The sequence below is a fragment of the Pseudoalteromonas sp. OFAV1 genome (assembly GCF_021532595.1).
Taxonomy (GTDB): domain Bacteria; phylum Pseudomonadota; class Gammaproteobacteria; order Enterobacterales; family Alteromonadaceae; genus Pseudoalteromonas; species Pseudoalteromonas lipolytica_C.
This window is the reverse complement of record NZ_JAKGBG010000004.1, coordinates 115,343-172,811: the sequence shown is the minus strand read 5'-3', so window position 1 is coordinate 172,811 and position 57,469 is coordinate 115,343. Positions and strand designations below refer to the sequence as shown.

Annotated in this window: 57 protein-coding genes and 1 tRNA gene (2 of these 58 cut by a window edge); 38 read left to right on the top strand and 20 right to left on the bottom strand. The window is 39.8% G+C overall.

Translation table 11 applies throughout. The features are described from left to right. On the bottom strand, nucleotides 1–946 hold the 5' portion of the coding sequence (gene ansA / locus L1267_RS04010; RefSeq protein WP_135924396.1) for an asparaginase. The gene continues 65 nt to the left of window position 1, outside the view; the window shows 946 of its 1,011 coding nt (coding positions 1–946); the start codon lies at nucleotides 944–946; its stop codon lies off the left edge, out of view. A gap of 59 nt (nucleotides 947–1,005) precedes the next feature. Further along, complete coding sequence (gene sppA, locus L1267_RS04005) at nucleotides 1,006–2,871, bottom strand: signal peptide peptidase SppA (protein ID WP_235382168.1); 1,866 nt, start codon at nucleotides 2,869–2,871, stop codon at nucleotides 1,006–1,008. A 198-nt stretch (nucleotides 2,872–3,069) separates the two neighbouring features. On the opposite strand from sppA, the gene L1267_RS04000 reads away from it, so the two are divergent. The 7 genes from L1267_RS04000 to L1267_RS03970 all read left to right on the top strand — a co-directional run bounded on the left by L1267_RS04000 (nucleotide 3,070) and on the right by L1267_RS03970 (nucleotide 8,297). Continuing rightward, a complete protein-coding gene (locus L1267_RS04000) occupies nucleotides 3,070–5,031 on the top strand; it encodes an oxidoreductase (RefSeq protein ID WP_135924398.1) in 1,962 nt (653 codons plus the stop codon). A gap of 61 nt (nucleotides 5,032–5,092) precedes the next feature. After that, on the top strand, nucleotides 5,093–5,803 hold the full coding sequence (locus L1267_RS03995; protein WP_235382167.1) for an HvfX family Cu-binding RiPP maturation protein: 711 nt from the start codon (nucleotides 5,093–5,095) through the stop codon (nucleotides 5,801–5,803). A 63-nt stretch (nucleotides 5,804–5,866) separates the two neighbouring features. Then, nucleotides 5,867–6,415 (top strand): NAD(P)H nitroreductase, encoded by a 549-nt coding sequence (locus L1267_RS03990; RefSeq protein WP_235382166.1) that lies wholly within the window; start codon nucleotides 5,867–5,869, stop codon nucleotides 6,413–6,415. Nucleotides 6,416–6,613: 198 nt separating this feature from the next. Continuing rightward, a complete protein-coding gene (locus tag L1267_RS03985) occupies nucleotides 6,614–6,991 on the top strand; it encodes a hypothetical protein (protein ID WP_135924401.1) in 378 nt (125 codons plus the stop codon). Nucleotides 6,992–7,065: 74 nt separating this feature from the next. After that, a tRNA-Ser gene (locus L1267_RS03980) sits at nucleotides 7,066–7,156 on the top strand. Nucleotides 7,157–7,208: 52 nt separating this feature from the next. Beyond that, the gene (locus L1267_RS03975) at nucleotides 7,209–7,607 is read left to right on the top strand and encodes a hypothetical protein (RefSeq protein ID WP_235382165.1); all 399 of its coding nucleotides are present in this window, start codon (nucleotides 7,209–7,211) and stop codon (nucleotides 7,605–7,607) included. A gap of 72 nt (nucleotides 7,608–7,679) precedes the next feature. Beyond that, nucleotides 7,680–8,297 carry an FKBP-type peptidyl-prolyl cis-trans isomerase gene (locus tag L1267_RS03970; protein WP_135924403.1) on the top strand — a complete coding sequence of 206 codons (618 nt, stop codon included), beginning with the start codon at nucleotides 7,680–7,682 and terminating at the stop codon, nucleotides 8,295–8,297. 67 nt (nucleotides 8,298–8,364) lie between these two features. Here L1267_RS03970 and fur read toward each other — a convergent pair whose 3' ends face one another. The 5 genes from fur to L1267_RS03945 form a co-directional block, all read right to left on the bottom strand. Further along, nucleotides 8,365–8,808, bottom strand: coding sequence for a ferric iron uptake transcriptional regulator (gene fur, locus L1267_RS03965; protein ID WP_135924404.1), 444 nt, complete (start codon nucleotides 8,806–8,808; stop codon nucleotides 8,365–8,367). 189 nt (nucleotides 8,809–8,997) lie between these two features. Next, complete coding sequence (gene fldA, locus L1267_RS03960; RefSeq protein ID WP_135924405.1) at nucleotides 8,998–9,525, bottom strand: flavodoxin FldA; 528 nt, start codon at nucleotides 9,523–9,525, stop codon at nucleotides 8,998–9,000. A 14-nt stretch (nucleotides 9,526–9,539) separates the two neighbouring features. Continuing rightward, the gene (ybfE, locus tag L1267_RS03955; protein WP_004586673.1) at nucleotides 9,540–9,818 is read right to left on the bottom strand and encodes a LexA regulated protein; all 279 of its coding nucleotides are present in this window, start codon (nucleotides 9,816–9,818) and stop codon (nucleotides 9,540–9,542) included. Nucleotides 9,819–9,820: 2 nt separating this feature from the next. Continuing rightward, nucleotides 9,821–10,042, bottom strand: a complete 222-nt coding sequence (locus L1267_RS03950; protein WP_062569139.1) for a DUF2788 domain-containing protein — start codon at nucleotides 10,040–10,042, stop codon at nucleotides 9,821–9,823. 98 nt (nucleotides 10,043–10,140) lie between these two features. After that, the gene (locus tag L1267_RS03945) at nucleotides 10,141–10,905 is read right to left on the bottom strand and encodes an alpha/beta fold hydrolase (protein ID WP_199526542.1); all 765 of its coding nucleotides are present in this window, start codon (nucleotides 10,903–10,905) and stop codon (nucleotides 10,141–10,143) included. 131 nt (nucleotides 10,906–11,036) lie between these two features. Here L1267_RS03945 and seqA point away from each other — a divergent pair, with 131 nt between their 5' ends. The 6 genes from seqA to L1267_RS03915 all read left to right on the top strand — a co-directional run bounded on the left by seqA (nucleotide 11,037) and on the right by L1267_RS03915 (nucleotide 18,464). Beyond that, nucleotides 11,037–11,633, top strand: coding sequence for a replication initiation negative regulator SeqA (gene seqA, locus L1267_RS03940; RefSeq protein ID WP_135924407.1), 597 nt, complete (start codon nucleotides 11,037–11,039; stop codon nucleotides 11,631–11,633). A 16-nt stretch (nucleotides 11,634–11,649) separates the two neighbouring features. Then, complete coding sequence (pgm, locus tag L1267_RS03935) at nucleotides 11,650–13,287, top strand: phosphoglucomutase (alpha-D-glucose-1,6-bisphosphate-dependent) (protein ID WP_235382164.1); 1,638 nt, start codon at nucleotides 11,650–11,652, stop codon at nucleotides 13,285–13,287. A 79-nt stretch (nucleotides 13,288–13,366) separates the two neighbouring features. Further along, complete coding sequence (gene astE, locus L1267_RS03930) at nucleotides 13,367–14,422, top strand: succinylglutamate desuccinylase (RefSeq protein WP_235382163.1); 1,056 nt, start codon at nucleotides 13,367–13,369, stop codon at nucleotides 14,420–14,422. 270 nt (nucleotides 14,423–14,692) lie between these two features. Continuing rightward, entirely contained in the window at nucleotides 14,693–15,907 is a 1,215-nt protein-coding gene (locus L1267_RS03925) for a thiamine pyrophosphate-dependent dehydrogenase E1 component subunit alpha (RefSeq protein ID WP_235382162.1), read from the top strand. After that, nucleotides 15,907–16,884: an alpha-ketoacid dehydrogenase subunit beta gene (locus L1267_RS03920; protein WP_135924411.1), complete on the top strand. Its 978-nt coding sequence runs from the start codon at nucleotides 15,907–15,909 to the stop codon at nucleotides 16,882–16,884. The genes L1267_RS03925 and L1267_RS03920 overlap by 1 nt, the downstream gene beginning before the upstream one ends. Nucleotides 16,885–16,892: 8 nt before the next feature. Then, nucleotides 16,893–18,464 (top strand): dihydrolipoyllysine-residue acetyltransferase, encoded by a 1,572-nt coding sequence (locus L1267_RS03915; RefSeq protein WP_235382161.1) that lies wholly within the window; start codon nucleotides 16,893–16,895, stop codon nucleotides 18,462–18,464. A gap of 57 nt (nucleotides 18,465–18,521) precedes the next feature. Here the strand turns inward: L1267_RS03915 and L1267_RS03910 are convergent, their stop codons facing one another. Together L1267_RS03910 and L1267_RS03905 are read right to left on the bottom strand one after the other, a co-directional pair. After that, entirely contained in the window at nucleotides 18,522–19,697 is a 1,176-nt protein-coding gene (locus tag L1267_RS03910) for a putative manganese transporter (RefSeq protein ID WP_235382160.1), read from the bottom strand. 71 nt (nucleotides 19,698–19,768) lie between these two features. Beyond that, nucleotides 19,769–21,394, bottom strand: coding sequence for a M28 family metallopeptidase (locus L1267_RS03905; RefSeq protein ID WP_135924414.1), 1,626 nt, complete (start codon nucleotides 21,392–21,394; stop codon nucleotides 19,769–19,771). A gap of 111 nt (nucleotides 21,395–21,505) precedes the next feature. On the opposite strand from L1267_RS03905, the gene L1267_RS03900 reads away from it, so the two are divergent. The 4 genes from L1267_RS03900 to L1267_RS03885 all read left to right on the top strand — a co-directional run bounded on the left by L1267_RS03900 (nucleotide 21,506) and on the right by L1267_RS03885 (nucleotide 27,508). Next, nucleotides 21,506–22,318, top strand: a complete 813-nt coding sequence (locus L1267_RS03900; RefSeq protein WP_235382159.1) for a DUF3025 domain-containing protein — start codon at nucleotides 21,506–21,508, stop codon at nucleotides 22,316–22,318. Continuing rightward, complete coding sequence (locus tag L1267_RS03895) at nucleotides 22,315–23,103, top strand: ABC transporter ATP-binding protein (RefSeq protein WP_199526535.1); 789 nt, start codon at nucleotides 22,315–22,317, stop codon at nucleotides 23,101–23,103. Before L1267_RS03900 ends, L1267_RS03895 begins: the two co-directional genes overlap by 4 nt. After that, nucleotides 23,096–24,304, top strand: a complete 1,209-nt coding sequence (locus L1267_RS03890; RefSeq protein WP_199526534.1) for an ABC transporter permease subunit — start codon at nucleotides 23,096–23,098, stop codon at nucleotides 24,302–24,304. The genes L1267_RS03895 and L1267_RS03890 overlap by 8 nt, the downstream gene beginning before the upstream one ends. Nucleotides 24,305–24,466: 162 nt before the next feature. Then, entirely contained in the window at nucleotides 24,467–27,508 is a 3,042-nt protein-coding gene (locus tag L1267_RS03885) for an ATP-binding protein (RefSeq protein WP_235382158.1), read from the top strand. Here the strand turns inward: L1267_RS03885 and L1267_RS03880 are convergent. The 6 genes from L1267_RS03880 to L1267_RS03855 form a co-directional block, all read right to left on the bottom strand. After that, nucleotides 27,505–28,338: a UDP-2,3-diacylglucosamine diphosphatase gene (locus L1267_RS03880; RefSeq protein WP_135924420.1), complete on the bottom strand. Its 834-nt coding sequence runs from the start codon at nucleotides 28,336–28,338 to the stop codon at nucleotides 27,505–27,507. The genes L1267_RS03885 and L1267_RS03880 overlap by 4 nt on opposite strands. 139 nt (nucleotides 28,339–28,477) lie before the next feature. Beyond that, nucleotides 28,478–30,202, bottom strand: coding sequence for a proline--tRNA ligase (locus tag L1267_RS03875; RefSeq protein WP_199526531.1), 1,725 nt, complete (start codon nucleotides 30,200–30,202; stop codon nucleotides 28,478–28,480). A gap of 115 nt (nucleotides 30,203–30,317) precedes the next feature. Further along, nucleotides 30,318–31,022, bottom strand: a complete 705-nt coding sequence (gene tsaA / locus L1267_RS03870) for a tRNA (N6-threonylcarbamoyladenosine(37)-N6)-methyltransferase TrmO (protein ID WP_199526530.1) — start codon at nucleotides 31,020–31,022, stop codon at nucleotides 30,318–30,320. 98 nt (nucleotides 31,023–31,120) lie between these two features. Continuing rightward, on the bottom strand, nucleotides 31,121–31,693 hold the full coding sequence (locus L1267_RS03865) for an outer membrane beta-barrel protein (protein WP_235382157.1): 573 nt from the start codon (nucleotides 31,691–31,693) through the stop codon (nucleotides 31,121–31,123). 230 nt (nucleotides 31,694–31,923) lie between these two features. Next, nucleotides 31,924–32,388 (bottom strand): acyl-CoA thioesterase, encoded by a 465-nt coding sequence (locus tag L1267_RS03860; protein ID WP_054561436.1) that lies wholly within the window; start codon nucleotides 32,386–32,388, stop codon nucleotides 31,924–31,926. A 148-nt stretch (nucleotides 32,389–32,536) separates the two neighbouring features. Beyond that, nucleotides 32,537–34,183, bottom strand: coding sequence for an electron transfer flavoprotein-ubiquinone oxidoreductase (locus L1267_RS03855; RefSeq protein WP_235382156.1), 1,647 nt, complete (start codon nucleotides 34,181–34,183; stop codon nucleotides 32,537–32,539). A 193-nt stretch (nucleotides 34,184–34,376) separates the two neighbouring features. Between L1267_RS03855 and L1267_RS03850 the strand changes: the two genes are divergently transcribed. From L1267_RS03850 to L1267_RS03840, 3 genes are all read left to right on the top strand, one after another. Then, nucleotides 34,377–35,126 (top strand): electron transfer flavoprotein subunit beta/FixA family protein, encoded by a 750-nt coding sequence (locus tag L1267_RS03850; RefSeq protein WP_119851781.1) that lies wholly within the window; start codon nucleotides 34,377–34,379, stop codon nucleotides 35,124–35,126. After that, nucleotides 35,127–36,053 carry an electron transfer flavoprotein subunit alpha/FixB family protein gene (locus L1267_RS03845; protein ID WP_235382155.1) on the top strand — a complete coding sequence of 309 codons (927 nt, stop codon included), beginning with the start codon at nucleotides 35,127–35,129 and terminating at the stop codon, nucleotides 36,051–36,053. It abuts the gene before it with no gap. Nucleotides 36,054–36,303: 250 nt separating this feature from the next. Beyond that, entirely contained in the window at nucleotides 36,304–36,621 is a 318-nt protein-coding gene (locus L1267_RS03840) for a DUF2845 domain-containing protein (RefSeq protein ID WP_138556921.1), read from the top strand. A 43-nt stretch (nucleotides 36,622–36,664) separates the two neighbouring features. Here L1267_RS03840 and asnS read toward each other — a convergent pair whose 3' ends face one another. Continuing rightward, nucleotides 36,665–38,062: an asparagine--tRNA ligase gene (gene asnS / locus L1267_RS03835; RefSeq protein ID WP_135924437.1), complete on the bottom strand. Its 1,398-nt coding sequence runs from the start codon at nucleotides 38,060–38,062 to the stop codon at nucleotides 36,665–36,667. Nucleotides 38,063–38,334: 272 nt separating this feature from the next. On the opposite strand from asnS, the gene L1267_RS03830 reads away from it, so the two are divergent. Further along, nucleotides 38,335–38,769 (top strand): AAA family ATPase, encoded by a 435-nt coding sequence (locus L1267_RS03830; RefSeq protein ID WP_135924440.1) that lies wholly within the window; start codon nucleotides 38,335–38,337, stop codon nucleotides 38,767–38,769. Between the two features lie 178 nt (nucleotides 38,770–38,947). Here the strand turns inward: L1267_RS03830 and bioA are convergent, their stop codons facing one another. Next, nucleotides 38,948–40,240 carry an adenosylmethionine--8-amino-7-oxononanoate transaminase gene (gene bioA, locus L1267_RS03825; protein WP_235382154.1) on the bottom strand — a complete coding sequence of 431 codons (1,293 nt, stop codon included), beginning with the start codon at nucleotides 40,238–40,240 and terminating at the stop codon, nucleotides 38,948–38,950. Nucleotides 40,241–40,338: 98 nt separating this feature from the next. Here bioA and bioB point away from each other — a divergent pair, with 98 nt between their 5' ends. The 5 genes from bioB (at nucleotide 40,339) to htpX (ending at nucleotide 45,040) form a co-directional block, all read left to right on the top strand. Continuing rightward, a complete protein-coding gene (bioB, locus tag L1267_RS03820) occupies nucleotides 40,339–41,379 on the top strand; it encodes a biotin synthase BioB (RefSeq protein ID WP_135924446.1) in 1,041 nt (346 codons plus the stop codon). A 7-nt stretch (nucleotides 41,380–41,386) separates the two neighbouring features. Further along, nucleotides 41,387–42,520 carry an aminotransferase class I/II-fold pyridoxal phosphate-dependent enzyme gene (locus L1267_RS03815; RefSeq protein ID WP_235382153.1) on the top strand — a complete coding sequence of 378 codons (1,134 nt, stop codon included), beginning with the start codon at nucleotides 41,387–41,389 and terminating at the stop codon, nucleotides 42,518–42,520. Continuing rightward, nucleotides 42,517–43,308, top strand: coding sequence for a methyltransferase domain-containing protein (locus L1267_RS03810; RefSeq protein WP_235382152.1), 792 nt, complete (start codon nucleotides 42,517–42,519; stop codon nucleotides 43,306–43,308). Before L1267_RS03815 ends, L1267_RS03810 begins: the two co-directional genes overlap by 4 nt. A 13-nt stretch (nucleotides 43,309–43,321) precedes the next feature. After that, entirely contained in the window at nucleotides 43,322–44,005 is a 684-nt protein-coding gene (gene bioD / locus L1267_RS03805) for a dethiobiotin synthase (RefSeq protein WP_235382151.1), read from the top strand. A 174-nt stretch (nucleotides 44,006–44,179) separates the two neighbouring features. Beyond that, nucleotides 44,180–45,040, top strand: a complete 861-nt coding sequence (gene htpX / locus L1267_RS03800; RefSeq protein WP_135924457.1) for a protease HtpX — start codon at nucleotides 44,180–44,182, stop codon at nucleotides 45,038–45,040. A 38-nt stretch (nucleotides 45,041–45,078) separates the two neighbouring features. Here the strand turns inward: htpX and L1267_RS03795 are convergent, their stop codons facing one another. Continuing rightward, the gene (locus L1267_RS03795) at nucleotides 45,079–45,282 is read right to left on the bottom strand and encodes a hypothetical protein (RefSeq protein ID WP_054561447.1); all 204 of its coding nucleotides are present in this window, start codon (nucleotides 45,280–45,282) and stop codon (nucleotides 45,079–45,081) included. A 46-nt stretch (nucleotides 45,283–45,328) separates the two neighbouring features. Here L1267_RS03795 and L1267_RS03790 point away from each other — a divergent pair, with 46 nt between their 5' ends. The 5 genes from L1267_RS03790 (at nucleotide 45,329) to L1267_RS03770 (ending at nucleotide 47,847) form a co-directional block, all read left to right on the top strand. Beyond that, nucleotides 45,329–45,841 (top strand): GNAT family N-acetyltransferase, encoded by a 513-nt coding sequence (locus tag L1267_RS03790; protein WP_199526523.1) that lies wholly within the window; start codon nucleotides 45,329–45,331, stop codon nucleotides 45,839–45,841. 82 nt (nucleotides 45,842–45,923) lie between these two features. Next, complete coding sequence (locus tag L1267_RS03785) at nucleotides 45,924–46,355, top strand: DUF3859 domain-containing protein (RefSeq protein ID WP_135924463.1); 432 nt, start codon at nucleotides 45,924–45,926, stop codon at nucleotides 46,353–46,355. 21 nt (nucleotides 46,356–46,376) lie between these two features. Next, the gene (locus L1267_RS03780) at nucleotides 46,377–46,787 is read left to right on the top strand and encodes a GFA family protein (RefSeq protein WP_135924466.1); all 411 of its coding nucleotides are present in this window, start codon (nucleotides 46,377–46,379) and stop codon (nucleotides 46,785–46,787) included. 4 nt (nucleotides 46,788–46,791) lie between these two features. Further along, nucleotides 46,792–47,103: an antibiotic biosynthesis monooxygenase family protein gene (locus L1267_RS03775; RefSeq protein ID WP_235382150.1), complete on the top strand. Its 312-nt coding sequence runs from the start codon at nucleotides 46,792–46,794 to the stop codon at nucleotides 47,101–47,103. Nucleotides 47,104–47,340: 237 nt separating this feature from the next. Then, complete coding sequence (locus L1267_RS03770) at nucleotides 47,341–47,847, top strand: AAA family ATPase (RefSeq protein WP_235382149.1); 507 nt, start codon at nucleotides 47,341–47,343, stop codon at nucleotides 47,845–47,847. Between the two features lie 166 nt (nucleotides 47,848–48,013). On the opposite strand, the gene L1267_RS03765 is transcribed toward L1267_RS03770, so the two are convergent. Together L1267_RS03765 and L1267_RS03760 are read right to left on the bottom strand one after the other, a co-directional pair. Continuing rightward, nucleotides 48,014–49,225, bottom strand: coding sequence for a porin (locus L1267_RS03765; RefSeq protein WP_235382148.1), 1,212 nt, complete (start codon nucleotides 49,223–49,225; stop codon nucleotides 48,014–48,016). A 170-nt stretch (nucleotides 49,226–49,395) separates the two neighbouring features. Further along, nucleotides 49,396–49,914, bottom strand: coding sequence for a TetR/AcrR family transcriptional regulator (locus tag L1267_RS03760; RefSeq protein WP_235382147.1), 519 nt, complete (start codon nucleotides 49,912–49,914; stop codon nucleotides 49,396–49,398). A gap of 221 nt (nucleotides 49,915–50,135) precedes the next feature. On the opposite strand from L1267_RS03760, the gene L1267_RS03755 reads away from it, so the two are divergent. The 7 genes from L1267_RS03755 to L1267_RS03725 form a co-directional block, all read left to right on the top strand. Next, nucleotides 50,136–51,722: an ABC-F family ATPase gene (locus L1267_RS03755; protein WP_135924478.1), complete on the top strand. Its 1,587-nt coding sequence runs from the start codon at nucleotides 50,136–50,138 to the stop codon at nucleotides 51,720–51,722. A 411-nt stretch (nucleotides 51,723–52,133) separates the two neighbouring features. Beyond that, complete coding sequence (gene purE, locus L1267_RS03750) at nucleotides 52,134–52,616, top strand: 5-(carboxyamino)imidazole ribonucleotide mutase (RefSeq protein WP_138556934.1); 483 nt, start codon at nucleotides 52,134–52,136, stop codon at nucleotides 52,614–52,616. A 1-nt stretch (nucleotide 52,617) separates the two neighbouring features. Next, a complete protein-coding gene (locus L1267_RS03745) occupies nucleotides 52,618–53,766 on the top strand; it encodes a 5-(carboxyamino)imidazole ribonucleotide synthase (RefSeq protein ID WP_235382146.1) in 1,149 nt (382 codons plus the stop codon). Between the two features lie 153 nt (nucleotides 53,767–53,919). Further along, nucleotides 53,920–54,150 (top strand): DUF2798 domain-containing protein, encoded by a 231-nt coding sequence (locus L1267_RS03740; RefSeq protein ID WP_135924483.1) that lies wholly within the window; start codon nucleotides 53,920–53,922, stop codon nucleotides 54,148–54,150. Further along, nucleotides 54,147–55,079 (top strand): YeiH family protein, encoded by a 933-nt coding sequence (locus L1267_RS03735; protein WP_235382145.1) that lies wholly within the window; start codon nucleotides 54,147–54,149, stop codon nucleotides 55,077–55,079. Before L1267_RS03740 ends, L1267_RS03735 begins: the two co-directional genes overlap by 4 nt. Further along, nucleotides 55,076–56,239, top strand: coding sequence for an endonuclease/exonuclease/phosphatase family protein (locus L1267_RS03730; protein WP_235382144.1), 1,164 nt, complete (start codon nucleotides 55,076–55,078; stop codon nucleotides 56,237–56,239). Before L1267_RS03735 ends, L1267_RS03730 begins: the two co-directional genes overlap by 4 nt. A 105-nt stretch (nucleotides 56,240–56,344) precedes the next feature. After that, nucleotides 56,345–57,469: the 5' portion of a prolyl oligopeptidase family serine peptidase gene (locus tag L1267_RS03725; RefSeq protein WP_235382143.1), read on the top strand. It continues 1,368 nt past the right edge of the window; 1,125 of the gene's 2,493 nt are visible here — the first part of the coding sequence; its start codon is at nucleotides 56,345–56,347; its stop codon lies beyond the right edge, outside the window.

Here is a 57,469-nt window from a genome sequence, read left to right as displayed (position 1 = left end):
TTTGACTAAATAAGTAGTGCAACTTGGTCAAACAGGCTTCTAATGTCATATCATAGCCGCTAATAACACCGCAATTAAGCAAAGCATTCCCTGTGGCATAGCCGCCCATATTCACTTGGCCTTTTAAACATTGCGTTAAATTAACAATCACCATACCGCGCTTACTTGCATCATTCAGAATATCTATAAATGCAGAGTCTTGTGGCGCATTACCCACACCAAAACTCAAGAGTACCAAGGCCTTTATATTGTCGTTTACTAAACTTTTTACCACTTCAGGGCTGATACCCGGATATAAGTAAAGTACACCAATAGGCTGTGGTGTAATATTGGAAACTTGCAGTGCATTATCAACGTAAGGACTTAGCTGGCCTTTGATAAGTTGAATATTAATTCCTGACAATGCTAAAGGTTCAAGATTCGGAGAGGCAAATGCATCAAAGCCATCAGCATGGGCTTTTGTTGCACGGTTACCACGGAATAATTGGTTATTAAAGAATAGGCTTACTTCTGCAATTGGGTAATTAGCTGCTAAATACATTGCATTGAGTAAGTTGACTTGGCCATCAGAACGAAGCTGCGAAAGCGGAATTTGCGAGCCTGTGACAATTACAGGTTTTGTCAGGTTCTCAAACATAAATGACAGGGCAGAAGCGGTATAAGCCATAGTATCTGTACCGTGCAGAACCACAAAGCCATCATAGTCTTGGTATTTACTCTTAATATCGTCAGCAATTAGTTGCCAGTGGGCAGGTGACATATCTGAAGAATCAATCAGTGGACAATATTCGTGAATATCAAACAAAGGCATTTCGTCACGATTAAATTCTGCATTATTGACCACAGTTTCGGTTAAAAAACCTTCAGCCGGTACATAGCCTCGGCTCGATTTTTTCATCCCGATGGTACCACCTGTGTAGGCGATATATATACGTTTACGTTTCATAAAAAAGGCCCAGTTAAATAACTGGGCCTAGTATACCTAAAATTGAATTGCTAAGTAACTTATTGAATTACATTACACACCAAACAACGAGCGTATACGCCTTGTGGATCGTTGTAATCTTTAAGATTGTCAATTTCACTACTTAGTTGCTTGATCAGGCTCTGTAAATTAGCTTGTGTAGCCAATACTGATTGTGATGAATCAGACTTAGCAAAGAAGCTTTTAACTGCTGCTGTACCAAAGATATCTTGAAGCATTTGCTCTTGCGGTGTAAGCGATTGTTTGATGGTTTTAACATCATAATGCTTAAGTTTAGCTAGTTCAGCGGCAGCTTCAATTGCATCTTGCTTGTCACCCAGTTTATCAACTAAACCAAGCTCTTTTGCTTGTGTTGCAATCCATACACGACCTTGAGCAATTTTATCTACTTGTTCAGGTGTCATATTGCGCGCTTCAGCCACAACATCTAAAAAGCGTTTATATGCATTTTCAACACTTAGTTGGATAATATCTGCCATTTTCTCATCAAGCGGTCGCGCAATTGAGAAGCCTGCAAGATCTGTTGTCGCAACACCATCTGAATAAATACCCAGTTCAGCCATAGTATTTTCAAATGTCATGAACGTACCAAACACACCAATTGAACCTGTAATTGTGCTAGGTGCAGCCCAAATTTCATTGGCGGCAGAGGCAATCCAGTAACCACCCGATGCTGCCACCGAGCTCATAGAAGCAATAACCGGTTTACCAGCAGCCTTCAGAGCTAAAACTTCAGCTCGAATAACTTCAGATGCGAACATACTGCCGCCGCCTGAATCTATACGTAATACCACTGCTTTTACTTTGTCATCTAAACGAGCTTTACGAAGTAGGGCAGCTGTAGAATCACCACCGATTTCACCGGCTTTACGTTCGCCATCGACAATAGTGCCTTTAGCAACAACAACCGCTACTTTTTCAGTGATTGGGTTGTCAAATTCAACAGGTGGTTTTACCAATGATAGATATTCACGGAAACTGACTTGCTTAAAGGTTTTACCGGTTTCTTCTGCACCGACTAATTCAATCAGTTGCTGGCGAATTTGCTGTGATGTTTTTAAAGAATCAACCCACTGATTGTTCAAAGCGTACTGACCAGAGTTACCGTCAACGGCCTGCATTTTAGCTAAGTACACATCCATATCTTCATCAAAATTGCTTTCATCGAATGGGCGGCTTGCAGCAACATCTGTTTTATATTCTTTCCAAAGTGCTGTTAACCAAACGCTGTTCGCTTCTTTAGCTGCATCAGACATGTCGTTGCGAATAAATGGCTCGACTGCTGATTTATAAGTACCAACACGGAAAATATGCTGTGTTACTTTTAGCTTTTCTAATGCTTCTTTAAAGTAAAGAGGGAACATGCCATAGCCTTCGATACTCACACCACCGTATGGATGCATTGAGATTTCGTCAGCATGAGCTGCAATATAATATTGTGCTTGAGTGTAATAATAGCCTGTAGCAATGACTTGTTTACCAGCCGCTTTAAACTCATCGATAGCTTTAGTAATTTGCTTAAGCTTATTGATGTGTGCACTAGGCATTTTTTGTAGGTCAAGTAGCATTACAGTGATGCGATCATCATTGGTTGCTTCGTTGATAACTTCGATTACATCATCAAGTAAAATTTCTGATGGTGCTTCTTTACCCATAGTTGCGTCATTAATCGCAGCTTCTACAGGATCAACGTAAGTTTTTTCTTCAACTATTGGGCCATTTAAGTTGAGGCGCAACACAGTTCCGTCTGCTACTTTTACTTTGTCTTCTTCACCTGTTATTGCAACGAAAAAGAGTATTACTAGTAATAAAAATAAAATGTTTAGGACTAAACGGCGGGAGAAGTTAATCCCAGTCCAAATGCCTTTAAATATCTTTGCTAGCAAAATAAATCCTTAATTCAATACAGCTTTGTAATGACTCATCTTAGCTTAGATTAACTTTAAATTTAACTGTTAAATAGTAACAGAGTGTTTAAAAAGACAATTTGCTACAGAATATTTACTAGCGAAAAGTTGATTATTCTAAGTTATTACCGCAGAATCTATTTCAAGTAGAGGTTCGACCAGTTAACGGGGCACACAATGTTAGAACAAAAATTACAATTACAGCATACCGAACTTCGTAACCGTTTGGTTATGGGATCAATGCATACCGGCTTAGAAGAGGGATGGCACAACCGTAAACGCTTGCGCGCATTTTATGAAGCACGTGCAAAGGGTGGCACTGGATTAATTATAACTGGTGGTTACAGTCCAAATTTACGAGGTAAGCTATCGCCTTTCGCCTCAACGTTTAACTCGTTTTATGATGTGATTAAACATCGCGCATATACGGATGCAGTGCATCAACATGGCGGAAAAATTTGCTTACAATTATTACATGCTGGCCGTTATGCATATCATCCATTTAATCAAGCACCAAGTGCTATTCAAGCACCTATTAATCCTTATAAACCTAAAGAAATGTCGTTAGGCTCAATTAAAAAGACTATTAAAGACTTTGCAAACTCAGCAAAACTAGCTGAAAAAGCAGGTTACGATGGTGTTGAAATAATGGGGTCTGAAGGCTATTTGATTAATGAGTTCATGGCTAACCATACTAATAAACGTACGGATAGTTATGGAGGTAGCCTTGAAAATCGTATGCGTTTAGCTATTGATATTGTAAAAGCTGTACGCGCTAAAGTAAGTGAAAAATTTATTATTGTATTTCGCTTATCTGTAATGGATCTGATCCCAAACGGCTCGACACCTGAAGAAGTTAAACAGCAAGCGCTTGCACTTGAAAAAGCGGGTGTTGACATCTTTAACACGGGGATTGGTTGGCACGAAGCACGTGTTCCAACAATAGCGAGCATGGTACCACCGGGTGCCTTTAAAGAGGCATCAAAACGTTTAAAAGATACAGTATCGGTACCGGTAATCGCAGTAAACCGCATTAATACACCTGAAATAGCCAATGGTATTTTAGAGGCGGGTGAGTCTGATCTAATTTCGATGGCGCGTCCTTTATTAGCTGATCCTGAGTTTTTTAATAAATACGTAAATAACAAGTCAGAGCAAATCAATATCTGTATTGGCTGTAATCAGGGTTGTTTAGACCATGTATTTAAAAACAAACGTGCGACTTGCTTAGTTAACCCACAGGCTGCTTTTGAATTAGACTATAGCCTTGAAAAAGCGTCATCTTCTCGTTTAGTGCTTGTTGTTGGTGCAGGCCCCGCTGGTCTGGCTGCTAGTTGCTATTTAGCAGAAAAAGGTCATAAAGTGACTCTAATTGAGCGTAAAGAGCAGATGGGCGGTCAATTTAATTTAGCAATGCAAGTACCTGGTAAGGAAGACTTTAACCATACTCTTAATTACTTTACTAATGAGTTAAAACGCTTAAATGTTGATTTAAAGCTAGGCACTGAATTTACAGAAAACATGCTAAACCAATACGATGATGTTGTGTTTGCAACAGGTGTAAGACCTCGTGAAGCAAAAATTGAATGTAACGATGGCAAGCGTGTGTTTGCCTATGATGAAGTGATCCGCGGTGAGGTAGAGCTAGGTAACAAAATAGCGATTCTAGGTGCCGGCGGTATTGGTTTTGATATGGTTGCCTTTTTAAGTGAACACAAAGGGCAGACTATTGAGCAATTCAAAACTCAATGGGGTATTGAATGTGAAGCTGCACCTGAAAAAGATAACCGCCAAATATACATGCTTAAGCGAAGTGCAGGGCGTTTTGGTAGTGAACTGGGTAAAACAACGGGTTGGATCCATCGTCAAGTTGCTAAACAGCATGGTGTAAAACAAATTGCTGAGTGTCAGTACCTTAGCTTTGACAACCAAGGTTTGAAAATTACTGTTAAAGGTGAAGAGCAAATCTTAGATGTTGATACTGTGATTGCTTGTATTGGTCAGGTTTCAAATACAGAAACATTCGAAAAACAAACAGAAAACGCCAAAGTTCACGTTATTGGTGGAGCCAAACTAGCTGCCGCTATTGATGCGAAACGTGCGATTTTTGAAGCGCTACAAGTCGCTCGTAAAATTTAATTGAAAGTAAACTAGAAAACCCGCGGTCTGTGTGATTAATCTAATTAGTCACGAGACCGCAATGTTGATCACACACTTATTACCTCTTTACCAACGCATCTTAACTAAACTTCAGTTTTTAGATGGACTACCCAGCCTATTTATTCGCTTAATATTAGCCCCAGTGATGATTATTGCCGGCTTTAATAAACTTGCCTTAAGCGGTGATGTTACCCATTTTTATCAATACTTTTTACCCTCTGATGATATCGTCGCTTGGTTTGGCAATAGTGAATGGGGGTTAGGCCTACCAATGCCCTCTGTACTGGCCTTTTTAGCAGCATGGACAGAGTTTTTAGGCGGCATTTTGCTGTTATTAGGTCTGTTCACACGTTTAGTAGCAATCCCCTTAATGATAACTATGCTTGTTGCTGCAACGACTGTGCACGCAAGTAATGGCTGGTTTGCTGTTACCCCAACAGATGCGAGTACCAGCCCTGCAAGAGTCCTCAGTTGGCTTGCAATTCCTGCAAGTGAAGCCAGTTTGATTAATTCAAAAGAAGCGGGTGAGAGACTATCTAAAATGCGCGAGTTATTAGAGACTCATGGTTATACGGAATACCTGTATGCTAAAGGGAAACCTGTGATTTTAAATAATGGTATTGAGTTTTCAGCGATCTATTTCGTGATGCTACTGAGCTTATTTTTTTCGGGGGGAGGTCGCTATTTTAGCCTCGATTATTGGCTTGTTAGAAATCGCACTAAGCTCTTTATTGCAAGTGAATATAAATGATAAGCTAGAACTTTAATGCCTTTATAAAATGAGGCGCTGTATTAATGTTTTAATAGGAATTAAATGGACGCTTTAACTCTTTTACAAACTCGACAATCAGATCCACGTCTTATTGCTCCGGGTCCATCAGAAGAACAGCTTGAGATTATTCAAAGAGCTGCAATAAAAGTACCGGATCATGGTTGCCTTGCTCCTTGGCGTTTTATTGTTGTTGAAGGCGATGCTCGGCATGCATTAGGTGATATTTATCATCAAGCTGCAGTTGCTGAACATCAAGATGAGCGCACGGTTAATCGTGCAAAAGAACTACCACTTCGTGCGCCTATGATTATCATTGCAATTGCTGATGTAAAAGAAAACCCTAAAGTGCCACGTATTGAACAAGTTCAAAGTGCTGGTTGTGCAGTGCTTGCCATGCAGCAGGCCGCTTTTGCCCAAGGATTAGGTGGGATCTGGCGCACAGGCTATTTTGCTCAAAGTGAATCAGTCAAAAAAGCTTTAAATTGTAAAATTGATGACGAGATAGTTGGCTTCTTATATTTAGGTACTCCTGAAGTTGATATTAAAAAGCCTATTAGGCATAAACCAGATACTTTTTTTGAGAGACTTTAAAAATTAGGAACTTTTTTATATTTATGCAGTCAGATGCTATTAAGCTTGCATGTGTTAGTTTAATTAATTTAGGCTGCAGTGTAAGAATTATTAGGATGCAAAAAACAAAATAATTATTCTTCAGTGTGTTTTTTAATCGGTTGTTTTTTGTTAACGTAGGGATAGTCTTAAAAAATAACGATAAAGAAGACGAGGACAATGGGAAACTTATTTTTACGAGAAAAAGAAAATTGGTTCGCTTGGTCAATATGGGGCATTATAGGTGCTGCCGTCACTTTCTTTGTGGCTATCTCAACTAGAGCGCCACAATTTCTAGGCTTATCTGCTATTGGGTTTTTGTTGTTACTTACGTGGTGGATGCACAGTACTAAGCGGTTTGATTTTGGTCGCGCTTTTAAAGTTTGTTGTTATGTATTGACCTTAACCTGCTTACCCGCATTTTTATTAGTGATAGTACCGAATAACAATTTAAACAAAATAGACGTTATTGTTCAGGGGGCAGGGTTTGCTCTTATCAGTTTAATTGTCTGTTTTGTCTGCTCAATGATTGCACGTCGACCTAAACAGTATTACTAAATATGAGTTTTTATTGTTTTTTTACAATTAAGGCTTTACATCGACCACGGTAACTAATATTATGCGCGCCGTACGGAGAGATGGCAGAGTGGTCGAATGCACCGGTCTTGAAAACCGGCAGGGGTTTGTAGCCCCTCTAGGGTTCAAATCCCTATCTCTCCACCATTATTTAAAAAAACCGCCTACAGGGCGGTTTTTTGCTATCTGGAGATAAATAATGTCAGCAAGCACACCTTCTACGCCTATAAGAATGATAAAGCATGTTTTACTTTGGTGTATCTTCTCTTATTTTTATCATAGTGGCATTAATGTACTTGTTGCTATGGCTCATGATGCACAACCAGATTACGGATTGTTATCCTCAATTGCGTATGGCATTGGTTTCAATGTACTCGTAGGTCATTTAATTGGTAAGTACGACAAACATTGGCCTGTTATTGCGGCAATATTTATCGCTGTAGTTGGGCTTGTTGTAGTGCCTTTAATATTAATGGGGCAGGCGAGTTTAAAAGATACATATTTTATTTTTGCTATGGTGATAAGTTTACCGGTTGCAACATTAGTCATTGAGAAAATAAAGCAACGAATTAGTTTAAACACTGAGCAAACGCAATAAACTAAGCGATATTCGTTGTTTTTTTATGTTAGTATGGGCACGTCTTTTAACTAAATAAACGTGAATTTAAACATGTCAGATAATTTTACAACAGACGCTGAAAAAGCAAGTTACGGTATTGGTTTACAAATGGGTGAGCAATTAAAAGCAAACCCTTTTGAAGGTTTAAACTTAAACTCTGTATTTGAAGGTATGAAAGACGCATACACTGGTAACGATTTCCAAGTTGAAATCCCAGCAATTCAAGCTGCCTTTGAAAAGATCAATGCTGAAATCCAAGCTCGCCGCGAAGAAGAAGCTAAAGTACTTGCTGCTGAAGGTATTGCCTTCTTAGAAGAAAATGCAAAACGTCCTGAAGTAACAGTAACTGAGTCAGGTCTTCAATACGAAGTGCTTACTGAAGGCAATGGTGAGAAACCAACTGTAGATTCAACAATTCGTGCGCATTACCATGGTACACTTATCAATGGTACGGTATTTGATAGCTCTTATGAGCGTGGTCAACCAGCTGAATTCCCAGTGGGTGGTGTTATCAAAGGTTGGACTGAAGCAGTACAAATGATGGGTACTGGTTCAAAATGGCGTTTATACGTACCGCATGAGCTTGCTTATGGTGAGCGTGGTGCTGGTGCTGCAATCGCACCTTTCTCAACACTAATCTTTGATGTTGAGCTATTAGAAATCATCTAATTGATTTTAATAGGTATAAAAAAACCTGCTTTAAGCAGGTTTTTTTATGTCTGAAATAAACAGCTAATTAGCTATTTGACTCAGCGTATTCTTTACACTTAACTTTGTCCTCACACTCACCATAAAGGTAAAGAGAGTGGTTAGTTAATTTAATGCCATTTTCTGTAGCAATCTCTTCTTGACGACGTTCGATTAAATCATCTTCAAATTCAACAACCTTGCCGCATTTAAGACAAACGAGGTGGTCATGGTGAGTGCTACCTGATAATTCAAATACTGACTTGCCGCCTTCGAAGTGGTGGCGAGATACAATACCTGCATCATCAAATTGGTTAAGTACACGGTAGACAGTTGCAAGACCAATCTCTTCGCCTTTGTCTAATAGAATTTTATAGACATCTTCAGCGCTGATGTGTTGATTGTCTGGAGATTGTAGAATCTCTAAAATTTTAATACGCGGCAAAGTTACTTTTAACCCTGCTTTTTTTAGTTCCAAGTTGTGATCAGTCATTCAATCTGTCTCAATTTATTTAGTTATACTAGGCATCATTAAGATGCACACGACACATTAGCAACTGTTAGAATAACGTGCCTAGTTACTAAGTGCAAAGAACAATTCGTTTGATTGCTGTTTTTTTAGACGAAAACGAACTGGTTGTGCATCTTTACATCAGCTAGTAAATGCGAGTAGTACTTGTTATTAATCAGCAAGTTCCGCTAAACACATCTCTTCATAAACTTGAGCGCACCAGTCTTTTACACGTTGCTCTGTCAGTTCAGGTTGACGATCTTCGTCAATCCCTAAGCCAACAAAGGTTTTGTCATCAATTAATGCTTTTGATGCTTCGAAGTCATAGCCATCAGTTGACCAGTGACCTACTACAATCGCGCCACGCTCAGTAACGATGTCATTGATCATACCCATTGCATCTAAAAAGTATTCAGCATAGTCTTCTTGGTCACCACAACCGAAAATTGCAACCAGTTTACCTTCGAAGTCTACTTCTTCTAATTCAGGGAAAAAATCATCCCAGTCACATTGCGCTTCACCGTAGTACCAAGTTGGAATACCGAATAACAATAAATCGAATTCAGCAATCTCTTCTTTAGAACTTTTTGCAATGTCATGAACCGCGACTAGCTTTTTACCTAATTCTTTTTGAATCATTTTAGCTACGTGTTCAGTATTACCTGTGTCGCTTCCGAAAAAAATACCTACGCTTGACATGGATTTAAAACCTTCTATCTATCAATAGCCAATCTTTCTTGTAAAATTGTTTCAATCAACGCGCTACGGCTAATATTCTGCGCATCTGCCATATCGCTTAATGCCTGATATAACTGTGATGAAACCTTAAATTCTACACGCTTTAAACCACGTGCTTTATCTCGCTTTATTTGATTACGTTTATTTACTTTTAATTGCATGTCGCGAGGTAGGGGATTTGTTTTAGGTCTACCTGGACGTTTCTCGTATTCAAATAAATCGGGTGTTGTTCTATCTGTTTCTGATTTTGCCATATCTAGCCCACACCTGCGCCTTGCCAAAAGACTTGAATAAGACCTTTAGCTATAAACCCAGAACAGCCTAAGAATAGCACTAACCAAACGATGTATCGGCCAAATTTTGGTACATCACCTTTTTTAAGGACGTCTTGAATTGCCATTCCAATAAAAAAGAAAATGCCGGCTAAGCCAAAATACAACCCTAAGGTATCAAATTCGTTAATTAACTGACTGACCATCAACGTATAAACCTTCAAAATAAACGGCGCGTACTATACCACACAAATTCATAATAATTTAGTGCGCACGATCAAAAACAGCGAAATTTATCTGTCTTTTATGTGGCTAAAAAATCGCTAATTGCTTTATTTACGGCAAGCGGTTTTTGTGCGTGTAACCAATGACCAGCGCCATGAATTATTTTTGCTTTAGCATTAGGAAATAACGCCATAATTGCAGGGCGGTGCTCAGCTAAGATGTAGTCTGAATCATTACCTTTGATGAACAAAGTATCACATAAACAAGAATCATTTTCATCAACTTGAGCTAAAATATTTTCATATTGCTGATATATAACCGCTAAATTAAAGCGCCATTGGTAGTGGCCTTGATCGTTTTTAGCAAAGCTCTTTAATAAAAACTGGCGTACACCGACTTCATCTATGTGTTTTGCAAGGACTTCATCAGCGGCTTTCCTGTCAGCAACATTTGACTCGGCTACTTCATTCAGGCCTGCGAAAATAGCACTATGACGAGGGTTATTAGCAACAGGAGAGATATCTAACACCACTAGTTTATTGATTAGCGCTGGGTGATTAAGGGCTAATTGCATAGCAACTTTACCACCCATTGAATGACCAATGATGTGAGCTTTATTAATGTTCAAGTGTTCAAGTAACTCACTGACATCTTGAGCCATAGCATGGTAATTCATGGTATCGCTGTGGAATGATTTACCATGATTTCGTAAATCGATATTCGTTACGCGGTAATTTTCAGCTAAGGCTTTTGCGATTACATTGAGGTTTTCTAGCGAGCCAAACAAACCATGGATCAACACAACGTCTGAACCTTGACCCATTTGTTGGTAGTTTAATAGCATTTTCAACTCCTAATTTTAATGGCAGTATTTTGCCTAGCGAAATAACAAATTGCAAAACATAGAGAATTACTGCGAGCTTAGGTATAATCATCGAGAACTTTTATAATGTGACCCGTAAAGACAGGAATAACATGAAAAAAATTGACATAGACGACGAGTTATATCAATACATAGCTAGCAACACGCAAAGTATTGGTGAGAGCGCTTCCACTATTTTACGTCGTTTATTAAACCTTTCTGATGGCACCTTAGCGCCCGTTGAAACAGCAACTAGCAAAACTGAACAAGAATCTCCAGTTGTTGAACCTGAACAAGCAATAGAGCAAGAACCAGCTCCTAAACACGATGAACCTGAACAAGTCGAAACTGTCACAACAGCGCAACAAGTCAAAGGTAATGTGTTTAATGTGTTAAACAAAGAAGAACTGGCAATGCAAAAAGGTGTTGTTGGTCGTTTCTTATTTATCTTGGCAGCGCTTTACAGAACACACAAAGCAGATTTTGCGAACGTTCTAGAAATTAAAGGCCGTGACCGCGTCTATTTTGCAACAAGTAAAGAGGCGTTGCTTGAAAGTGGCAGTAGTATGAATCCAAAAAATATCACCGATACAGAGTATTGGGTGATGACTAACTCAAATACAACCAGAAAAAAAATGATGCTTCATGAAGTGGCCTTAAGCCTAGGCTATAGTGCGGACGAAGCAGAAAAAATTCGTGATTACTTATAATAGGTAAGGAAATAATATGGCGATTCATCCAGAGGCAGGGAAACCTGCGCCACAACAGAGCTTAGTAAATGTTCCAAAACTAATCTCTGCTTATTACTTAAATGAACCTGATCTTGAACAAAACCCAGAGCATTGCGTTGCTTTTGGTACGTCTGGTCACCGCGGTTGTTCATTCGATGTAAAATTTAATGAATCGCATATATTAGCGATCACTCAAGCAATTTGTGATTATCGTAAAGAAAATAACATTTTTGGACCTCTGTTTCTTGGCAAAGATACGCATGCTTTAAGTGAAGCTGCTTTTAATTCAGCAATTGAAGTGTTGGTTGCGAATGAAGTGCAAGTTATTACTCAAGAGAATGACGACTATACGCCAACCCCAGTGATCAGCCACGCAGTTGTTTGTCATAATAAAGAAAATCCAAATGAATTGGCCGATGGTATCGTTGTAACTCCGTCACACAACCCGCCTGAAGATGGTGGTTTTAAATATAATCCACCGAATGGGGGACCTGCTGATACTGACGTTACTAAATGGATCGAAGATAGAGCAAATCAATTACTGCTTGAAGATTTAGTTGCTGTAGAGTTATTTCCGTTTGCTAAAGCATCACGTTCTGGCTTTATCAAATACCAAGATTTAATAACACCTTATGTCGATGACTTAGCGAACATTGTTAATTTAAAAGCTATTAGCGATGCAAAAATCAAAATTGGTGTGGATCCACTCGGTGGCTCTGGTATCAACTTTTGGCCAGTGATTGCCGAAAAATATAATTTAGACTTAACAGTCGTAAATAAGTCTGTTGATCCAACATTCTCGTTCATGCCTTTGGATAAAGACGGTAAAATCCGTATGGATTGTTCATCTCCTTATGCAATGACTAATCTTATTGCTCTAAAAGATGACTACGATATTGGTATCGGTAACGACCCTGATTATGACCGTCACGGCATTGTTACACCTGATGGTCTAATGAATCCAAATCACTTTTTAGCGGTTGCAATTGACTACTTACTAAATAACCGTGAATGGTCAAAAGATGTTGCAATTGGTAAAACGCTCGTATCTAGCGGCATGATTGATAAAGTGGTTGCACGTAATAACCGTGAAGTAAAAGAAGTACCAGTAGGCTTTAAATGGTTTGTTGAAGGCTTAAGCAAGGGGACACTTGCTTTTGGTGGTGAAGAAAGTGCAGGGGCGTCATTCTTGCGCTTCGATGGTACGGTGTGGAACACCGACAAAGACGGTTTTATCTTAGGTTTACTAGCGGCTGAGATATTAGCAGTAACGGGTAAAACACCTTCACAGCTATATAAAGAACTTGAGCAAGAGTTTGGTGCACCTATCTATAAACGTATTGATGCCCCAGCTAATGCACAGCAGAAAGCGCGTCTAAAAGCGTTATCAGCAGATGATGTAATTGCCAGTACCTTAGCGGGTGATGCTATTAAACAAAAACTAACTCATGCACCTGGCAATAATGCTGCTATTGGTGGTTTAAAGGTTGTTACCGAAAATGGTTGGTTTGCAGCTCGTCCATCAGGCACAGAAGATATCTATAAAATTTACCTAGAATCATTCAAAGGTGAAGAACATCTAGCTTTACTAGAAAAAGAAGCGAAAAAACTGGTTGATTCAGTAATTAGCTAATTTCATTTTTATCTTTTAAAACGGCTGAGATTCTCAGCCGTTTTTGTATTCTACTCTCACGTATTTTTAGGATAGGACAATGAGCTATTCAATTCCTTCATATCTTGACGAATTAAAAAGCAATGGCGACTTTTTAACCTTAACCCGTAACAATGAATTTTCACTTGAGCCTTGTGCATTCACCCTTGAAAATGGCACTGCTGTGACAGTTCATGATACGGGCATCATTGAATTTCAACCAAATCAGCAAACAAACAAAGATATTGTTCTTTCAAGTGCGATACATGGCAACGAAACGGCGCCAATTGAAATTTGTGACCAATTAATTAGAGCAATTATTAAAGAAGAACTGCCGCTTAAGCAGCGTGTACTGTTTATTTTTGGTAATCCAAAGTCGATTAATATCGGTAAGCGCTTTGTAGATGAAAACCTAAACCGCCTGTTTAACGGTCACCATACTGTAGAAGGTATTGCTTCAAACCCTGAGCGAGTTCGTGCAAAGCAGCTTGAGGATGTTGTTTCTGATTTTTTCCAAAGAGGCAACCACAACAGTGAGCGTTTTCATTATGACCTTCATACTGCAATTCGTGGCTCTAAAAATGAAAAGTTTGCTGTATACCCATTCTTACATGGAAAACCGTGGAAAAAATCACAGCTGCAATTTTTACTCAGCTGTGGTGTAAACACAGTATTAATGATGAAATCAGCGGCAACAACGTTTAGTTACTACTCGTCGTTTGTACATGGTGCTGATTCATTTACGGTAGAGCTTGGTCAAGTAAAGCCATTTGGTGAAAACGACATGAGCCGATTCGAGAAAACCAAACAAACTTTAACTGCATTAATTAGTCAAGAAAAGGTGGATTATAAAGAATTTAATGCAGGTGATTTTGAGTTGTTTTCAGTTTATAGAACAATAAACCGTACGTGTGAAGACTTTAGCTTCCCATTTGCTGATGATGTAGAAAACTTCACCGGTTTTGCAAAGGGTGAATTATTGGCAATTGATGGTCAGACCAGATATGAAGCGGAGGTAGAGGGTGAAGCTATTATCTTCCCAAACGCTGATGTAGCCTTAGGTCAGCGTGCTTTGCTTACCGTTATCCCAATGCAAGTTGATAGCAACTTTATTTAAAATCTCTGCATTAACACCCATCTATATTAAGTTAACTATATGACTATAAAGAGTTTATTTTGTTGTATAGTTAACTTTCCATGCGTTTTTAGCCATTTCTCATCTATTCGTCTATGATTAGTTGAATAACAACTTACGTTAACGTAAAGTGACGGCAGTTTAATTTAATTAGATTGAATATTGCGCAAACTTTATCCTTACAGCAAATGCTGATAATAAACACAAATAAGGGCAGTGGCGTAGGTTTCTGACAACGAAAGAAGGTAGGTTATGAGTAATCCAAATAACGTATCGCTAAACATTAATCATGATCTGTCATTTATTGATGGTCACGCATTAACGATCCCTACATTAAGTATTCTTAATGAGGAAGGCGACATTCATGAAGGTGCCACCGCACCCGATATCGACAAAGCAACCGCAATCCGTTTATACGAGACAATGCGTTTTATTCGAGCACTTGATGAACGTATGCAAGCAGCACAGCGTCAGGGTCGTGTAAGCTTTTATATGCAATGTTTAGGTGAAGAAGCGGCTGTAACCGCATCAGCAGCAGCGCTTGACCAAAACGATATGATCATGGCCCAATACCGTGAACAAGCCGCTTTGCGATACCGAGGTTTTACACTTGACCAATTCATGAACCAAATGTTTTCAAACGAAAAAGATTTGGGTAAAGGTCGCCAAATGCCAATTCATTATGGCTCACGCGAACTTAACTACATGACAATTTCATCACCACTTGGTACGCAAATTCCGCAAGCAACAGGTTATGCGTATGGTCAAAAAGTTCGCCATATTGACCAACAAACAGGTGAGTTAAACAGCACAATTGATAACATCACCATTTGTTATTTTGGTGAGGGTGCAGCCTCAGAAGGTGATTTTCATGCGGGCTTGAATATGGCTGCTGTTCACCAAGCGCCAGTTATCTTTTTTGCTCGTAATAATGGCTATGCGATTTCAACCCCTGCTGATGAGCAATTTAAAGGGGATGGTATTGCTTCTCGTGGTGTCGGTTATGGTATTAAAACAATCCGTGTTGATGGTGCTGATGCCCTTGCAGTTTATGCTGCAACTAAAAAAGCACGTGAAATTGCCACTAAACATGGTGAGCCAGTTTTAATTGAATCAATCGCTTATCGTTTAGGGGCTCATTCAACGAGTGACGACCCAAGCGGCTACCGCAGCAAAGACGAAGAAGCTAAACACAAAGGCTGTCCAATCGAACGTTTCCGTAACTGGTTACTAAAACAAGGTTGGTTAGACGAAGCGCAAGACGCAAAAGACAAAGAAACAATTCGTGAAGAAATTTTAGCAGCGCTTAAGCGTGCTGAAAAAGTAGCAAAACCAGCATTAGAAGATCTCATTTCTGATGTTTATGATAAGCCAATCCCATCACTGCAAAAACAATACGAACAATTAAAAGAGCACATTTTGCAGCATCCTGATGCTTATCCAACAACTGCTGGGAGATTAAAGTAATGGCTAAAATGAACATGCTTCATGCAATTAACTCTGCCCTTGATATCACCATGGCAGAGCATCCAAATGCATGTATTTTTGGTGAAGACGTTGGTTATTTTGGTGGTGTATTCCGTGCAACATCGGGCTTACAAGAAAAATATGGTAAGCACCGTGTGTTTAATACACCGTTAACTGAGCAAGGTATTTTAGGTTTTGCTAATGGTTTAGCGGCGTTTGGTGCACCTGCTTTAGCTGAAATTCAATTTGCAGATTATATTTTCCCTGCATTTGACCAAATCGTGAATGAATCAGCTAAATTCCGTTACCGCAGTGGTAATGAATTTAATGTAGGCAATCTAACAATTCGTACTCCTTATGGCGGTGGTATCGCAGGTGGTTTATATCACTCACAATCACCAGAAGCCTATTTTGCTCATACACCGGGTTTGAAGTTAGTTGTGCCACGTAATCCTTATCAAGCAAAAGGCTTACTTCGTGCATCAATTAAAGATGATAACCCTGTTATTTTCTTTGAGCCAAAACGTTTATACCGTGCATCAACGGGCGAAGTACCAGAAGAAGATTACAGCATCGAACTTGGCAAAGCTGAAGTTGTGCAAGAAGGCACTGATGTCACTTTGCTTGCTTGGGGCGCACAGATGGAAATCGTTGAAGATGCGGCTAAAAAAGCAGCTGAACAAGGTATTAGTTGTGAAGTTATCGACTTACGTACTATTTTACCTTGGGATGTTGAGACAATCGCTAAATCAGTGACTAAAACAGGTCGTTTAGTCGTTAGCCACGAAGCACCAATCACTAATGGTTTTGGGGCTGAAATCGTTGCAACAATTCAACAAGAGTGTTTCTTACACCTTGAGTCGCCAATTGCTCGCGTGTGTGGCCTAGATACGCCATACCCATTAGCACTTGAAAAAGAATATGTGCCGGATGCACTTAAAGTGCTTGCTGCGATTAAGCAATCAGTTGAGTTTTAGGAGTCAGTATGTCTAAAGATTTTATCTTGCCAGATATCGGCGAAGGCATCGTAGAGTGTGAAATTGTAGAGTGGTTAGTTGCAGAGGGCGATGCTGTAAAAGAAGACCAGCCTATTTGTGATGTGATGACCGACAAAGCGCTTGTGCAAATTCCAGCTGTCCATGATGGTGTGATCAGCAAGCTATATTATGCCAAAGGTGATATTGCGAAAGTCCATGCGCCATTATTTGCAATGGATGTTGATGGCGAAGCACCAACACAAAGCGAAGAAGCTCAAGCTCCTGCGGCTACTGAAGCACCATCTGAGACTGGTGAGCACTTAGAAGATTTCATTTTGCCAGATATCGGTGAAGGTATCGTTGAGTGTGAAATTGTTGAGTGGTTAGTGAGTGAAGGCGATGAAATCGTTGAAGACCAAGCTGTGTGTGATGTAATGACAGACAAAGCATTGGTGCAAATTCCGGCTAAATACACAGGTAAAGTGAAAAAGCTTTATTACCAAAAAGGTGATATTGCAGCGGTTCATAGCCCATTATTTCAAATGAGCATTGCGGGCCAAAGCGCAGAGCCTGATGTAAGCTCTGCGGTAGTTAAAGCACAAACAAATGCAGTGACTAAATCTGCAGAAAAGCCAGCACCTGCATCTAGCGCAACTAAACAACTTAACAAAAAAGCAGTTGCTTCACCTGCTGTTCGTCGTAAAGCCCGCGAACTAGATGTTGATTTAACGCAAGTACCAGGCTCTGGTAAAAATGGCCGGATTTACAAACAAGATATCGAAGATTTCTTAAACGAAACACCAAGCCAAGAAACACAACAACAAGCTGCGCCAAAAGCGGCAGAACCAGCGGCAACTGTAACAGCAGTGTCTGGTGGCAGTCGCGTAGAGCCTATTAAAGGCATTAAAGCGGCAATGGCTAAGCAAATGGTTGCTTCAGTTTCGACAATTCCTCACTTTACTTTCTGTGATGAAATTGACCTAACTAAACTAATTACAATGCGCAGTGAGCTTAAAGAGCAGTATAAGCAACAGGGCGTTAAGCTCACTATGATGCCGTTCTTTATCAAAGCACTGTCGTTAGCGATTAAGCAATTCCCAGTACTAAACTCGCAAGTAAATGATGATTGCAGTGAGCTAACTTACTTTGATGATCATAACATCGGTATGGCGGTTGATTCTAAGATTGGTTTACTAGTACCAAACATTAAATCATGCCAGTCAAAGAGCATTGTAGATGTTGCAAATGAGGTTACTCGTTTAACTGAAGCAGCACGTGATGGTCGTGTTTCACCAGATGATTTGAAAGGCGGCACTATTAGCATTTCTAACATCGGTGCGATTGGCGGCACAATTGCAACCCCGATCATCAATAAACCTGAAGTAGCGATTGTTGCTTTAGGTAAACTGCAGCATTTACCTCGTTTTGATGCACAAGGTAATGTAATTTCAGCTGCTATTATGCAAGTAAGTTGGTCTGGCGACCACCGCGTGATTGATGGCGGAACGATTGCCCGCTTCAACAATTTGTGGAAGTCATACTTAGAAGATCCTGCAAAAATGATGATGGCGATGAGCTAACATTAATAAGCATTAAAAAACCAGCCTCGGCTGGTTTTTTATTATCTAAAGCAAAAATTATATTCCGTAAAAGTACAAGCCATAACCGAATAACAGTGCCGGTATTGTTGAATACACAGTTGCCATTAACGCTGCTTTTGGTGCTAATGCGATTGCTGGGAATAGGGCGTCGCCATCATTCGAAATTGCATTTGCTGCCATAGCGCTAAATGGAATAATACCTTGAATATAGAGTGTCATTACGACAATTTGCGGCCCACAACCAGGTAATAAACCAATGGCTACAGCCACCAGCGGTGCTAAATATGCGTAGTCAGAAAACCATACGCTCAAATTTATACCAGCCAGATTAACTAAAATTTCAAAAAGCATAAAACTGGCGACAACCCAGGCCGTAACAAAGTGGGTGTCCATTAAAACCTTTGTTAGTTTTGAAGGTGGCGTACAAGGAGCCTCTTCACTGGTTACTTGTTTATAACTGCTGCCTTTAGATGAAAGTGCCCATACAACTACAGTGAATAACGCCATAATCGAGCCAAATAGGGTGATACCTTGATTAACGCTATCACCGAATACGCTAAGGTCGGTATTGGTGGCGATAACAAAGGCAACTATCAAGCTTGGTACTAGGGCCAATTTCCAAACAGGGCGGCTAAATTTCAAAGCGCTTGGTTGGCACTGCGGCGGTTCTGTGTATTCGCTTGCCTCATCAGGTTGAAATTTATCAGCTTTATGAAATGTATTAACTAACTGACCGCTAATAACGCCCACAGCAACACCGATTAACATCATTAATAAACCATCAAGAGGGCGAGTGGCTAATAGCAAAAAAGCAGCATCCCCCATGGTTGCGGTTAAGACTGCAACAACAGAACCAAAACTAGCTTGTTTTTTGGTAAATTGGGTTACCACAATAATGGCACCCCCACAGCCAGGTAAAGCACCTAAGATTGAAGCAAAACTCACTTCTAGAATGCCTGATTTAGCACGTAAATAGCTAAGCTGTAACTGAGGAAGGCGATCAATAAGGTAGTAATAGATTAATAAGGTGGCTGCAACAAATACTGATACTTGAAAAAAAGCATCACTTAAAGCTTGAAGGGTAAATTCACGCGTTGTTGGTACTACTAATGCGACAAGCAAAAGAAGGGGTAAAAACAAGCGTTTATTATCCGTAATATAACACCTCACTTTTTTAGGAATGAAACTCGATGTTTGTGATAATGAGAGCATACAGTGCAACCTAAAAATTAATCAGGTTACACTGTAAATTAGATTTTAATGAAAATCAATCTCATTTGCATCTATTGGCGTTGGAACTCTGAAGTAGCATTCCATTTAGGCCATTCTTTACGCTCAGAGATATCAAAACCTACTTGATAGAATAACTGAAGATCCTGAACGGCACCTGATAAATCCCATTCATCACGGTAACGATCACATGGCTGATGGTAACAACCACGAAGCACTAAACTCATACGCTTACGGTAATTTGCTGTTTCTTCATCAAGGGCTTCACTACCGCCACCGGCATACATTGCTGGTACACCCATGTTTGCAAATGCAAAGTGATCAGAGCGATAGTAACCACCTGAAGACGGTTTAGGGTCGCCAGATACTGTACGGCCTTGTGCTTTTGCAGCTGTTTCTAGCAGACTATCCATTTCTGATTTGCCAATACCAACAACACTGATATCTTTCACTTTACCTAATAAGTTCAAGCTATCCATATTGATGTTTGCAACAGTTTGAGAAGCTGGGATCACAGGGTTTGCAGCATAATATTTAGAGCCAAGTAAACCTTGCTCTTCAGCCGTGACAGCTAAGAATGTCATTGAGCGGCTAGGGTGCTCTGGTAAACTTGCAAACGCTTCTGCCACTTCAATTAAACCTGCAGTGCCTGTCGCATTATCGTGGGCACCATTATAGATTTGGTCGCCTTTACGGGTTTTATCTGTACCAAGGTGGTCCCAATGAGCAGAATAAATGATGTGCTCATCTGGCTTTTCGCTACCCGGTAAAGTCGCGATAAAGTTATACGAAATTGACTTTTTAATCGTATTGTTTACTTCAACGCTGGCTGTTAGGTCGCCCATATCAACATGGTAAGCACCTTTTGCAGCATTTGCTTTCATGGTGTCGAAATCTAAACCGGCTTTCGAGAATAACTCTTTAGCAACGTCTGTGGTTACCCAGCCTTCAACAGCAACACGATCCATGTTGTTGTTTTCTTTTTGGAAACCAAACTGTTCGCCGCTCCAAGAGTTTTCAACAACAGACCAAGGGTAAGAAGCTGGTGCTGTTTCGTGAATGATAATTGCACCTGCTGCACCTTGACGGCTCGCTTCTTCGTATTTGTATGTCCAACGACCATAGTAGGTCATGGCATCACCGGTGAATAAATCAGGGTTTTTAGTCGCAAAACCAGGATCGTTTACCAGCATGACAACTGTTTTGCCTTTTACGTCCAGGCCTTCGTAGTCGTTCCAGTTGTATTCAGGTGCATTGACACCATAACCAACAAACACAAGTTCTGAGTCTTTAATACTTTCTTTTGCACTTATGCGGCTACTGCCCATAACCATGTCTTTTTTGTATTGGTAATCTTTGCCACCAATAGTCAGTACCATGTTTGAATCTGCTTCAAGTGAAACAAGCGGTACTTCTTGTAAGAAACTATCGCCGTTACCCGGCTCAAAACCTAATGCTTTGAATTGTTCAGTTAAATAGGCAAGGGTAAGTTCTTCACCTTTTGATGATGGTGCACGGCCGCCAAACTCATCTGATGCCAACACTTTAATATGCTCAGCTAATTGCTCTGAGTTAATGCTTTGATAGGCTTTTTCTACATCATTTGAAGTGATACTTGTTGAAGCACAGCCTGCAATGATAGCACTTGCAAGGAGTGTCACTGGAAAATAGCGTTTCATAATAGCTCTTTTTTTGTTTTATGGTGGCATTAGTATATGAGGTTCTATTAATGAGAACCAGTTTTTGCGGTAAACTAGTCACAATACATCAAGAAGTTAATATATTACGCAATGAAACGATTTACCGCACCCGAGCAGTGGTCTACACAATACTTAACAACCGGTGCCTTTGCTGATTTAGCAACACTATTTAATATAGATAAGCTATCAGATTGGCCTTCATGTCACTGGTTTAGTCAGTATCTGAATGCACAAACATCACAAGGCACCGCTATTAGTTTTGTTGAAGATGAAAAATTTGCTGACGAAACTCGCTATTACGAACAAATTATCTTTGAAACTGGGCAAGTACCAACAAGACAAAAAAATTGGCACGACCTTTTTGGCGGATTTATTTGGTGTTTATTCCCAAAAACCAAAGCGCTGATCAATCATCAACATATAGAAGAAATTAAACTACACGGTCTAAAAGAGCGGAGCAAACATAGAAACGCACTGACTTTATTTGATGAATGTGGTGTCGTGCTTGCAATTACAGAACAAAGTTGGCAACAGCTGTTACGCGACCACCAATGGCAAGAGGCGTTTGTTGAGCAGCGACAACAATGGGGGAAAAGTATTAGGCCATATATGTTTGGTCACGCTAATTACGAAATGCTCACTCAGCCTTATATAGGCCTAACAGGTAAGGCTTTGTTTGTTGTTGTTCCTGATGACATATTTTGTAAAGATTTAAGCGAGCAATATGCGTATCTAGATCAACGTCTTTATGAGATGATAAAAAATGATGATTGCTTGCGGGACAATAAAAATTTATCGCCGCTGCCATTGTTAGGTGTGCCGGGTTGGTGGACTGACAATGAAAATCCAGATTTTTATAGTAATACCGATTACTTTAGACCGAAACGAAGGAAACGCACATGATTGAAGTCGCAGGGCTTAAGAAAAAGTTTAAGCTAACGAAAGATCATAAAAAAAATAAAACGGACAATATAGATCCCCGTGAAGATAAAGAGTTTTTTCATTCTGTAAGAGACGTTAGCTTTCAATGTAATAAGGGCGAAGTGTTAGGGTTGTTAGGTCCAAATGGTGCTGGCAAAACGACCACTTTAAGAATGATTTCAACAGCTTTAAAACCAGATGAAGGTAGTATTACTATCTCTGGGCACGATATTGTTAAAAAGCCATTAGTTGGCCGTAAATCAATTGGATTTCTGTCTGGCAGTACTGGCTTATACGGACGTTTGACGGTTAAAGAAAACATAGAATATTTTGCCCGTTTACATGGCATGAGTAAAAAAGCGGTCGCTGCTCGTTGTGATGAGCTATTCACCTTGCTTGATATGCACAACTTTATTGATAAACGCGCCGAAAACCTTTCAACGGGTATGAAACAAAAAGCTAATATTGCTCGCGCTGTTGTTCATCACCCTGACGTGGTTATTCTTGATGAGCCAACGACTGGCTTAGACATTATGACTACGCAAACTGTTATTAACTTTATTCGTCGCCTTAAAGAGCAGGGTACACCGGTTATTTTCTCAACTCACCACTTAGATGAAGTAGCGTTACTTTGCGATCGGGTTGCGGTAATTAATCAAGGTATTAGCTGTTTTGATGGCACCTTAGATGAGTTTAAACAAACGGGTAAAAGCGAAGAGCTAAACCAAGCGTTTATGAATATTTTAACGGAGAGCCGTGATGTTTGAAGTATTTAAAAAGGAATTAAAAGAGCTGCTACGTGACCGTAAAACCTTGATATTCGTCGTTGCTCTTCCGGTTGCTATATTCCCACTGTTATTTGCTGTTATGGCATTTATTAGCTCGCAAGCGGCACTTGAGGCCGAGCAAGAAGTGCACACCTACGCAATTATTAATGGTAACTACGCGCAAGAGTTTACAGATAAGGTGTTTTACCACAAAAGCTTTACTTTATATAAAGGCGACGAAACCTTTAATAGCGTAGAAGACCTCACTAATGCGGTAAAAGCAGGCACCATCGATATGGGTATCTATTTACCGTCAGACGCAAAGCAAACACTAGATGATGCCAAGCAAAGCGAATGGCAAGTTGTATATAACGACGCTAAGGCAATAAACTTTTTGTTTGACCGCGTTAAAGAGCTTGCAAAAGAGTATGGTGATAAACTGCGCACGACAAAACTGTTAAGCTTTGGCGTATCTGAGCAGCAACAAGCTGCCATTATCGAGCCTATCAAAGTTGTAAAGGTTGATACCGCAGATAAACGTGAAAATCTGGGTGAGAAAATAGGTGGGTTTATTCCTTATCTACTTATTCCTCTGGTATTGATGGGCGCAACGTATCCTGCGATTGATTTAGGTGCTGGTGAAAAAGAACGTGGAACGTTAGAAACTCTGCTACTAACACCAATAACACGCACTCAATTGGTACTTGGTAAGTTTATTACTTTATTAGCGTCATCGATTGCAACAACGACAATTACTGTATTGAGTATGGGAATATGGATCGCGGTTGCAATTGCGTTTGTTGATTTAGCTGTTGTTAAAAACGCATTTAGCTCTTTAACGGTATTAGATTTAGGGCTGATTTTTGTGTTGTTATTGCCTATAGCTGCAATCTTCTCATCATTAGCGCTGGCTATTTCTATTTATGCGCGAACCTTTAAAGAAGCACAAAACTACATGGCACCACTAAGCATGGGTGTCATTTTTCCAATTATGGTTGCTTTAATGCCGAATGTTGAACTGACGAGCAAAACCGCTTTTATTCCAGTGACAAACGTTGCGTTGGCAATAAAAGAAATCATTAAAGGCACAGTTGATTACACATTAGTGGGGTTAATTTTCTTAGCGACAGTCATTGTGGCAGGTGCATTACTCGCGTTTTGTGTTAAATGGTTTAATAAAGAGGATGTACTGTTCCGCTAGTCAAAATTCTGGCTAATAAAAGAGCACCGCAGCGGTGCTTTTTTTGTCTGTGTGAAAGTAAAAATACGTCTTAGTGGTTTTGTTTTTTATTTACGATCAATCTTTATTATTATGATTTTGACCTATACTGAAGGAAGACTCGCATAATAGGCAATTGATTAAATGGACTATGTACAGCCGGGACGTATTTTTAGTCGCCATAAAATCCCCATTATTACCTTGTTTGTGTTAGTAATCGCGGCAGGCTTAATCACAGTACAATACGAATACTCGCTGCGTGAACAATTATTTGAACGTACTCAAATAAAGATGCAAAGAGAACTGACTGATAAAGAAGCTGCTTTACGCTCTGTATTTAGAGAAAATATTTCTGCACTTAACTTTCTAGATGCAACCCCACCTATCATGGCCATTATGCGCGCCACTAATGAGCAACAAATAGATCCTGTACTTGGAACACCTATTTCAGCATGGAAAGACAGGTTAGCAAAAATTTTCAGTGGTTTTATGACTACAGATAAGAATATAGCCCAAGCAAGGTATATTTACATTGCAGATAACGGTAAAGAAGTTGTAAGAGTCGATAATATAGATGGTCAAGTTATTCGTGTGGCAGAGGATAAGCTACAACATAAAGGCAACAGAGAATACATGACCATCACCTCACAATTAGCAAATGGCTTTGTATATATTTCGCCAATTAATTACAACCGAGAAAACGGCCAAATTCAGCGACCCTATGTGACTAGTTACAGGGTTTCTAAACTGGTTCAAGATGCCAATGGAAGCCCATTTGCGGTACTGATCATAAACTACTTTGCAGACAATCTTTTACGTGAGCTTACAGCTGATACTGATAAGCAGTTTAATGTGTACTTGCTTAATGCTAACCAGCAATATTTGTATCACCCAGATGAAACATACCGGTTTAGTTTTGAGTTAGGGAGCGATAAATCATGGTCTAAGGATTTTTCTGCAAATCAAAACATAAACACAGTCGATTTTTTTGATGCTTTTTATTTACATAAGCAACTTTACTTAAAGCAAACTGTGGAATTTAAAAACGGTATAAAAATGGCACCATTAACGATTGCGGTGTCAGTTGATACAGATAACTTATTAAAAAAATTAGAGCAAAAGCGAAACAAATTTATCTTTCTAATCTGTTTAGCACTTATATGCGTTATAGCTGTATTTATTATCTATCAGCGCAACATTAACAGAAAGCTAGAATTAAATTTTTTGAAAGAAAAAAACAGCAAGATTATCGAAAGTTCTTCAGATTCAATTTTCATGATTATGCCTAATGGGATCATTTGCTATGCAAATAAAACAGCAAAAACTTTCTTTGGCATTGAGCAAAACAAAACTGAATTTGAGCAGCTATTCAATTTTAACGATGAAGATTTTTTAGGTGTCAAACATGCTATAAAATCAGATAAGCCTTGTTCATTTGAGGCTATTCATATTGATCAAAATAAAACGCATTATTTTTCTATTACTCTCGCGACGATATATGACGCAGCGAATCAACAAACTCAGTTAGCAGCAATTGCTAGGAATATTGATACGCTAAAAAACGCGCAGCATCAGCTTGAAAAGTTAAATGACACTTTAGAAGAAGAAGTTAAAAAACGTACCGCTGAGCTTGAGTCTGCAACCGAGCAAGCTTTGGCAGCCAGTAAAGCTAAAAGTGAATTTGTCGCTAATATCTCCCATGAAATTCGCACCCCTATGAATGGGGTATTGGGGATGCTAGAAATGCTTGAAGAGCAACCCCTAACAAAGCAACAGTTACAGTATTTACATTATGCAAATGCAAGTGCCAACTCGTTGATGACTTTAATAAACGATATTTTAGATTTTTCTAAGATTGAAGCAGGAAAGTTAGATTTAGATTTTCATGAGTTTGATGTTGTGGCGGTATGTAGTGATTTAATCACCTCAATGGCAATGCAGGGGCATAAAAAGGGCCTCGAAGTGTTACTGGATACTTGTGATGTAAAACATCGAACTGTAATAGGTGATAGTCATCGTTTAAAACAGATATTAAATAACTTATTAAGCAATGCGTTTAAATTTACGCACAAAGGTCATGTGCTTTTATCGGTGGCTGAACAACATATTGATGAACACACTGTACAATTGACGTTTGCAGTAATTGATACAGGAATTGGTATATCAGAGCAAAATCAAAGCAAGCTATTTGAAGTATTTACCCAAGAAGATTCAAGCACAACACGGCATTATGGTGGAAGTGGACTTGGATTATCGATCAGTCGGCGCCTCGCGCAGATGATGGGTGGAGATATAGTTGTTAAAAGTCAAAAAGATGCAGGCAGTTGTTTTACAGCGACAATTTCAGTTGAAATTGTGCAGCAAGAAAAGCCATTAAATAAACCAATGGCATTATTGGCCGAAAAAAGAATTGGCTTAGCAGTAAGTTATGAAGTTTTAGCGCAGAATATTGAGAAAAAGCTGCAAAGTATATGTTTTCCGACTTATAAAAGTTTACAAAAAATAATGTCTTTTAGTAGCAATGAACTTACTAGCTTTGACTTAATCATTATTGATCACAAACATGCAGAAATTGATAGCGTTATCAGCTATGCAAAACATAATAATGATAAATATTTAATGGTTTTGGGGATTTTATCCTCCATGTCTAAACGACAACAATTGCCAGATAATATTATCTTCATTGCTAAACCCGTGACTAAAGATGAGTTAGTTTACCGATTAGCATTACTTTATAAAGATTCAGATCATCTTATTGAACGTAAAAACCACGATGAAAAAGAGCGTATAGAGTTAGATTTATCAAACCGGTCAATTTTAATCGTGGATGACAACTTAATTAATATAGAAGTCAGTAAAGCAATATTACGAGATAGCCATATACATATTGAGTCTGCTAGTGATGGACTGGACGCTCTCGATGTGTTGAAAAATAACAAATCAGAATTTGATTTAATTTTAATGGATTGTCAGATGCCCAATCTCAATGGTTATGACTGTACAAAAGCGATCCGTCAGGGAAAAGCAGGACAGCAATACCAAGATGTTGTCATAATAGCCATGACGGCAAGCGCTATGGCAGGCGATAGAGAAAAGTGTTTAAGTGTTGGTATGAACGACTACATTACCAAGCCTATAAAACAAGCCACATTACGTAAAAAATTAGCAATGTGGCTTAAAAACTAGGCTGCATCTTGGCTATTATTAAGTCCGTGATTAGGTGTCAGTTTACTAATGTCTGCAGAGTGAATCACTTTTTGTGTTTCACTCCAGTGTAGTAATTCAATACGACCTGAACTGTTTTCAACTAATGCAGTGCAACTTTCTATCCAGTCGCCATCATTACAATACAAAATACCATCAACTACTTTAACGGCAGGGTGATGAATATGCCCGCAAATGATGCCATCGACAGCTTGTTTTTTTGCTTCATGGATGGCTGCTTTTTCAAATGCATCGATCGCTTCACGCGCTTTATGTACTCTAGCTTTTATCCAAGACGCTAAAGACCAATAATTACCACCAAATAAACGGCGAATACGATTAGTCCAACGATTTAGAAATAATAACAAGTCGTAGCCAGCATCGCCTGCAATACTGATTAATTTGTTGTATCGGGTTGCTGAGTCAAAATCATCACCGTGCAAAAGCAAAAACCGTTTGTTGGCCTTAGTGGTGTGTATATATTGTTTGTGTACTTCGATACCGAACAACGACTCATTGGCATAATGGCGAAAGGTTTCGTCATGATTACCGGGTATATAAATAACTCTGGTGCCTTCTTTCGCTTTTTGTTGAATAAGCGCTAACACATCGTAGTGACTTGGATGCCAGAAAAATTGTCGTTTCATTGACCATAAGTCAACAATATCACCAACCAAATACAGTACGTCGCATTCAATGGCATTTAAAAAGTCGAGTAAGTACTGCGCTTGGCAGTCTTTGTAACCTAAGTGAACGTCGGAGATCCAAACGGCAGGATAGTGGGTTTTACTACTGCAAGTGGTGTTATTCATGGCATTTACTCATGGTGTAATAAAGTAAATGCTAGGCAGAATCAATGACAGTAAAAAGACGCTTTAGCGAAACATCTATGACAATTAATAAAACAAAAAAACCGCCGAAGCGGTTTTTTGTTTATTAATAGCTAGCTAATTAGCCTTTAATTAAAGATGCAATTTCTGCAACTGCAGTATCTAAATCAAGCATTAACTTTTCACCGGTACGACGGTTTTTAAGTTCAACCTTGTTTTCGTCTAGGTTACGCTCGCCAATAACGAGTGTGAAAGGTACACCTAGAAGTTCCATATCGTTGAACATCACACCAGGGCGCTCTTTACGGTCATCAAACAACACGTCTAAACCCGCTTCTTTTAATCCTTTATAAAGGTTTTCAGCGATATCAGGGATACGGTGAGACTTATGCATGTTCATAGGTACAATCGCTAAATCAAACGGTGCGATTGGCTGTGGCCATTTAATACCGTATTGGTCGTTGTTTTGCTCAATAGCCGCAGCTACGATACGTGAAACACCAATACCATAACAACCCATGGTCATAATTTGGTTTTTGCCAGATTCACTCAGTACGCCAGCTTTCATAGCTTCTGAGTACTTAGTACCTAGCTGGAAGATATGACCTACTTCAATACCACGTTTGATTTGCAGTGAGCCTTGACCACATGGGCTTGGATCGCCTTCCACGATGTTACGAATATCAGCAACTTCGTAGTTTTCTACATCACGATCCCAGTTAATACCGCTGTAGTGTTCGCCGTCTTTGTTTGCACCCGCAACAAAGTCAGCAAGTACATTTGCAGAGCGGTCAACAATAATTGGCATCGTTAGGCCTACAGGGCCTAATGAACCCGGCTTTGCACCAATAGCTGCAACGATGTCTTCTTCTTTCGCCATTTCAAGTGGTGAGTCCACAAGTGGGTGTTTTTCAGCTTTTAATTCGTTTAATTCATGGTCGCCACGTAAAACAAGCGCAACTAAACCACGTTGTTCGTTTTCATCTGGCGCACCATATACGATTAATGTCTTCACGCCGCGATGAGGTTTAACACCGTAATGTTCTTTAAGCTCAGCGATGGTTTTTGCATCAGGCGTTGGGAACACTTTTAACTCTTTGCTTGCTGCTGGACGCTCTTCAGTCGGTGCTAATGCTTCTGCTTTTTCGATGTTTGCAGCGTAATCACTTGCATCACTAAAGGCAATTGCATCTTCACCAGATTCTGCAAGTACGTGGAACTCGTGCGATACGCTACCACCAATAGAACCTGTATCAGCGATAACAGGGCGGTAATCAAGACCAAGACGCTCAAAGATGTTGCAGTATGCTTTGTGCATTACTTGATATGTTTTTTCTAAACACTCATCACTTAAGTGGAAAGAGTAAGCATCTTTCATGGTGAATTCACGAGCACGCATTACACCAAAACGAGGGCGAACTTCGTCACGTACTTTGGTTTGCACTTGATATAAAGTAAGTGGTAATTGCTTATAAGAGCTTACTTCTTTACGCACAAAATCAGTGATCACTTCTTCGTGAGTTGGACCAAGAGCAAATGGGCGGTTGTGGCGGTCATTAATACGCAGTAATTCAGGACCAAATTGCTCCCAACGACCAGACTCTTCCCAAAGATCAGCAGGTTGGATAATTGGCATTAACATTTCGATAGCGCCAGCTTTATCCATTTCTTCACGTACAATGTTTTCTACTTTTTTAAGTACGCGTAAACCAGAGGGCAACCATGTATACAAACCCGACGCAACGCGGCGGATCATGCCTGCTCGTAGCATTAATTGATGAGAAACAATTTCTGCATCAGACGGAGTTTCTTTAAGTGTTGCGAGTATATATTGACTGGTACGCATCTCTATTCCAAGTAGTGTTAAAATTATTATCGTTTACTCAATACGTTTGAGTAGTAACAAGGCGCTCAGTTTACCAGTGGAATCACTGACACTAAAGCGCTATGTGTAAAAAAAGCTAGCATTTTTCAATGCTGATCACTGTATTGTGGTTATCTTTAACATGCCAACGAATATTAAAGTCATATAAGGTCATGCCGTAGCTTTGCTCTGAATCACGTTGCTTTTTGTATGCCGGGCGAGGATCTTGCTTTAATACATTGCTTATAAACGCTTTTAATTCAGGTTGTTCAGTTTGTTTTTCGATAAAGGCTAGGGCTTCATCGCTAAATTCGACACTCATATCGGTTTCTGGTCGGGTATCGGCAAAGCCTGCTGTGGCATCAGTCATCGCATCTGAGTAAGGTAAATAAGGCTTAATATCTAATATTGGTGTGCCATCGAGCAAATCGATACCTGACAGTAATAAGCTTAATTGACCATTTTTATATTCGATGCCCTCCAGTTTTACAGCACTCATGCCAATTGCGTTTGGGCGAAAAGTTGCGCGTGTTGCAAATACACCTTTACGCTCATTACCGCCAAGACGCGGGGGTCTTACCATTGCTGAGTAGCCTTTATCAGCGGTTTCGTGAAATCTGAATAATAACCAAATATGGCTGAATTCATCGAGGCCGCGAACAAACTCTTCGCGGTTAAAATCGCTGCTGAATACCAGCTTTGCTTTCGCTTCAGGAACCAAACGAGGTTGGCGCGGTATAGCAAATTTTTGTTTGTAAGGAGATTGAATGTGGCCGACGGCAGTTAATTGGTATTCGCTCATTGTGCATTGTCGTTAAGATAATCTGCCGACATTTTACATGCAAATGCAAAAAAAGGCAGTCGAGACTGCCTTTTAATAATTAGACCAATAGGTTTAAATTAGAACATGTATTGGAATGATACTGAGGCAACATCCATATCTGGGTCGATATCATCTTCTAATTCATAGCGCTCATATTCTAAACGTACTTGCATATTCGTAGTGAAAGCATACTCAATACCTGCACCATAAAATACATCACCACCATCAGTGTCGGCACTAATACTGCCAAGTTCACCTAAGTCTTGCTCAATTTCAGCATCCCATTCTAGCCAGCCACCTTTGGCATAGACAGAAAAACTTTCTGTAATCGGCGCTGCTAACCGTGCAGCCAGTGAAACACCGTCAATTTCAGCTTTAGAATCGATATCGCTTACTTCATCAAAGTTTTGGTATGCAAGTTCAAGGCTTAGGTATTTATTAAATTGCGTACCAATATATCCTTTTAGCATTTGTGAATCATCATCGAAGTCAGTGTCATTTTCGCTGTCTTCAAACTCAAAAGAATATTGACCGTAGCCGATACCGGTATAAATACGCGGAGAATCCATTTCGGTAATATCTGCATATGCAGCATTGTTAAAACCTAGTAGTGCTAAAGAAAGTGCAGACATTGAAATTGCTTTAATCATTTAATAGCTCCTTTAAAAAATAAAAAACGAATGTTTCGCGTCATTCACTAGGAGTATTGCAATGGCAATGCCAACGCAAAAATAAAGCCTAAAGTATTGTTTTTAGGCCTTATTAAGCGATTTTATGACCAGGTTGTTGAAACTGTAAACAGGCGTTCAGTTTGGCAGTCGTAACAATTTCAGGGTGCTCTGTAGAAGTTACTAGGTGCAGTTTTTAAATCAGTGTTGTTTTACGCTTTTTGCAAAAGGGTTTCTGTTTCTATTGCGATCTCTTTCATTTTTATCGCATAGTTTTCAATTTTCTTTTCTTCGTCAGTCACAGCGGTATAAGAAGGTACTTCGATTGGGTAACCTGCTTCATCCATCGCAATAAAACTAATAACACAATGATTGGTTTCAACTAGGTTTTGTGTTTTTGGGTCACCGCAGCGGACTTGAATAAAGATTTGCATGCTGGTTTTACCTGTGTGAGCAATACTGGCTTTCACTTCGACAATTTGGCCAACCAAAATAGGGCGCTGAAACTTTACACCCGCTACTGAAACAGTAACGCAGTAATGACCACTCCAACCTGCAGCACAGGCGTATCCTGCTTGGTCAATCCACTTCATTACCACACCACCATGAACCTTACCGCCAAAATTTACATCGGTAGGTTCAGCTAAAAAACGAAAGGTTACACTTGAAGACGGCATATTTTACTCACTTTTAATCACGACTAATATCAGTTCACCTTTAACGTCTTAATCTGTAAAGGTAAACAGACCTTAAGCATAGCCTAAAAAAGGGGCCGAAGCCCCTGCAATTTAGGATGAATTTTAATTAAATGAGTAACGTTAGTTATTACATATTTGGGTAGTTTGGTCCGCCAGCTCCCTCAGGTGTTACCCAAGTAATGTTTTGACTTGGGTCTTTTATGTCACAGGTTTTACAGTGCACACAGTTTTGCGAATTAATCACAAACTGTTTTTCACCTTCGACTTCTTGTATTTCGTATACGCCAGCAGGGCAGTAGCGTTGCGCTGGTTCATCAAATTGCACCAAATTCACTGTAATTGGAATCGAGTTATCTTTTAGCTTTAAATGGCATGGTTGCGATTCTTCATGATTGGTATTTGATAAAAACACCGATGAAAGTTTATCGAAGCTTAGTTTGCCATCTGCTTTTGGGTAGTCGATTTTTTCGGCCTGAACAGCAGTAACTAAGGTGGCATGATCTGGCATGTTATCTTCAAAGTTAAACGGTAAGCTGCCACCAAATAGGTTTTGGTCTAGAGTGTTATAAGCACCCCCTAAGAACTTACCCAATTTGTGCATAACAGGGCCAAAGTTACGCGATTGATAGAGCTCTTTATACGCCCAGCTTTGTTCAAAGGCCGTTTTATATTCTGCTAAATCGGTATTTTCTTTTCCGTCGCTAAGGGCTGCTACAATCACATCAGCAGCGACCATGCCTGATTTCATTGCTGTATGGTTACCTTTGATCTTCGCAAAGTTTAATGTGCCGGCATCACAACCAACAAGTAAACCACCCGGGAAGTGCATTTTTGGTAATGAGCGCAGGCCACCTTTGGCAATGGCTCTTGCACCATAGGCTATACGCTCACCGCCTTCTAATACAGATTTAAAGACAGGGTGATGCTTCATACGTTGGAATTCATCAAACGGGCTTAAATGTGGGTTTGAGTAGTTAAGGTCAACAATTAAGCCTACGACCACTTGGTTGTTGTCGCTGTGATACATAAACGCACCACCACTGGTATCGCCGGTTAATGGCCAGCCTGTGCCATGTACAACGGTGCCTTCTTTATGTTTACTCGGGTCGATTTGCCATATTTCTTTGAACCCTAAACCGTAATGCTGTGGTGACGCATCTTTATCAAGGGCAAAGTGTTTGATTAACTCTTTACCTAAATGACCCCTGCAGCCTTCAGCAAATACTGTGTATTTTGCTCTAAGCTCCATACCCGGCATATAACCGTCTTTTTCGTTGCCGTCTTTATCAAGGCCCATATCGCCAGTGATAATGCCTTTTACTGTCTCGTCTTCAATGATTAAAGAATGCGCACTAAAGCCTGGGAATATTTCTACCCCTAAGTTTTCAGCTTGTTCAGCTAAAAAGCGACATACATTACCCATAGAAACAATGTAATTGCCCTCGTTATGGAATGTTTTAGGGCTCGCAAAGTGGGGGATGCTGGTGGCTTTTTCACTGTTATTAAACCAGTAAATATCATCTTGCGTTACTTTTGTAGTAACCGGAGCGCCTAATGACTGCCAATCGGGTAGTAATTCATCGAGTGCTTTGGTTTCAAAAACGGCACCAGATAAAATGTGCGCGCCCACCTCAGAGCCTTTTTCTACCACACAGATCATTAATTCTTGTTGTTTTTCTTGTGCTTGTTGAGCCAATCTAATCGCAGTTGATAAACCTGCTGGGCCTGCGCCTACGATGACTACATCAAATTCCATGGTTTCGCGTTCGACCATATAAACCTCTTCTCGGTGACGGACCTGCTGTAAAGAACCTTATTTCATACTTGCAAATGAAACGTTACAGGCTGTGAATACTTTAAGGTTATTTTAGGTTGACGTTTACGTCAACAGGAAGTAGTCTGAATTCATAAAATAAATAAGTTGACGCGAAGGTCAACTTTGAGAACATACAATTGATGGAGTCACGATGAAAGTCCTCGTTCCAATTAAAAGAGTAATTGACTACAACGTCAAAGCACGCGTTAAAGCCGATAAAACGGATGTTGATCTAGCTAATGTAAAAATGGCGATGAACCCGTTTTGTGAAATTGCAATTGAAGAAGCTATTCGTTTAAAAGAAGCAGGGACGGCCACTGAGGTTGTTGCTGTGACTATTGGTAATAAATCATCTCAAGAGCAATTACGTACGGCCTTAGCACTCGGTGCCGATAAAGCCATTCATATTGAAACAGAAGAAAAGCTCGAGTCTTTACATGTTGCTAAATTACTGAGCAAGATTGTAGAGCAAGAATCACCTGAGCTAGTTATTTTAGGTAAGCAATCGATTGACTCTGACAACAATCAAACCGGTCAAATGCTTGCTGCTTTAACAGGTCGTGGCCAAGGTACCTTTGCATCTAAAGTAGATGTACAAGCGGGTACAGTTAATGTTACGCGTGAAGTGGACGGTGGTTTACAAACAGTCGCTCTTAAACTACCTGCTATCGTAACGACAGATTTACGTTTAAATGAACCACGTTACGCTTCATTGCCAAATATTATGAAGGCAAAACGTAAACCACTTGATGTAATTGCTGCTGATAGCTTAGGTGTAGACCTTACGCCTCGCGTGCAGCTGGTTGAAGTAAACGAGCCAGAAAAACGCAGTGGTGGCATTATCGTTGAAGATGTTGCGACATTGGTAGAAAAGTTAAAAACAGAAGCGAAGGTGATCTAAATGAAAACATTAGTGATAGCTGAACACGACAAAGGTGTTCTAAAGCCTGAAACCAATAAAACGATTACTGCTGCTGTAAAACTAGGTTTTGATGTAGATTTACTACTTGCAGGCGAAAACTTATCTGCAATGAGTGAGCAAGCAGCATCTATTGCAGGTGTTAGCAGCGTCCTGATTGCTGATGATGCCGCTTACGCACATCAGCTTGCTGAAAACCTAGCGGATCTGGTTTTATCTTTAGCAGATAACTATTCACACATTGTCGCGAGCGCTACAACAACGGGTAAAAACTTTATGCCACGTGTTGCAGCACTTTTAGATGTTGCGCAAATCTCTGAAATCATCGATGTGATTGATGCTGATACATTTAAACGTCCTATTTATGCAGGTAATGCGATTGCCACAGTTAAATCTCTGGATAGCAAAAAAGTAATCACTGTTCGTGCTAGTAGCTTTGATATTGCATCAGAGCAAGCACCGGTAGCTGTAACAAGCGTTACAGGTAAAGGCTCTGTTGGTTTGAGTGAGTTTGTATCAGAAGAACAAACTGAATCAGAACGCCCAGAGCTGACTGCTGCACCTGTGGTTATTTCTGGTGGTCGTGGTATGCAAAATGGTGAAAACTTTGCGTTATTGAATGGTATTGCTGACAAACTAGGCGCAGCAATTGGTGCTTCACGCGCTGCTGTTGATGCGGGTTTTGTGCCAAACGATATGCAGGTTGGTCAAACCGGTAAAATTGTTGCCCCAGACTTATATATTGCTGTAGGTATCAGTGGTGCGATTCAACACTTAGCGGGTATGAAAGACTCTAAAGTGATTGTTGCCATCAACAAAGACCCTGATGCGCCAATTTTCCAAGTCGCTGACTATGGTTTAGTTGCTGATTTATTTGATGTGTTACCTGAGCTTGAAAGCGCTCTGTAATTCATAACGATTCTGGTTGTTAAAAGCTGTTCACCTTTTAGGTGCGCAGCTTTTTTTATGATAATTTAAAAACACGAGCTGGAAAGGACGTTATACATAAACCGTTTTTCAATAAACCGATAGTTTAGAAGTTTTCATGCTTGCTTCATCTAACCTTTCGGATATTGGCTAAAGGGATTTTACATTCTAAAATTAAACTATAACTTCATAATCCAGAATCACATTTCAATGTTATTTTAAGGCAAGAACCATGTTCAAAAACCTTTTATTTTTATGTTTTTTATTCTGTCCTTTACTAGCCTTTGCTGGCAGCAGTTTTAGGTTATCTGATGGAGATCTTGTACTTAAAGATATGAGCAAAATCGAAGTTTTAGATAAATTAGGCACTCCCTTACTCAAAGACGTGCAAAGTTTAGGTATTGATACAGGCGGTAATATAAAGCCAGGTCAAAAGGTAGAAACTTGGTCTTATAAGCTTAAAGGCTCAATTGGCGGTGAGTATTTAGTATCTATCACCTTTGAAGGAGATAGAGTTGTCGATATTACATCTGTACAAAAGAAAAACTAAAAAGCCGCTCGAGAGCGGCTTTTTATTTGCTAGGCGATACTGATTAGTATGTCGCGCTGCCTTTAGTACGAGGGAAGGCGATAACGTCACGAACGTTGCCCATACCTGTTACATAAGCAACTAAACGCTCAAAACCTAGACCAAAACCAGAGTGAGGTACAGTACCGTATTTACGTAGATCACGGTACCAGCTGTAGTCTTCTTTGTTTAAGCCCATTTCTTCTAAGCGCTTATCTAATACATCTAGTCGTTCTTCACGTTGAGAACCACCGATGATTTCACCAATACCTGGTGCAACTACGTCCATCGCTGCCACTGTTTTGCCGTCTTCGTTTTGACGCATGTAGAACGCTTTGATATCACGTGGGTAGTTTTTGATAACTACAGGCGCGTTAAAGTGTTCTTCAGCAAGGTAACGTTCGTGCTCAGATTGTAAATCCACACCCCATTCAACAGGGAACTCAAACTTTTTACCACATGCTTTTAAAATTTCGATAGCATCAGTGTAATCAACTTGTGCGAAATCTTTAGTCACGAATTCTTCTAAACGAGAGATAGCTGTTTTCTCAACACGTTGTGCAAAGAATTCCATATCATCACGACGCTCAGTTAATACTGCTTTGAAAACATATTTAAGCATGTTTTCAGCAAGTTTCGCGATGTCTTCTAAATCTGCGAATGCAACTTCAGGTTCAACCATCCAAAACTCAGCTAAGTGACGAGATGTATTTGAGTTTTCAGCACGGAAAGTAGGGCCAAAAGTATAGATTTTTGACATTGCCGATGCGTATGTCTCACCATTCAACTGGCCAGATACAGTTAAGAACGCTTCTTTACCGAAGAAATCTTCACTGTAGTCAATCTCACCTTTATCTGTACGCGGTAAGTTTTCCATATCTAAAGTTGATACACGGAACATCTCACCAGCGCCTTCACAGTCACTTGCAGTGATGATAGGTGTGCTGATCCAGTAGAAACCTTGCTCGTGATAAAAACGGTGAATCGCTTGAGCTAAACAGTTACGTACGCGTGTTACCGCGCCCATAATGTTAGTACGAGGGCGAAGGTGTGCGTGTTCACGTAAATACTCAATGCTATGACGTTTAGCCGACATAGGGTAGGTGTCTGGATTCTCAACCCAACCTAATACTTCAACAGAGTTAGCTTGAATTTCGAAAGACTGACCTTGACCCGCTGAAGGCACAAGAATACCCGTGACAGATACTGAACAACCAGCAGTTAAACGTGTTACTTCATCATAATTATTGAGTGAATTAGGTACTACCGCTTGAATAGGATCAAAACACGAACCGTCATGAACGGCTAAAAATGAAATTCCTGCTTTTGAATCGCGGCGTGTACGGATCCAGCCTTTTACTGTTACTTGGCTGTCAACCGCAACCTTGCCTTCTAATAGCTCTGAAATCGCTAAATGGCTCATCTTCACTCCAATGATATAAGTTGCCTAATATAATAATGCTGTGCATTGCACTTGAATCGACTATCTTACCTTCGTAAATCAAATAAAAAAACTATTCAGACATACTCTTTACTAGTTTTTCTTCAATTGAACAAAATAACAGCGGTTTTTTGCGTAAAATTCGTGATAATTTAATTTCTCACTGCGCTAATTGGTTATTTTGTGGCATTATTAACAATTCTCAACAGGATAACTGTCCTTTAGTTTTTATTTTTTATTGTATTACAGGTGCTATGAAACAAGTTTTTATTCTTCGCGGCTTACCCGGCTCGGGTAAATCATATTATGCGCAAAGCCTAGCTGATGAGTTAGTTGCTGGTAACGAAAGTGAGTATGTCGTTTGCGCAACAGATGATTATTTTTATAACAGCGAAGGTGTGTATCAATTTGATAAATACAAGCTTCCTGAGTATCACAACTTAAACCTTGCGCGGTTTATTAATGCTTTAGCAGAAGAAATCCCATTGGTAATTGTTGATAACACCAATATTAAAAAGTGGGAGTTTATCGCCTACGCGCAAGCAGCTACAGCCCTTGGTTATCAAGTAAAAGAAGTGATTGTTGGTGAAATTAAAGATAAATCATTGCAGCATCTTTATGCTAAACGTTGTGAACACAATGTTCCTTTACGAACCATAAGTAAAATGGCGTATATGTTTGAATGGTAAAGTATGAATAAGAAAGGAAGCATTGGCTTCCTTTTTTAATGTCTTGTTTACTAGCGCGTGTTTGGCATTGATGCTGCGTTATCGCCTATTTATGTGGAACAACCACACTACATAGGCTCTGCCTTGCCTAAATACCAAACACACTGCTGCAAAATTAATCACAAAGGGTCAACACGCCCTAATACGCCTGTTGATCAATAGCTGCGAATATAGCATCACATAACTTAGTTAGGCATTGCAGATCACTTATATAAGGTGGCATTAGGTAGATAAGTTTACCGAATGGACGGATCCACACTCCTTGCTCTATAAAAAAGCGTTGAATTTTTGCTACATCAACATTACGTTTTAGCTCTACAACACCAATTGCACCTAGGGTACGAACATCTGCTACGTCATCAAGTTGTTTGCATTTAGCAAGCTGCTCTGTGAGTACATGGTTAATATGTGCTATTTGTTCTTGCCAAGGTTGTTCGAGCAGTAAATCAATACTGGCGCAGGCAGTTGCGCATGCTAATGGATTACCCATAAAAGTAGGGCCATGCATAAGCACTCCGGCTTCACCTTCACTAATACCAATAGCAACTTTGCTGGTGGTTAAGGTTGCAGAAAGTGTCATCATGCCACCCGTTAATGCTTTACCAATACACAAAATGTCTGGTTCTATGTCGGCGTGCTCAACAGCAAACAAGGTACCTGTGCGGCCAAAGCCTGTGGCGATTTCATCACAAATAAGTAAAACATCATACTTATCGCAAAGTATGCGTAGATGTTTTAAGTAATCGGGATGGTAAAAATTCATACCCCCAGCATTTTGCACAATGGGTTCAATTATAAATGCCGCAACGTGTTGGTGGTGAGCTGCAAAGTAGTTTTCTAGGTTTTCAGCCTCTGTAGAACTAAACTCACCGTTAAACTTAGCACTTGGAGCAGGAACAAAAACATGCTCAGGTAAAAAACCAGAGTACATACTGTGCATTGAATTTACAGGGTCGCAGACACTCATAGCAGCAAAGGTGTCACCATGATAGCCCTTAAGCGGCGTCATTAGTTTTTGTTTACCAGTATGTCCTTTACTCAGCCAGTATTGAAGAGCCATTTTTATTGCTACTTCAACACTGACAGAACCGCTGTCGGCTAAGAACACTTTTTCAAGTGAGGGTGGCGTCATACTAACGAGCTTTTTACACAGTTCAACAGCGGGCTGATGTGTTAGGCCACCGAACATAACATGGCTCATTTTGTTTAGTTGTGTGGCTATTGCTTCATTTAAAACCGGATGGCAATAACCATGAATAGCACTCCACCAAGATGCCATTCCGTCAATTAATACTTCACCCGTTTCTAAAAAAATGCGGTTAGCACGAGCATGACTTACCGGATAAACAGGCAAAGGATTAGTCATTGATGTATAAGGGTGCCAAATATGTTCGCGGTCAAAATTTAGATCGGTAGATTGTTTTTTGTTCATATGTAAACTTTAGTAGCCTCCTGTTCGTTGACAATGTTACGTCAACTCGTAGACTTAGCCAATCATACCGTCCCATTAATTTAAGAAAAGAGACTATTATGGAGCACGCTGTTGTCCGTCACGATTGGACCCACCAAGAAGTAAAAGCATTATTCGAAATGCCGTTCAATGATTTATTATTCAAAGCGGCCAGTGTTCATCGTGAAAACTTCAACCCAAATGAAGTACAAATTTCTACTTTATTATCGATTAAAACGGGTGCTTGCCCAGAAGACTGTAAATATTGTCCTCAGTCTGGTCATTATAAAACGGATTTAGAGCGTGAACGCCTAATGGAAGTTGAAAAAGTGGTAGAGCAAGCACGTGCAGCTAAAGAAAAGGGTGCAACGCGCTTTTGTATGGGGGCCGCTTGGTCTGATCCAAAAGATCGCGACATGCCATATATCGAGAAAATGGTAAAAGAAGTCAAAGAGTTAGGGCTTGAAACCTGTATGACCCTTGGCATGCTTGATAATGAAAAAGCCCATGCATTAAAAGACGCGGGTCTTGATTACTACAACCATAACCTTGATACATCACCAGAATATTATCAACAGATTATTACTACTCGTACTTACCAAGACCGATTAAACACCATAGATAACGTGCGTGATGCTGGCATGAAAGTGTGTTCAGGCGGTATTGTTGGTATGGGCGAGCAGGCAGCTGATCGTTTTGGTTTATTAATGCAATTAGCTAATTTGCCGCAACAGCCTGAAAGTGTGCCAATCAATATGTTGGTGAAGGTAAAAGGTACGCCACTTGAAGATGTTGAAGATTTAGATCATTTTGAGTTTATTCGTACCATTGCTGTAGCACGTATTATGATGCCAAAAAGCTATGTCCGTTTATCTGCTGGTCGCACGGCGATGAATGAACAAATGCAATCAATGTGTTTCTTTGCTGGTGCTAATTCAATTTTCTACGGTGATAAACTACTGACTACAGAAAACCCAGAAGCAGATGCTGACATGATGCTGATTAAAAAATTAGGCATGAACCCAGAAAGGCGTGAAGATTATTCTGATGAAGCAGTAGAGGCATCACTTTCATCAAAAGTTGCTGATAAAGCAACATCAGAACTATTTTACGAAGCGTAATATTTAAATGGCTTTTGATTTTATTGCCGAGCATCTTCTTAAGCGAGAAGCTGATGCATTACTGAGAAAGCGTCAGCTTGTTGAGCAAGCAAGCGGGCGCTATATAGAAGTTGCTGGTAAAAAGTATTTAAATTTTGCCAGTAATGACTACCTTGGCTTTGCTGATGATTTTATTGAAATACAAGCGCAGCAGCTAGGTAGCCACAGTTCTGCGCTAGTGAATGGTTATAATAAACCACAGCAACAGCTTGAACAGCGTTTATGCGAGTTATTAGGCTTTGAAAGCGCCATGTTATTTAATAGCGGATTTAGTGCTAATAGCAGTGTATTAAAAGCGTTGTTTCAAGATAAAAGCGTGGCGCAATCATCGGCAATCTTCCAAGATAAGCTTAATCATGCCAGCTTAATTGATGGCGGCCTTCATTCTTGTGCTGCTATGGTGCGGTTTAATCATAACGACCTTAAGCATTTAGAATCTCGGTTACAAAAATCAAAGGCAAAGCATAAGCTCATAGTAAGCGAGGGGGTATTTTCGATGGATGGCGATCAAGCCCCCATTGAAGCACTCTGTAAACTCGCTAAACAATACAATGCCTGGCTGATGATTGACGACGCCCATGGCTTTGGCGTATTGGGTGAGCAAGGTTTAGGCAGTTGTGAGGCAATCAAGCCTGATTTACTGATCATCACCTTTGGCAAGGCACTGGCAAGTAGTGGTGCTTGCCTGCTTGCATCAAAGCAAATGATTGATTACATGCTGCAGTTTAATCGTGAATACATTTATTCAACAGCAATGTCTCCGCTGATGGCTAGTTGTACTCTTGAACGACTCGAAAAGTTACTAAAAGCAGATAAGAGACGCTCTCAGCTTACAGATAATATTGCCTACTTTAGAGCGCTTGCCAAAGAGCATAACTTAGCATTAATGGAATCAACAACGGCTATTCAGCCTTTGGTATTGGGCGATGCAGAACACACGCTTGCCGTTGCTAATAAGCTTAAAGAAAAAGGCGTGTGGTTAACCGCTATTAGACCGCCCACGGTGCCTTTTAATACGGCACGACTTAGGGTAACCCTAAGTAGCGCGCATCAAGCTGACGATATAAAAAAACTGGTTGATTCGCTAGTGGAGTGTTTATGAGTGTTCAACTGCAAGTACCTTTAAGCTTTCAGGACAGTAATAAGCTAACAACACAAACTAAGTTCTCTAAAGCGGCTGCAAATTACGCGAGCCATGCTAATGTTCAAAAACAAGCGGCTGCGCACTTATTTAAAATGATGGCAAGTAAACATCAGCAGGGTACTTGCCTTGATCTAGGGGCTGGGCCTTTAGTTAACACGGCAATGCTTAAAACACATTTTGATACTGTATTGGCAATGGATTTAAGTCATTCCATGCTAAGCACAGAGCAAAACCCGCGTTGTTTAAAAGTATGTGCTGATATGGATAACCTACCGCTACAGCAAAACTCCCTTGATTGTGTGTTTAGTAATTTTGCAATGCAATGGTCTGCTGATTTAGAGGCACTACTTAAAAATCTTTTTTCCGCATTAAAAGCGGGCGGTAAGCTTTATTTAAGCTGCGTGGTAGATGGATCGCTCAAAGAGATCAAACAGGCTTTTGCTTGTTTAGACGAGCAAAACCATATTAATCAGTTTCATTGTGCTAGTCACATTATTGAGTATGCAAAATTGGCGGGGTTTAAACTGAATTTTGCAGCCGATAGATGTTATATAGACGCCTATAAGTCTCCCTTAGAAGCACTGCGCTCGATAAAAGCGATTGGTGCTACCTCATTGCAAACTAAGCAAAAGCGCCATGGGTTATTAACAAGGCAGGCACTTAATAGTGTTTGTAAGGCATACCCTCTGGTTGATGGGCATGCTAGAGTGAGCTATCAAGTTGTCCTTTTAGAACTAGAAAAATAGAATTAACTCAAAAATGAAAGAATTTTTTATTACAGGTACAGACACCGATGCCGGAAAAACCCATGTCACCAGTTTATTATTAAACTTACTAGCGCAACATAAACAGCGTGCGGTTGGTTTTAAACCCATTGCCGCAGGTGCAGAAGAAGCGTTTGGGCAACTAGTTAATGATGATGCATTAACCTTAATGGAAAGCTCATCAATTGGGGTTAAATATAACATTGTTAACCCCTTTACCTATGAGCCACCCATTGCACCACATATTGCTGCAGCCCAAGTAGGCGACAGGCTGACATTTGATAAGCTTGATGCTGCTTATGCGAACGTAAAAGCACTCAATACCGATTATATTCTTACAGAAGGTGCAGGTGGTTGGTGTTTACCTATCAACGAAACCGATTTACTCTGTGATTGGGTTAAATCACAAAATCTTAATGTAATTTTAGTGGTTGGCATGAAACTAGGTTGCCTAAATCACGCATTACTGACAGCAGCTCATTTTAAAGCGCTCGGTGTAAATTGTGTGGGTTGGATTGCAAATCATGTAGATCCAAATATGCGTGAACAAGACGCCAATTTAGAAACCTTAAAATCAGCATTACCTTTCCCGCTTTTAGCGATTAGTCCTTATACAGATGGCACCCCTAAATTAAAAATTTACAAAACCTTACTTGAAATTTTATCTATTAACCCATAATAATTGAGTTGTTACTTTTGACATACTCTGTCACAATTGGTTGCAATTAGTTCCTTGCAACCAATTGCATTAGCCCTAAACTAAGTTGGTAGTACGCCCAGATAATTTTATTAACTAACGATTTTTAACCATGTCGTTAGTTAATACAATTGGTATGTTTATTCTGAGGTTTTTATGAAGCGTGTATTTTTGTTTCTACTAACTAACTTAGCGGTAATGCTAGTGTTAGGTATTGTGTTGTCTATTGTGATGAGCGTACTGGGTATTAGCCATCGCAGTTTAGGCGGCATTTTAGTTATTTCAACCGTATTTGGTTTTGGTGGCTCGTTTATTTCGTTATTTATGTCGAAATGGATGGCAAAAAAATCAACCGGTGCACATGTTATTGAACAGCCTCGTTCTGAAACAGAGCAATGGTTAGTTTCTACGGTAGCAGCGCAAGCGAAAAAAGCAGGTATCGCGATGCCAGAAGTGGCTATTTACGATAGCCCTGAAATGAACGCATTTGCGACAGGCCCAAGTAAGAACAACTCGCTGGTGGCTGTGAGCACAGGTTTATTACACAACATGAACCAAGATCAAGCCGAGGCGGTATTGGCACATGAGGTGTCTCATATTGCAAATGGTGACATGGTTACGCTTACTCTTATTCAAGGTGTAGTGAATACCTTTGTTATCTTTATAGCGAAAGTATTAGCAGGTATTGTTGATAACTTCTTAAATAGTGATGAAGAAGAGGGTGGTAGTAGCTGGACTTACTTCTTATTCGATATGATTTTCCAAATGTTATTTGGTGTTCTAGCGAGTATGATAGTTGCTTACTATAGCCGTAAACGCGAGTTCTCTGCGGATGCGGGTGCAGCTAAGCTAGTAGGTGCAGATAAAATGCGAAGCGCCCTTGAGCGTTTAAAACAAAACCACCCATCACAACTAGAAGGTTCAATGATGGCGTTTGGTATTGCAAGCGGTAAAGGTGTTGCTGAGTTATTTTCATCGCACCCACCACTTGATGAGCGTATTAACGCATTACGCTAATTTTAAACACGAAAAAGCCAGCTTGATGCTGGCTTTTTTTATTGTTGGTTTTTCTCTCGCTCGAGCTGTTGCGGTAATAATACCTCAACAATTTCACGGGCTGGTAATGTATACCTTACGCCATCGAACATCACAGAAGTATGCTCATCAATGCTGGTGATCCCTGTTAAAGTCCAGCCTTCGCCGCGTTCTTTACAATACACTGTAGTGGTAGGTTGAATTACTTTAAACTCTTCACTCATCGAACTTAACCTAATTGCTTGTATTTGCCCTTATAGTAAGACAATAATGTCAGCTCATAAAGAAAAAGAAGTAATTACCGTGTCAAGCCACAATGACTTAGCCTTTGACTTACGCCCAATTCGACACAAAGATTGCCAAGCAATTTGGGATATTTTAAAAGATCCCCATGTTCAATCTTTTAATGATTACAGTGCTGACATAACCAAAGGTGACGTTTACGACTTTATTCAAGGCGACATAGAGAGTTTTTATAATCAACAAGGTATTCGGTTGGTTATCGTTTTGCGAAGTACTGGCCAAGTTATTGGTAGTGTTGGCATATTTAACATAATTAACGGGCAGGGTATTTTAGGATTTGAATTGTCATCGCAATACTTTGGCAAGGGGATAATGCAAAAGGTATTAGCCATGTTATTTGGAAAATTGACAACCTTTGTACCAGCGCCGCTAAACACTATTGTAGCTTTAGTTAACCCAAATAATAGTTCATGTATTAAGCTTTTAACAAAATGCGGCTTTCAACAGCATGACGCTCACTGGATAAAATATGTTACCTAATTACTATAATAGTACAATCTTGTTCTGCTAGAGTTGCTACTATAAAATAGCGCCTCATTTTTAAAAAGGAGCGCTTGCAACTATGGCAAAAGCCAAACCAATTACCAGTATTGAAAGTTACGGCATTTACAGTCATTGGGATGCAAAAGAGAAAGACCTGCCTCAAATCACCGAATTTACAACAGACGTTCCTGCACAGTTAGATATTGAATTTGGTTTTATTGTTAACATTAAAAAGGCCAAAGGACAAAAAATTAAGTTTTGCGTTTACCACCCAGATATCCCCGATGAGGATGGCGATATTATGCCGCCGTTTGAGGGTGAACAGTATGTTAAAACAAACGATTGGCAGTTTTACTTAGGTGATACTATATGGGCACCTGTTGATAATAAAGTAGGTATTTGGCGCATGACTATTGAGTTAAATGGCCATATAATTGCCGATAAATCCTTTAACTTATTAAAGGAAGCCGAAGGCACTGCCACTGATTTTTGGAAGCATCGCGGCTATTAAGCTTTAACCTTGTGAGGGACTATGTATAAAGGAAGTTGTTTGTGCGGCAAAGTAAAAGTAACGATTGTTGGTGGTATAGACTCAATTATTCATTGTCATTGCTCGTTGTGTCGTAAAAACTCTGGCACAGCTTACGCAACCAACGGCTTTATTCAACGAGATGGTTTTAACCTAACAGAAGGCAAGCAGCATCTAAGTGCGTTTGAATTTAAACCCGGTAGAATTCGCTATTTTTGTAGTAGCTGTGGCTCCCCAGTTTATAGCGAAAATAAAGATGACCCAAGCCGCTTACGTATTCGCCTAGGTTTATTAGATAGTGATATAAACGAACGTCCAATTAGTCACAATTTCGTGAGCTCTAAAGCAAACTGGGATACGTTTAACACAGAAATCCCATGCTATGATGGCTTTGAACCTAGTAGAGGGAAGTAATAGCATGATAGCGAATACACCAAAACCGCCTTATTACGCCGTAATCTTTACGAATACCTTATCTGACGATACCGCTGGTTATGAAGAGGTGGCGAATAGAATGGTGGAGCTCGCAGAACAACAACCTGGGTATTTAGGCATGGAGTCTGCTCGTGATGGATTAGGTATTTCTGTGTCGTATTGGCAAAGCTTAGAAGCAATTAAAGCCTGGAAACAAAACGTAGAGCACTTAAATGCCCAGCAACTTGGTAAAGACAAATGGTACAGCACTTTTACAACGCGCATTGCAAAAGTAGAACGTGATTATTCAATGTAGTAATAATTCGTCATATAAGAACACATCATACTGTATTTGACCTCATTATAACCTCAGCGTATCTTTAAATTTAAGTATATTGATAAACAAGATAAGTAGTTATAGAAACTCAGGCGTGGAATCTTCTCGGTTTATCGAATGCGGTGGTTTTTCTTGAATTTTTATGACAACATTTTAAATGTTAAACACCCTAAATACACACTTTTAAAAGTAACTTGGAAGGAATTCATAGGCTTTATGTTATATATCCTTGGCGGTCTACCCGCAACAGGTAAGACTGAACTTTCTAAGTTTTTAGCTTCTTCCTTGGGCGCAGTTCATATTCGTATTGATACTATCGAGCAAGAACTAAAAAACTGTGGTTTTAATAAGCTACATGACGAAGGTTACAAGGTAGCTTTTGCTCTTGCGTTAGAAAATCTAAAAAACGGCCTTTCTGTTGTAGCTGACTCAACAAACCCAGTTTTGGAATCTCGAGAAGGGTGGAAAAGCGTAGCAAATAAAGCTTCATCACCCTATATAGAAATTGAAGTTATCTGCTCGAATAAAGCCGAACATCGACAACGTGTAGAAAACAGGCAAACAGATATTCGAAACCTTTTACTTCCATCATGGGAAAGTGTGATTTCAAGAGATTATGACTTGTGGGAAACAGCACGTATTGTCATAGATACTGCGGGCAAAAATCCTGAGCAAAGTAAGAAAGAGTTGAGTGAGTTACTCAGTAGAAACAATGAAGCATAACAAGCAAGCTGGGTTAGTCAATAAAAGTGCATCAACGAAATGCTTGAAATTGATGTAACTAGAATCAGTTTATTGATTGGGGTTGCGACCAAAAAGCAAAATATTTGAGTTGTTCATTAATTAGAATATATAAAAGCCCACTAAGGTGGGCTTTATGTAAATGCAATTACAATGTGTAATTAAATCCGATGGCAATACCATCATCTTCGGTTTGTGACATCTGTGCTTCTTGCTCAGCATCTTTACTTGAAAAGTCACTAAAATCTTTACGTGCTTCGATGTATAAAATAGTGTCATCGCCCAAAAAGTAGTGCAAACCTAAAACAGCAAATTGTCGTTTAAACACATCATTAGGATCAGCATTAAAGTTTGGTTGAATCACGTAATCGTCACCAGCATCAAATATGTTGTAGGCTAAGAAAGTGCGGATATCGTTATCGAAACGGTAACTGACTAACGATTCAGAACCGACAGCTTCTTTAATTAACCGTCCTAAATTATCAGTATCATGGTTTTCATTTTTATTGATATTCGCTGATGCATACCAACCAGGTGTATTAAAATCACCATAGGTCATACCCACACCATAAATTAGATCTGTTACTGATTGTTTTCGCCCGCCAGCATACAGAATCTCGAATTGGCCTCGGTTTACACCTGCTGTAAATTTAAGTTCATCAGTTACATAGTAGGAGAGGGCAGCACCATAAGTTGAATTAAACTCAACTTTCTGAGCAGCATTATTACCTTGATCCCATAATGCCTGACATGATGCACGCGAAATATCGGCGATATCGCAGGTATAAAAGTCATCTGATTTCAATTGCGTTTGCAATGCTATATGGACATTTCCCCAGTTGTTACGATACTGCAGTACTTTATCGCCTCGACCAGTACCATTTACTGCTCCATCGTCTTTATTGTAGGTGTAGACCCCAGCAGCATTGCCATCCCATACTAGGCTGTAGTTTGTGTTATAAACCACATCATACCAAGCACCCCATTGCTTACCTACAGTAATTCGTCCATATTTTTCGTGTTTTACACCAACATAACCTAAACGGTTGTATAAAAACTCGTCTTGCACAGTTTCAAAGCGATTATTGTAAACAATGTCACTATTACCTACAGGGTTCACTCCCCACTCTAGGAATGCCAAGGCTTGCCATTCATTTTTTAGCTGGCGTTTAAAATCCAAATTTATACGGGATACACCATTTACAATTTCAGTCTCACCTTGAGTGCTGATCACTCTGGCATCAATAAAGCCACCAACAGTGACACTGTTTTTATCATCTTTATATATCTCAATAGCATGACTGTTAATTGTGACCATGCTCATACTTGCGATTAATGTTGCTATGTAAGTTCTTTTCATAGAAATCCTTGTTTATACATCGTCCCTAATAAGTGTTATTTTGCAAAACTAGGAGATTATCAGAGCTAAAATAGGGTAAAAAGTGAAAAAAAATCAACAAAGATATCAGTTTTGAGGAATATTTATTCATTTTGAGTTCACTATACTGAATTATCAATAAGTTAGTGTAGCTAAAAAATGGACACCTTTTGACTTAATGTTTTTAGCATATCTTTTGTATTGGGTTTGTCTGAGCATAAACCGTGCAATAAGGTCATAAAATAGCAGTCTAGTAGAATGGCCGCTTTAACTTTATTAAAATGCGGTTGATCGGCAAAGATTAATGATTCCATCAATCTTATGTGCTGCTCCTGAAACGACTCACTAAACAAACGATCGCTGAAAAGAGGTTTGTAAAAATGATGGTGTGTACAATAGAATTGATAAAAATACTGTGCATAGTGGCTTATTTTTAAACGGGCAGGGCGGTGGATGTCTGTTTCTTTAGCATGCTCCAACACTTCTGCAAATCTGTTTTCTAAGCAGCCCTCTAAAATAGCAACTTTATCTGGAAAATAATTAAATAAAGTACCCACAGCAATATTACTGGCCGCAGAAATTTGTCTAGTAGAGGTGTCAGAAAACCCTTCTTTTACGAATAATGACCAAGCAGCATCTAAAATTCGCTGTTCTGTGTTATTATTTCTCATGCTAACAAACTCTTTGTTTTATAATGATTATTTGAAAGTTGAGCGCGCTCACATTCGTTTGTGAGCGTGCTCATTTTATGTGCAGTTCAGCATAGGTGCTGTATGTCATTTTGTAAAACTACTGAGTTGATTTATTTAAACTATCATGGCGTGCAAAGCGGCTTTAGTTTAAAATTGCATGCAGATTTGTTTTTACTTTTTACCCGCTGGAGGGTACCGCTATCATTAGTACAGCTAATATCACCATGCAATTTGGTGCTAAACCTTTATTCGAAAATATTTCAGCAAAATTTGGCGATGGAAACCGTTATGGTTTAATCGGTGCGAATGGCTGTGGTAAATCAACCTTCATGAAAATCCTAAGTGGTGAACTTGAGCCATCTTCAGGTAATGTCAGTACAGATCCAAACGAGCGTATTGCTAAACTAAATCAAGATCAGTTTGCTTATGAAGAGTTTTCTGTGATCGATACAGTTATCATGGGTCATAAAGAGCTGTGGGAAGTAAAAAAAGAACGTGATCGTATTTATAGCTTACCAGAGATGAGCGAAGAAGACGGTATGCGTGTAGCTGATCTTGAAACTGAGTTTGCAGAGATGGATGGTTACTCAGCAGAAGCTAAAGCCGGTGAGCTACTGATTGGTGTAGGTATCGGTACAGAGCAACACTACGGTCCTATGTCTGAAATCGCACCGGGTTTTAAACTGCGTGTGTTACTTGCACAAGTGCTGTTTTCTGATCCAGATATCATGCTACTGGATGAGCCTACCAATAACTTGGATATTTACACCATCAAGTGGTTAGAAGACGTGTTAAACCAACGCGACTGCACCATGATCATCATTTCGCACGACCGTCACTTTTTAAACTCAGTATGTACACACATGGCTGACATCGATTATGGCGAACTTCGTATTTACCCAGGTAATTACGATGAATATATGTTTGCAGCAACACAAGCCCGCGAGCGTTTACTGAGCGAAAATGCGAAGAAGAAAAGCCAAATTGCAGAACTACAGCAGTTCGTATCTCGTTTCTCTGCAAATGCTTCAAAAGCAAAACAAGCAACATCACGTGCTAAACAAATCGATAAAATTCAGCTTGAAGAAGTTAAAGCGTCTTCTCGTCAAAGCCCATTTATTCGATTTGAACAAGAAAAACAGTTATTCCGTAATGCCTTAGAGCTAACTAACTTAGCGCAAGGTTTTGATGACATGCTTTTCAGTGGCCTTGAAGGTTTAGTTGAAGTAGGTGAGCGTATTGCGATTATCGGTGAGAACGGTGTTGGTAAAACAACATTATTAAATACCCTTGCAGGTCGCTTAGCACCAAAACAAGGTGAATTTAAATGGTCTGATAATGCTAATATTGGTTATTACGCGCAAGATCATGCTGATGAGTTCGAACAAGACATGAACTTATTCCAGTGGATGGAACAATGGCAACAAGAAGGCGACGACGAGCAAGTTGTTCGTAGTTTCTTAGGTCGTATGCTGTTTTCACAAAACGACATTAAAAAGTCAGTAAAAGTGATTTCAGGTGGTGAGCAAGGCCGTATGTTGTTTGGTAAAATTATGATGCATAAACCAAACATCTTATTAATGGATGAGCCAACCAACCATATGGATATGGAATCTATCGAAGCGCTTAACTTAGCACTTGAAGCATACGAAGGAACTTTATTATTCGTATCACACGATAGACAATTCGTATCATCACTTGCTAACCGCATTTGGGAAATCAAAGACGGCAAAGTTATCGACTTTAAGGGTACGTATACTGAGTATCTAGCAAGTAAAGAAGCTTAATTCGTTTATGAGTGATTAAAAGCCATGCATGTCATGGCTTTTTTGTGCTTCTAGAGTCGCATCTTGATGTGAGTTAGGGGATATACCCAAGCCACATCAAGTTACAGAATTCAGCGTTTCACAGGTGCTTAATATCAAGGCGTTACTTTGTAGAAATGGCAGTCCCTTTTAAGAAGTAACAACGATGAGAGTGAGTGCTTGTGAAGCGCCCAAAGGGTTGGTTTAAAAGCGATTTATACTGCGTTATCGATTTTAACAATAGAACCACTATTATTTGCAGTCAATGCCTTGCCTAAATCGCTTTTAATTCCAACTGAAACTCGCATCTTGATGTGGTTTGGGTATATAATACCCGCCACAAAATAAGGACAAAAGTCCGCTTTTTAGAAAACAATTTACTGAGGTGTATTTATGACTGTTGGCATTATTATGGGTTCCAAATCAGACTGGCCAACGATGGAACATGCGGCGTTAATGCTTGAAAAATTCGGCATTGAATACGAGACTAAAGTTGTTTCTGCTCACCGTACCCCTCAATTACTTGCCGACTATGCAAGCACTGCAGCTGAGCGCGGCATTAAAATTATTATTGCAGGTGCCGGTGGTGCTGCGCACTTACCAGGTATGGCAGCGGCCTTTACATCACTACCAGTTTTAGGTGTACCCGTTAAATCTAAAACTCTTAATGGTGTAGATTCGTTATTATCTATATGCCAAATGCCTAAAGGTGTTGCGGTAGGTACTCTTGCTATTGGTGAAGCGGGCGCAGCAAATGCAGGCCTTTTAGCTGCACAAATTTTAGGTTGCCAACAGCCAGAAATTTTCGCAAAAGTTGAAGCATTCCGTAAAGAACAAACAGACACTATCTTAGCTAACCCTAATCCTGCAGAGTAATATGAATATTCTAATTTTAGGTGCGGGTCAGTTAGCTCGTATGATGAGCTTAGCGGGCGCACCCCTTGATTTAAATGTTGTTGCCTACGATGTGGGTAGTGAAAAAATCATTCACCCATTAACCGGTGAAGTTCATAACAGTACATTACAACAAGCTATTGATAGCGCAGACGCAATTACAGCAGAGTTTGAACACATTCCTGATGATGTACTAACACTGTGCTGTCAAAGCAACAAGTTTTACCCGGGTAAAGCGGCGATTAAAACAGGTGGCGATCGTGCACTTGAAAAAGCATTACTTGATAAAACAAATGTTGAGTGCGCGCCTTATCAGCTAATTACCGAAAAAGCACATCTTATTGCTGCGGTAGAGCGTTTAGGTAAGCCACTTGTGATCAAAACTTGCCAAGCGGGTTACGACGGTAAAGGCCAATGGCGCTTAAAATCAGATGATCAAATTGACCAAATTTGGTCAGAAATGGCAGATTTCATTGCATCTGGTACCGACAGTGCACCGCATTCTATTATTGCTGAGAAGATGATCCCATTTGACCGCGAAGTATCTATCATCGGTGCACGCGACAAAGCAGGTAACACAGTAATTTACCCATTAACTGAAAACCAACACACTAACGGTGTGCTTACACTTTCAGTTGCAGGTAAAGAAAAAGCTGCAATTCAAGAACAAGCTGAGCTGGCGTTTAACAAGCTAGCAAATGAACTTGATTATGTGGGTGTATTAGCAATTGAGTTTTTTGATGTTCAAGGTACGTTATTAGTAAACGAAATTGCACCGCGAGTTCATAACTCTGGTCACTGGACACAGCAGGGCACGCATTGCTCTCAGTTCGAAAACCACATGCGCGCTGTTGCAGGCTTACCATTAGGCAGTACAGAATTGCTTCGTCCTACTGCTATGATCAACGTGTTAGGACAGCCTTCAATTCCACACTCAGTACTTGCTACTCAAGATGTTACAAGCCACTGGTATGGTAAAACGGCTAAACCAGGCCGTAAAATGGGACACATCAACGTATCTGCCAATAATCTTCACCAATTAGGTGAGCGATTAGCTGCACTTGCTGAAATATTGCCAGAGCAAGATTACCCAGGTGTAGCTGCTACCAGCACCCAACTTATTTTAAACTAATCAGTTTAAATTCTTAAAAGCCGAGTTTATCTCGGCTTTTTAATTTTTGGCCTTACGCGCAAACTTCGCTAATTTTGTACCTCTTGTCTCAAAGCACTTGCGTCAGGTTTTTCTTCCTATAGACTAATATTTTTATATTAATATTAGCTTGTTATGTTACATCCTCGATTTAGAACAGTCGTGTTTGCCTTTTTTATGGCGCTGTTTATGTCTGGATTTATGTCTTTAGTGATCAGCATTTTTAACGTTGGTTTAATCGATAACATTACAACCATTTGGCTTAAAGCGTGGGCTTTTGCTTTTTGTGTGGCATTTCCTACCGTTATTGTTGTCGCACCTCTGGTACATAAATTAACCAACAAACTAATCAGAGTGCCGTTGTGATAGCTGAACGCCCAAAACAATTTCTTTTTATTACGCTTTTTTTAGCATCTGCTTTGCCATTTGTTGGTTCTGCTACGGCACTTATAGTCGGTGCACTATTTGCCATGACTTTAGGCAATCCATTTGCAGCTCAGTCACAAAAATTTAGTAAATGGATGCTAAAGTTAGCGGTTATTGGCTTAGGCTTTGCTGTTGATTTTAATCAAGTAATAGAAGTAGGGCGCAGTTCTATTGTGCTTACAATTGTCAGTATTACCGCTATTATTGGTCTTGGCGAAATTTTATCTCAGTTATTTAAGTTAAATAAAAACACCGGTGTACTTATCTCATTTGGTACAGCAATTTGTGGTGGCAGCGCAATTGCAGCTATGGCCCCGGTGATTAAAGCCAAAGATCACGAAGTGGCGATATCACTCGCTGTGGTGTTTTTATTAAACGCTCTTGGCTTAGTGTTGTTCCCGATGATTGGCCATTATTTTGGCCTAACCGAACAGCAATTTGGTGTTTGGGCGGCACTTGCGATTCACGATACAAGTAGTGTAGTGGGGGCTTCCGCTGCTTATGGCGCATCAGCACTTGCTATTGCAACAACTATTAAACTAACCAGAGCAATGTGGATCATACCTTATACAAGCATCGCGGGTGTGTTTTGGAAATCAGATGAAAAAGCAAGTATCCCATTGTTTATATTTGGTTTTTTAGCAGCTGCACTGATTAATTCAAGCTTTTCTGAGTATCAAACACTTTGGCATGCACTCAATGTTGGTGCTAAACAAATTTTGGTAATGACCTTATTTTTGATTGGTAGTGGCTTATCTATTTCAGTCTTAAAACAAGCAGGTATTAAACCTTTTATCATGGCGATGATCTTATGGATCATTGTCAGCAGTATTATTTTACTACTTATAGTAGACGGATTTATTTCATGAAAAACGCTTTATTAACTTCTTCTTTAGCCCTGGCTGTAGGTGTATTTGCTAACAATGCAGTGGCTGCAGATTTACGTGTTGCTACCTTTAACGTGAGTATGGATGCAACCAACTATGCTAAAAAAGGCGAAGCTATTGATAAAGATGCTTTAAGCAAAGCATTAGCGAGCAACCACCAGCAAATTCGCAACATTGCCGAAATAATTCAGCGCGTAAGACCTGATGTTATTTTACTTAATGAGTTTGACTATATTGATGCTGATAAAGGCATTAACGTATTTCGTAAAAACTACCTGCAGGTATCGCAAAATAAGCAGGTTGCCATCGATTACCCATATTACTTTATCGCACCAGTCAACACCGGTTTACCTACCGAATTTGACTTAGATAACGATGGTGTAAAGGGGCATTACAAAGGTGACGCACACGGCTTTGGCTTCTTTGAAGGGCATTATGCAATGGCTGTACTTTCTCGCTACCCTATTGATTTAGATAAAGCGCGAACATTACAAACATTCAAATACAAAGATATGCCAAATGCACAAATGCCTATCGACCCTAAAACAGGTAAAGACTGGTATTCAGCAGAAGAATGGCAAGCAATTCACCTAAGCTCTAAATCATTTTGGGACTTACCGATTGATATAAAAGGCAAAACAGTTCATTTACTTGCGTCGCACCCTACGCCGCCGGTATTCGATGGCCCAGAAGACCGCAACGGTAAGCGTAACCACGATGAAGTGAGCTTAATTGCTGATTACATCAACAATGCTAACTACATTTACGATGATAAAGGCCAAAAAGGAGGCTTAAAAGCGAACAGCCGTTTTGTAATTGTTGGCGATTTAAATGCTGCGCCTGAAGGGGGCAAGGCACGTCCAAATACTACAGACCAGATTTTAAAAAACCCATTAGTGAATACCTCTTTTACGCCAACAAGCAAAGGCGCTAAAGAATCGTATAAAGAAGATTATGCTAAAAACTATACCGCTTATTGGCAAGCCAGAGCCGATTACGTACTGCCATCTAATTATGGTATTGAAATAAATGACGGCGGAGTATTTTGGCCAACAGAAAACTCTGAGTTATTCAGATTAATTGAGGATCGCAATGCCTCTTCTGATCATCGTATGGTATGGCTTGATATAACATTGAAATAAGCTGTTATTAAACGGAAAAGTTTGGCTGTTTATCCTATAAAAATTGCTATTTCATCAGTGCTTCTGCTTAAATAAGGCGAATTATAATTACCCTAAAGAAGCACTATGAATTTCAAAACCACTGCTAATAAAACGTTAGTGGCTCTCGCAGTCGCATCTAGCTTTATGCTAGCTGGTTGTCAATCAACCGCCTCAACGCCTTCTGAAGAACAAGTTACCAATGTAGCACCCGTTGTTGTTACTCCTGCTGACACAGGTTCCGCTGAAATCACGTTAGAGCAAGCAATGGCTCACCCTGATTGGTTAGGTCGTCAGCCTGAGCGTGCTTTCTGGAACGGTGATTCTAACAGCATCGTTTATGCACAAAAGCAACAGGGCAATGAGTTACGTGATTTATACGTTCAAGCAATTAACAGCCAATCTGCATCACAATTAGCGTTAAATAAACTACACACTGTAGGCGCTAAAAATGCTGTTTATTCAGCAGATAAAAAGCAACAGGCTTATGCATTTGAAGGTAATATCTTCGTTAAAAACTTAAGCACTGGGCAAATTACTCAAATTACTCACGATAGCGCACAGCAATCAAAACCACAGTTTTTAACTGATGGTAGCCTTGCTTTTCGTCAAGGTAATGCATTTTATAAAGTTGATTTAGCAACGGGTCGTCAAGTTGAATTAGTAAACTTACACCTAGACGATGCACCTAAAGGTGTACAAGAGCCTGACACTTACATTGCAAAAGAACAGCACAAACTAATTGATTACATTGCGCTGACTCACAAAAACAAAAAAGATCGTGAAGCGCGTAAAGCACAAATCAACGAACAAAACGACAGCATTGCTAACGCGCAGTTTTACTTAGGTAAAGGTAAACGTTTAGCAGATGTTCAGCTTTCACCAAATGGCCAAGCACTCGTTGCAGTAACCACTGAGAACCGTTCATGGCGTGACGAAGGCGATATCATGCCTAATTACATTGCCGATGATGCACGTGTAAAGGCTGAGAAAGTACGTCGTCGTGTTGCTGATGAAAAACCAATCAGCTCAGATGTTATCTACATCGACCTTAAATCAGGCGAGCAAACAACCCTTGCATTCGATACCTTACCTGGCTTTGATGAAGACGTACTTGCGGCTGTTAAAAAAGAAAACTACGCCCGCGAAGGCAAAACTTACAAGTCTGAAAAAGCACCGCGCGCCATCAATCTAATGATGGATTGGGGTTGG

What these genes read in the sequence shown, in the direction of transcription:
- L1267_RS03880 (WP_135924420.1), bottom strand. Translation starts at nt 28,338, where the DNA reads ATGAATAACACCACTTGCAGTAGTAAAACCCACTATCCTGCCGTTTGG.
- L1267_RS03865 (WP_235382157.1), bottom strand. Translation starts at nt 31,693, where the DNA reads ATGATTAAAGCAATTTCAATGTCTGCACTTTCTTTAGCACTACTAGGT.
- L1267_RS03730 (WP_235382144.1), top strand. Translation starts at nt 55,076, where the DNA reads ATGAAAAACGCTTTATTAACTTCTTCTTTAGCCCTGGCTGTAGGTGTA.
- asnS (WP_135924437.1), bottom strand. Translation starts at nt 38,062, where the DNA reads ATGAGCCATTTAGCGATTTCAGAGCTATTAGAAGGCAAGGTTGCGGTT.
- L1267_RS03775 (WP_235382150.1), top strand. Translation starts at nt 46,792, where the DNA reads ATGATAGCGAATACACCAAAACCGCCTTATTACGCCGTAATCTTTACG.
- L1267_RS03925 (WP_235382162.1), top strand. Translation starts at nt 14,693, where the DNA reads ATGAGTAATCCAAATAACGTATCGCTAAACATTAATCATGATCTGTCA.
- L1267_RS03740 (WP_135924483.1), top strand. Translation starts at nt 53,920, where the DNA reads ATGTTACATCCTCGATTTAGAACAGTCGTGTTTGCCTTTTTTATGGCG.
- L1267_RS03830 (WP_135924440.1), top strand. Translation starts at nt 38,335, where the DNA reads ATGAAACAAGTTTTTATTCTTCGCGGCTTACCCGGCTCGGGTAAATCA.
- L1267_RS03840 (WP_138556921.1), top strand. Translation starts at nt 36,304, where the DNA reads ATGTTCAAAAACCTTTTATTTTTATGTTTTTTATTCTGTCCTTTACTA.
- L1267_RS03995 (WP_235382167.1), top strand. Translation starts at nt 5,093, where the DNA reads ATGTTGATCACACACTTATTACCTCTTTACCAACGCATCTTAACTAAA.
- L1267_RS03890 (WP_199526534.1), top strand. Translation starts at nt 23,096, where the DNA reads ATGTTTGAAGTATTTAAAAAGGAATTAAAAGAGCTGCTACGTGACCGT.
- L1267_RS03815 (WP_235382153.1), top strand. Translation starts at nt 41,387, where the DNA reads ATGGCTTTTGATTTTATTGCCGAGCATCTTCTTAAGCGAGAAGCTGAT.
- L1267_RS03895 (WP_199526535.1), top strand. Translation starts at nt 22,315, where the DNA reads ATGATTGAAGTCGCAGGGCTTAAGAAAAAGTTTAAGCTAACGAAAGAT.
- L1267_RS03905 (WP_135924414.1), bottom strand. Translation starts at nt 21,394, where the DNA reads ATGAAACGCTATTTTCCAGTGACACTCCTTGCAAGTGCTATCATTGCA.
- bioB (WP_135924446.1), top strand. Translation starts at nt 40,339, where the DNA reads ATGGAGCACGCTGTTGTCCGTCACGATTGGACCCACCAAGAAGTAAAA.
- L1267_RS03760 (WP_235382147.1), bottom strand. Translation starts at nt 49,914, where the DNA reads ATGAGAAATAATAACACAGAACAGCGAATTTTAGATGCTGCTTGGTCA.
- L1267_RS03780 (WP_135924466.1), top strand. Translation starts at nt 46,377, where the DNA reads ATGTATAAAGGAAGTTGTTTGTGCGGCAAAGTAAAAGTAACGATTGTT.
- L1267_RS03795 (WP_054561447.1), bottom strand. Translation starts at nt 45,282, where the DNA reads ATGAGTGAAGAGTTTAAAGTAATTCAACCTACCACTACAGTGTATTGT.
- L1267_RS03990 (WP_235382166.1), top strand. Translation starts at nt 5,867, where the DNA reads ATGGACGCTTTAACTCTTTTACAAACTCGACAATCAGATCCACGTCTT.
- pgm (WP_235382164.1), top strand. Translation starts at nt 11,650, where the DNA reads ATGGCGATTCATCCAGAGGCAGGGAAACCTGCGCCACAACAGAGCTTA.
- bioA (WP_235382154.1), bottom strand. Translation starts at nt 40,240, where the DNA reads ATGAACAAAAAACAATCTACCGATCTAAATTTTGACCGCGAACATATT.
- fldA (WP_135924405.1), bottom strand. Translation starts at nt 9,525, where the DNA reads ATGTCAAGCGTAGGTATTTTTTTCGGAAGCGACACAGGTAATACTGAA.
- L1267_RS03855 (WP_235382156.1), bottom strand. Translation starts at nt 34,183, where the DNA reads ATGGTCGAACGCGAAACCATGGAATTTGATGTAGTCATCGTAGGCGCA.
- L1267_RS03920 (WP_135924411.1), top strand. Translation starts at nt 15,907, where the DNA reads ATGGCTAAAATGAACATGCTTCATGCAATTAACTCTGCCCTTGATATC.
- L1267_RS03975 (WP_235382165.1), top strand. Translation starts at nt 7,209, where the DNA reads ATGTCAGCAAGCACACCTTCTACGCCTATAAGAATGATAAAGCATGTT.
- L1267_RS03950 (WP_062569139.1), bottom strand. Translation starts at nt 10,042, where the DNA reads ATGGTCAGTCAGTTAATTAACGAATTTGATACCTTAGGGTTGTATTTT.
- L1267_RS03770 (WP_235382149.1), top strand. Translation starts at nt 47,341, where the DNA reads ATGTTATATATCCTTGGCGGTCTACCCGCAACAGGTAAGACTGAACTT.
- L1267_RS03860 (WP_054561436.1), bottom strand. Translation starts at nt 32,388, where the DNA reads ATGCCGTCTTCAAGTGTAACCTTTCGTTTTTTAGCTGAACCTACCGAT.
- L1267_RS03970 (WP_135924403.1), top strand. Translation starts at nt 7,680, where the DNA reads ATGTCAGATAATTTTACAACAGACGCTGAAAAAGCAAGTTACGGTATT.
- bioD (WP_235382151.1), top strand. Translation starts at nt 43,322, where the DNA reads ATGAAAGAATTTTTTATTACAGGTACAGACACCGATGCCGGAAAAACC.
- L1267_RS03915 (WP_235382161.1), top strand. Translation starts at nt 16,893, where the DNA reads ATGTCTAAAGATTTTATCTTGCCAGATATCGGCGAAGGCATCGTAGAG.
- seqA (WP_135924407.1), top strand. Translation starts at nt 11,037, where the DNA reads ATGAAAAAAATTGACATAGACGACGAGTTATATCAATACATAGCTAGC.
- L1267_RS03910 (WP_235382160.1), bottom strand. Translation starts at nt 19,697, where the DNA reads ATGCTCTCATTATCACAAACATCGAGTTTCATTCCTAAAAAAGTGAGG.
- L1267_RS03885 (WP_235382158.1), top strand. Translation starts at nt 24,467, where the DNA reads ATGGACTATGTACAGCCGGGACGTATTTTTAGTCGCCATAAAATCCCC.
- L1267_RS04000 (WP_135924398.1), top strand. Translation starts at nt 3,070, where the DNA reads ATGTTAGAACAAAAATTACAATTACAGCATACCGAACTTCGTAACCGT.
- purE (WP_138556934.1), top strand. Translation starts at nt 52,134, where the DNA reads ATGACTGTTGGCATTATTATGGGTTCCAAATCAGACTGGCCAACGATG.
- L1267_RS03810 (WP_235382152.1), top strand. Translation starts at nt 42,517, where the DNA reads ATGAGTGTTCAACTGCAAGTACCTTTAAGCTTTCAGGACAGTAATAAG.
- tsaA (WP_199526530.1), bottom strand. Translation starts at nt 31,022, where the DNA reads ATGAGCGAATACCAATTAACTGCCGTCGGCCACATTCAATCTCCTTAC.
- L1267_RS03900 (WP_235382159.1), top strand. Translation starts at nt 21,506, where the DNA reads ATGAAACGATTTACCGCACCCGAGCAGTGGTCTACACAATACTTAACA.
- L1267_RS03875 (WP_199526531.1), bottom strand. Translation starts at nt 30,202, where the DNA reads ATGCGTACCAGTCAATATATACTCGCAACACTTAAAGAAACTCCGTCT.
- L1267_RS03765 (WP_235382148.1), bottom strand. Translation starts at nt 49,225, where the DNA reads ATGAAAAGAACTTACATAGCAACATTAATCGCAAGTATGAGCATGGTC.
- L1267_RS03945 (WP_199526542.1), bottom strand. Translation starts at nt 10,905, where the DNA reads ATGCTATTAAACTACCAACAAATGGGTCAAGGTTCAGACGTTGTGTTG.
- fur (WP_135924404.1), bottom strand. Translation starts at nt 8,808, where the DNA reads ATGACTGATCACAACTTGGAACTAAAAAAAGCAGGGTTAAAAGTAACT.
- L1267_RS03985 (WP_135924401.1), top strand. Translation starts at nt 6,614, where the DNA reads ATGGGAAACTTATTTTTACGAGAAAAAGAAAATTGGTTCGCTTGGTCA.
- ybfE (WP_004586673.1), bottom strand. Translation starts at nt 9,818, where the DNA reads ATGGCAAAATCAGAAACAGATAGAACAACACCCGATTTATTTGAATAC.
- L1267_RS03845 (WP_235382155.1), top strand. Translation starts at nt 35,127, where the DNA reads ATGAAAACATTAGTGATAGCTGAACACGACAAAGGTGTTCTAAAGCCT.
- L1267_RS03785 (WP_135924463.1), top strand. Translation starts at nt 45,924, where the DNA reads ATGGCAAAAGCCAAACCAATTACCAGTATTGAAAGTTACGGCATTTAC.
- astE (WP_235382163.1), top strand. Translation starts at nt 13,367, where the DNA reads ATGAGCTATTCAATTCCTTCATATCTTGACGAATTAAAAAGCAATGGC.
- L1267_RS03790 (WP_199526523.1), top strand. Translation starts at nt 45,329, where the DNA reads ATGTCAGCTCATAAAGAAAAAGAAGTAATTACCGTGTCAAGCCACAAT.
- htpX (WP_135924457.1), top strand. Translation starts at nt 44,180, where the DNA reads ATGAAGCGTGTATTTTTGTTTCTACTAACTAACTTAGCGGTAATGCTA.
- L1267_RS03850 (WP_119851781.1), top strand. Translation starts at nt 34,377, where the DNA reads ATGAAAGTCCTCGTTCCAATTAAAAGAGTAATTGACTACAACGTCAAA.
- L1267_RS03745 (WP_235382146.1), top strand. Translation starts at nt 52,618, where the DNA reads ATGAATATTCTAATTTTAGGTGCGGGTCAGTTAGCTCGTATGATGAGC.